Source organism: Pseudomonas allokribbensis (assembly GCF_014863605.1).
GTDB lineage: Bacteria > Pseudomonadota > Gammaproteobacteria > Pseudomonadales > Pseudomonadaceae > Aquipseudomonas > Aquipseudomonas allokribbensis.
Window position 1 is genome coordinate 2,182,647 of sequence record NZ_CP062252.1, and the last position, 54,927, is coordinate 2,237,573.

Below are 54,927 nucleotides of genomic sequence, written 5' to 3' on the forward strand. Positions count from 1 at the left end.
ATGTGTCCACGGTCAACGGCGCCGCCGAGCGCCTGCCGTTCGCCGATGGCGAGTTCGATTTCGTGTTCAGCCGTTACTCGGCGCACCACTGGAGTGACCTCGGCGTTGCGCTGCGCGAAGTGCGTCGGGTGCTGAAGCCGGGTGGCGTGGCGGCGTTCATCGATGTGCTGTCGCCGGGCAGCCCGTTGTTCGACACCTACCTGCAGAGCGTCGAAGTGCTGCGCGACACCAGTCATGTACGCGATTATTCTGCCGGTGAGTGGCTGCGCCAGGTCAGCGAGGCCGGTCTGCACACCCGCAGCACCACGCGTCAGCGCCTGCGTCTGGAGTACAACAGCTGGGTCGAGCGCATGCGCACACCTGAAGTGATGCGCGCCGCGATCCGCCAGTTGCAGCAGTCGATGGGCAACGAAGTGCGCGAATATTTTGAGATTGAGGCCGATGGTTCGTTCAGTACAGATGTACTGGTGCTCTGGGCTGAAAAGTAATCTTGGAACGATAAGTATTTTTCCGGGCGCGCCTGTCGATGGCGCACCGACTGAAGACACGAGGAAAGCATGAGCAAGCAGATTCTGATTCTCCCAGGCGACGGTATTGGTCCGGAAATCATGGCCGAAGCGGTCAAGGTGCTGGAGCTGGCCAACGACAAGTACAGCCTGGGCTTCGAGCTGAGCCATGACGTGATCGGTGGCGCCGCCATCGACAAGCACGGCGTACCGCTGGCCGACGAAACCCTCGACCGCGCTCGCGCTGCCGACGCCGTCCTGTTGGGCGCCGTGGGCGGCCCGAAATGGGACACCATCGAGCGTGACATCCGCCCTGAGCGCGGTCTGCTGAAAATTCGCGCGCAACTGGGCCTGTTCGGCAACCTGCGCCCGGCGATCCTGTACCCGCAGTTGGCTGACGCCTCGAGCCTGAAGCCGGAAATCGTTGCCGGCCTGGACATCCTGATCGTCCGTGAGCTGACCGGCGGTATCTATTTCGGCGCGCCGCGTGGCACCCGTACCTTGGAAAACGGCGAGCGTCAGTCCTACGACACGCTGCCGTACAGCGAAAGCGAAATCCGCCGCATCGCCCGCGTCGGTTTTGACATGGCCATGGTTCGTGGCAAGAAGCTGTGCTCGGTGGACAAGGCCAACGTGCTGGCGTCCAGCCAACTGTGGCGTGAAGTGGTCGAGCAGGTGGCCAAGGATTACCCTGAAGTCGAACTGAGCCACATGTACGTCGACAACGCCGCCATGCAACTGGTGCGTGCACCGAAGCAGTTCGACGTGATCGTCACCGACAACATGTTCGGCGACATCCTGTCCGACGAAGCGTCGATGCTCACCGGCTCCATCGGCATGCTGCCGTCGGCTTCGCTGGACGCCAACAACAAGGGCATGTACGAGCCTTGCCACGGTTCGGCGCCGGACATCGCGGGCAAAGGCATTGCCAACCCGCTGGCGACCATTCTGTCGGTGTCGATGATGCTGCGTTACAGCTTCAATCTGCACGAAGCGGCCGATGCCATCGAGAAAGCGGTCAGCGTGGTGCTGGATCAAGGGCTGCGCACCGGCGACATCTTTTCGACCGGTTGCACTAAAGTCGGTACGCAGGAAATGGGTGACGCAGTAGTCGCCGCGCTGCGGAATCTGTAATCTCTCGGGCCCGCTGCGAAATTCAAGACAAAGCAGCGGCCCACTTTTCAAGAAGGTGTAGTTGCGATGAAACGTGTAGGTCTGATCGGTTGGCGCGGCATGGTCGGTTCCGTGCTCATGCAGCGGATGCTGGAAGAGCAGGATTTCGATCTTATCGAGCCGGTGTTTTTCACCACTTCCAACGTCGGTGGCCAAGGCCCGTCCGTGGGCAAGGACATTGCTCCGCTCAAGGACGCTTACAGCATTGATGAGCTGAAGACCCTCGACGTGATCCTGACCTGCCAGGGCGGCGACTACACCAGCGAAGTGTTCCCGAAGCTGCGCGAAGCCGGCTGGCAGGGTTACTGGATCGACGCGGCCTCGAGCCTGCGGATGAACGACGACGCCGTCATCATCCTCGACCCGGTCAACCGCAAGGTCATCGACCAGCAGCTCGACGCGGGCACCAAGAACTACATCGGCGGCAACTGCACCGTCAGCCTGATGCTGATGGGCCTGGGCGGTCTGTTCGAGGCCGGTCTGGTCGAGTGGATGAGCGCCATGACCTATCAGGCGGCCTCCGGTGCCGGCGCGCAGAACATGCGTGAACTGATCAAGCAGATGGGCGCGACCCACGCCGCTGTCGCCGATCAACTGGCTGATCCGGCCAGCGCGATCCTCGACATCGACCGCCGTGTGGCCGAAGCCATGCGCAGCGACGCGTACCCGACCGAAAACTTCGGCGTACCGCTGGCCGGCAGCCTGATCCCGTGGATCGACAAGGAACTGCCGAACGGCCAGAGCCGCGAAGAGTGGAAGGCCCAGGCCGAGACCAACAAGATCCTCGGTCGCTTCAAGAGCCCGATCCCGGTCGACGGCATCTGCGTGCGCATCGGCGCCATGCGTTGCCACAGCCAGGCGCTGACCATCAAGCTGAACAAAGACGTGCCGATCGCCGACATCGAAGGGCTGATCAGCCAGCACAACCCTTGGGTCAAACTGGTGCCTAACCAGCGCGAAATCAGCATGCAGGAGCTGAGCCCGACGAAAGTCACCGGTACCCTGAACGTGCCGGTCGGTCGTCTGCGCAAGCTGAACATGGGTTCGCAGTTCGTCGGTGCCTTCACCGTCGGCGACCAACTGCTGTGGGGCGCGGCCGAACCGCTGCGTCGCATGCTGCGGATCCTGCTGGAGCGTTGATCGCGTGACGCAATGAAAGAACCCGCGCCTTGCAAGAGGCGCGGGTTTTTTTGTACCTGTTGATCGTTCCCACGCTCCGCGTGGGAATGCAGCCATGGACGCTCCGCGTCCGCTCTTCGCGGCGGGCGCGAATTGCCTGTGTGCGACTCACCCGGTAAAGTGCCGCTCCCCCCGTTTCGCCAGAGGCAGCACCATGACCCAGACCCTTGATATTGCCGTGATCGGCGCCACCGGTACTGTCGGCGAAACCCTTGTGCAGATTCTCGAAGAGCGCGACTTTCCGGTCGGCACCTTGCACCTGTTGGCCAGCAGCGAATCCGCCGGCAGCTCGGTGCTGTTTCGCAACAAGAACGTAAGAGTGCGCGAAGTCGACGAGTTCGATTTCAGCAAGGTCAAGCTGGCGTTCTTCGCCGCCGGCCCGGCCATCACCCTGAGTTACGCCGCCCGCGCTCACGCGGCGGGTTGCTCGTTGGTCGATCTGTCCGGCGCGTTGCCGGCGGATCAGGCGCCGCAAGTGGTGCCGGAAGCCAATGCCGAGGTGCTGGCCGGTTTGAAAATGCCGTTCCAGGTCAGCAGCCCAAGCCCGTCGGCCACGACGCTGGCTGTGGTGTTGGCACCGCTGCTCGATTTGATCGAGCTGCAATATGTGCATGTCACCGCCAATCTGGCGGTTTCCGCCCAAGGCCGCGAAGCGGTGACCGAGCTGGCTCGCCAGACCGCTGAGTTGCTGAACATGCGTCCGCTGGAGCCGACATTCTTCGACCGGCAGATGGCTTTCAACTTGCTGGCTCAGGTCGGTACGCCTGACGCTCAAGGCCACACGCTGCTGGAAAAACGTCTGGTGCGCGAACTGCGTCAGGTGCTGGCCAAGCCTTTATTAAAGATTTCCGCAACTTGCGTTCAAGCCCCGGTGTTTTTTGGCGATAGCTTTAGCGTGACCTTGCAGTCAGCGAGCGCGGTCGACCTGGAAAAGGTCAATGCCGCCCTTGAAGCCGCTGACGGCATCGAACTGGTTGAAGCTGGCGATTATCCGACCGCCGTCGGTGACGCGGTGGGCCAGGACGTGGTCTATGTCGGACGGGTGCGTAGCGGTGTCGACGAGCCGTCGGAACTAAATCTGTGGCTGACGTCAGATAACGTACGCAAAGGTGCGGCCCTCAACGCGGTGCAAGTGGCCGAGTTGTTGATAAAAGGCCTGCTGTAAAAGATACTTGGCAACAATTTGTCGACTGATTCTAGCCGGGCGCTATGCTTGGCCAGATCACTTGATGACGTAACACCCTCCGGGACTTTCCGGGGCATCAAAGAAATGATCGCGCGCGGCATGCTGTCGTCGTCGCGCGCAATGCCTTACGGCAGCGACAATCAACATCTTCTCGCTGGCCGAGGAACGTTCAAACAAAGGAAGAGGCTATGGTTCAAGTTCGCAAACTGGTGTTAGCAATAGCGGCCGCCTCGGCGCTGTCCTCCGGTATGGCGCATGCCCTCGGGCTCGGGGAGCTGACCCTGAAGTCGACCCTGAACCAGCCGCTGGTGGCGGAAATCGAGCTGCTCGATGTCAAGGATCTGACCGCTGCCGAAGTGGTGCCGAGCCTGGCCTCGCCGGAAGATTTCGCCAAGGCCGGTGTCGATCGCCAGGCCTTCCTCAATGATCTGACTTTCACCCCGGTGCTCAACGCCAGCGGCAAAAGCGTGCTGCGTATTACCTCGAGCAAGCCGCTGTCGGAACCGATGGTGAAATTCCTCGTGCAGGTGATGTGGCCTAACGGTCGACTGCTGCGCGATTACAGCGTGCTGCTGGATCCGTCGAAGTTCTCGCCGCAGACCGCCGATGCCGCTGCGCAGCCGGCGCCGACGCAAACCATCACCGCGCCGACCACGGGTGCAACGCATTCGACCCATACCACCACGCCACGCGACACCCTGTGGGAAATCGCAGCGAAGGCGCGTACTGGCGGTTCGGTCCAGCAGACCATGCTGGCGATTCAGGCCCTGAATCCGGATGCGTTCATCGGCGGCAACATCAACCGCTTGAAAACCGGTCAGGTGCTGCGTCTGCCGGATGAGGTGCAAAGCACTGCGCTGCCGCAGTCCAAAGCCATTGCCGAAGTGGCCGCGCAGAACGAGGCCTGGCGTCAGGGTCGTCGTTATGTGGCCAAGCCAGGCACCGGTCAGCAGCAGCTTGATGCGACCAACCGTGGCCGCGCCAACACCGGTTCTGCCAAGAATGCCAAGGACAACCTGAGCCTGGTCTCGGCTGAAGGTGCCAAGGGTCGCGGCAAGGGCCCGGCCGGCGACGCCAAGGCCTTGAGCAACAAACTGGCGGTGACCCAGGAAAGCCTCGACACGACCCGTCGTGACAATGCGGAACTGAAAAGCCGCATGACCGATCTGCAAAGTCAGCTGGACAAGCTGCAACGCCTGATCGAACTGAAGAACAATCAATTGGCGAAGTTGCAGGCCGAAGGGTCCGCTACTGCGCCAGCTCCCGCAGCCGCCGCACCTGCGGTTGCCCCGGTTCCGGCGATCACCGCCGAACTGGCCGCCACGCCACCGGCCACCCCGGCAGAAGCTGCACCTGTCGCGTCTGCGCCGGAAGCCGTTGCGCCAGCACCGGTTGAACCGGTAGTCGAGCCGAAGCCTGCCGCCGATGACGAGAAAACCTTCAACGAACTGCTGACCAACCCGATCCTGCTGGGTCTGGTCGGTGGTGGTGCGGTGGTGCTGTTGCTTCTGTTGTTGCTGCTGGCTCGCCGCCGCAAGGCTCAGCAGGAAGCTGAAAAGCATCTGCGCATGGCTCGGGCACTGGAGGAGCAATCGTTCGCGCCTGAACTCGATCTGCCGGAAAGCAGCTTCGAAGGCCTGGAAGTGCCGGCAGCGAGCGTCAAGCTCACGCCGGCACCAGCAGCGGCGCCTGTTGCCGCTGCGGTGGTGGCTCCGGTCGTGATGGCCGAGCCGATCGCCGCGCCGCTGGTGGCCCCGGCTGCCGAGCGTTCCGACGACGTGCTGGACAAGGCGCAGTCGCACATCGACGGCGGTCGTCTGAATCAGGCTGCCGCGTTGCTGGAAGAGGGCGTCAGCCTGGAGCCGCAGCGCAGTGACCTGCGTCTGAAGCTGATGGAAGTCTACGGTCGCCAGGGTGATCGTGATGCCTTCGTCGGTCAGGAGCGTCAACTGGTCGCCAACGGCGATAACTTCTCCAAGGTCGAAGAGCTGAAAAGCCGCTTCCCGGCCATGGCGGTCGTCGTTGCGAGTGGTCTGGCCGCTGCTGCCATTGCCGCCGAGCTGGACGCGGAATACGTCAAGGACCTGCTGCTCGACGAGCCTGAAGTGCCTGAAGCGCCTGCTGCCGCGGAAGATGATCTGGACAGCGCTTTCGACCTGAGCCTGGATGATCTCGACAACATCACACCGGTGGAGCCTGTTGCGCCGGTGGCGGCTGTCGAGCCTGAAGCGCCGGTTGAGCTGGACGAGTTCCCGGCGGATGACGATCTGAGCTTCGAGTCGGTTCTGCAACAGCAGACCGAGATCAAGGAAAACCTCGACGATCTGTCTGACTTCGACCTGGATCTGGATCTGGGTGCCGATCCTGCGCCTGTGCCGGTTGAACTGGCTGACGACGACTTCCTGCTGGATCTGGACGAAGGCGTGAAGGATCTTGCGCCGGTCGAGCCGCCGGTCGAGCCGCCGGTTGTGGTCGAGCCGCCACTGGATGATCTGGAACTGCCAGCCGATTTCGACCTGTCCCTGGCTGACGAAATGGACTCCGCGCCGGCCGAGCCGGATGCATTCGCGGCCGAGCTGGATGACGTCAACGCTGAGCTGGATCGCCTGTCGGGCAGCATCAACGAGCCAAGCTTCACTGAGGCCGATGCTGCGTTGGGTGGCGATCTGGGTGAGGATGACTTTGACTTCCTCGCTGGCACCGACGAAGCTGCCACCAAACTCGATCTGGCGCAGGCCTACATCGACATGGGCGACAACGACGGTGCGCGCGACATCCTCAAGGAAGTGCTCAGCGAAGGTGACGACAAGCAGAAGAGCGAAGCGAAGGAAATGCTTTCGCATCTGGCCTGAGTCAGCGTTCAGCGGTAAATAAAACGGCAGCCCTTCGAGGCTGCCGTTTTTGTTTGGGTCTGGTATCCCCGGTTCGCCGCCTTATAATGCCCGCCTTTGTAGATCAGCAGGCTGTCCCGACTTGGCAAACATAGATAACCCGGCCGCCGAAATGGCCCCCGAAGGCTTTTTCCGCGTCGCACTGGGCGTTGAATACAAGGGTTCGCGCTACAGCGGCTGGCAGCGCCAGTCCACAGGCGTGCTCACCGTGCAGGAAACCCTGGAAAAAGCCTTGTCGAAGGTCGCCAATTCGCCGATCTCGCTGCAATGCGCCGGGCGCACGGACGCCGGTGTGCATGCCTGCGGGCAAGTCGTGCATTTCGACACTCAGGTCGATCGTTCGCTGAAAGCCTGGGTCATGGGCGCCAACATCAATTTGCCCCATGACATCAGCGTCAGCTGGGCGAAGGTCATGCCAGCGCACTTTCATGCGCGATTCAAGGCCATTGCCCGGCGTTACCGCTACGTGATCTACAACGATCAGATCCGTCCGGCGCATCTCAATGAAGAAATCACCTGGAATCACCGTCCGCTGGACGTGGAGCGCATGGCTGAGGCCGCGCAGTACCTGATCGGTACCCATGATTTCAGCGCGTTCCGTGCCGGGCAGTGCCAGGCGAAGTCGCCGATCAAGAAGATGCATCACTTGCGCGTGACCCGTCACGGCAAAATGATCGTGCTGGACATCCGCGCCAACGCTTTCCTGCACCACATGGTGCGCAATATCGCCGGGGTGTTGATGACGATCGGTGCCGGCGAGCGTTCGCCGGAGTGGATGAAGGAAGTGCTGGAGAGCCGCGAGCGGCGCTCCGGCGGTGTCACGGCGCATCCGTTCGGGTTGTATCTGGTGCAGGTCGAGTACCACGACGAGTTCCCGTTGCCCGAGCGTTTCATCGGGCCACATTTCCTTACGGGTTTCTCGGAACTTGACGGCTGACGCCCTCGAATGCATTTGTTACCATCCGGGACTTTCCCGGATTTGCCTTGAGGTTTTTATCGACATGTCGGCCGTTCGCAGCAAGATTTGCGGGATTACCCGCATAGAAGATGCGTTGGCAGCCGTCGAGGCCGGGGCCGATGCCATCGGGTTTGTGTTCTACGCTAAGAGTCCACGGGCGGTAACCGCTCAGCAGGCGCGCGCGATCATCGCTGCATTGCCGCCGTTCGTGACCACGGTCGGGCTGTTCGTCAATGCCAGTCGCTGCGAGCTCGGGGAAATCCTCGATGCCGTGCCGCTGGATCTGCTGCAATTTCACGGTGATGAATCCGCCGCCGACTGCGAAGGCTGGCATCGGCCTTATATCAAGGCCCTGCGGGTCAAGGCGGGCGATGACATCGCCGCCGCCTGCGATGCCTACCCGAGCGCCAGTGGCGTGCTGCTCGATACGTATGTTGAGGGCGTGCCCGGTGGAACCGGCGAGGCGTTCGACTGGTCATTGATTCCGCAGGGTTTGAGCAAGCCGCTGATTCTGGCCGGCGGGCTGACACCGGAGAACGTCGCCGATGCCGTTGCCCGGGTGCGGCCATACGCAGTGGATGTCAGCGGTGGGGTAGAGGCGAGCAAGGGCATCAAGGATCATGCAAAGATTCGGGCGTTCATCAACGCCGTACGTTGATGTGACGGCTGGCAGACTGCCGCCGTCCACAGCTCTGTAGAAAAGAGGCTGAGGGTCTTTTCGGGTTGTACGCAGGTCAGTTCCGCTGACCCGGCAGCCCAGACGATCATCGCCACACATGAATTTAGCTGAAGGGCATACGCGGGGCCGCGAACCAGAGCGTTCGGGCCGCCGGTACTGGAGAAAGAAAGCATGAGCAACTGGTTGGTAGACAAGCTGATCCCTTCGATCATGCGTTCGGAGGTCAAGAAGAGCTCGGTGCCTGAAGGTCTGTGGCACAAATGCCCGTCCTGCGAGGCTGTGCTGTATCGTCCGGAGCTGGAAAAGACCCTGGACGTTTGCCCTAAATGCAACCACCACATGCGCATCGGCGCACGTGCGCGCATCGACATTTTCCTGGATGCCGAAGGCCGTGCCGAACTGGGTGCTGACCTGGAGCCGGTTGACCGTCTGAAGTTCCGCGACGGCAAGAAGTACAAGGATCGTCTGACCGCTGCCCAGAAGCAGACCGGCGAGAAAGACGCACTGATTTCCATGAGCGGCACCCTGCTGGGCATGCCGGTGGTGGTTTCGGCGTTCGAATTCAGCTTCATGGGCGGTTCCATGGGCGCCATCGTCGGTGAGCGCTTCGTGCGCGCCGCCAACTACGCCCTGGAAAACCGTTGCCCGATGATCTGCTTCTCCGCCTCCGGTGGCGCGCGAATGCAGGAAGCCCTGATCTCGCTGATGCAGATGGCCAAGACGTCGGCCGTACTGGCGCGTCTGCGTGAAGAAGGCATTCCGTTCATCTCCGTGCTGACCGATCCGGTCTACGGCGGCGTTTCCGCCAGTCTGGCAATGCTGGGCGACGTGATCGTCGGTGAGCCGAAAGCCCTGATCGGCTTCGCCGGTCCGCGCGTGATCGAGCAGACCGTTCGCGAAAAACTGCCGGAAGGTTTCCAGCGCAGCGAGTTCCTGCTGGAGCACGGTGCAATCGACCTGATCATCGACCGTCGTGAACTGCGTCCACGTCTGGGTAATCTGCTGGCGCAACTGACCGGCAAGCCGACCCCGACCTTCGTTGCTGCGCCGATCGAGCCGATCGTCGTTCCGCCGGTGCCTGCCAACGTATGACCGAGCGCACCCTTGGCGAGTGGCTCGCCTACCTTGAGCAGTTGCATCCCTCGGCCATCGACATGGGGCTGGAGCGTTCGCAACAGGTAGCGTCCCGCATGGGGCTGGGCCAGCCGGCGCCTCGGGTGATTACGGTCACCGGCACCAACGGCAAAGGTTCGACCTGCGCTTTCGTGGCTTCGTTGCTGCGGGCGCAGGGCCTGAGCGTTGGTGTCTACAATTCCCCGCACCTGCTGCGTTACAACGAGCGGGTGCAGCTCAATGGCGTCGAAGCCACTGATGCACAGTTGTGCGAAGCCTTCGCGGCGGTCGAGGCCGGGCGGGGCGAGACTTCCCTGACTTACTTCGAAATGGGCACCCTGGCGGCGTTCTGGCTGTTTCAACAGACCGGGCTCGATGCAGTGGTGCTTGAAGTCGGTCTGGGCGGGCGTCTGGACACGGTCAACGTGGTCGATGCCGACATCGCGCTGGTCACCAGCATCGGTGTCGACCATGCCGATTACCTGGGCAATACCCGCGAATCCGTGGCCTTCGAGAAGGCCGGGATTTTCCGTCAGGGCAAACCTGCACTGTGCGGCGATCTGAATCCTCCACAACCTTTGCTGGACAAGGCGCGCGAGCTTGCTTGCCCGTTTTTCCTGCGTGGGCGCGATTTCGATCTCGGCATCACTGATCAATTCTGGCAGTGGCGTGGCACTGATGCTGACGGTCAGGTCGTAGAGCTGCGTGATTTGCCGCTGCTTGACCTGCCGATGGAGAATGCCGCGCTGGCCTTGCAGGCTTATCTGTTGCTCGGGTTGCCTTGGGATGCTCAACAGATTGTTGCGGCCTTGCAGGCGACTCGCGTGGTCGGTCGTCTTGATCGCCGTTCGTTCGAATGGAATGGCAAGCGCCTGAACCTGTTGCTGGATGTCGGTCATAACCCGCATGCGGCGGAGTACCTGGCCCGGCGTCTGGCTGCTCGTCCACCGGTCGGCAAGCGCCTGGCTGTGTTCGGCCTGTTGGCGGACAAGGATCTGGACGGTGTGGTCGGTGAATTGAATGCCAGCGTCCAGCATTGGGCGGTGGCGCCGCTGGATTCGCCGCGTGCGCGTCCGGTGGCTGAATTGAATCAGGCATTGCAGAACCTTGGCGCCTCGGTCACGTCTTATGACAGCGTGGCGGCCGCTCTGGAAGGGCAGTGCGCAGTGGCCACCAGCGACGACGAGATCTTGCTGTTCGGATCATTTTATTGTGTCGCCGAGGCCCTTGAATGGCTGTCTCGGCGCTCCACGGAGGAAGCAGCAAATGGCTTTGCTGGATAAGGCGTATAAGCAACGCATGGTCGGTGCCCTGGTGCTGGTGGCGCTGGCGGTGATTTTCCTGCCGATGCTGTTTTCCCGTCAGGACGAACAACGTCAGGTGACCGTCGAGGCGCCGGCTGCACCGCAGGCACCCGCCGTGGCGCAGATCCAGATGGAGACAGTGGCAGTGCCTGAGCCGCAGGTTCTGCCGCAAGAGCCTGTGCCGAGCGATGACGAAGTTGCCGAGCAGACGGCGCCAGCGGCACCGATTGCGCCTGCGCCTGCAGCTCCGGCTCCTGCGCCCGTGGCCAAACCGGTTGCGGTCGCGCCGGCACCGGCTCCCGTGGCCAAACCTGCCGCAGCCCCGGCCCAGCCGATCGCTGCGCTTTCTGCCAAACCGGATACTACTCAGAGTCGCGTCGACGCCAATGGCTTGTCAGTGAGCTGGTCGGTGCAACTGGCCAGTCTGTCGAGCCGCGCCAGCGCCGAAAGCCTGCAGAAGACCCTGCGCAGTCAGGGCTACAACGCTTACATCCGTTCCGCCGATGGCAAGAACCGGGTGTTCGTCGGTCCGCTGATCGAGCGCGCCGAAGCCGATCGTTTGCGCGATTTGTTGAGTCGCCAGCAGAACCTCAAGGGGTTTGTGGTGCGCTTCCAGCCCGAGCGTGGCTGAAAACTATCACCTCGATTGAAATGCACTGACATTCGCAGCTTACCGACAGCCCTGCGCTCTGCTAAAATGCGCCGCCTTATCCGTCTGTAGGCTGCACTGTGCCATTTACCTGGGTTGACTGGGCGATCGTTGCAATCATCGCCATCTCCGCATTGATCAGTTTGAGCCGCGGCTTCGTCAAAGAAGCATTGTCGCTGGTGACCTGGATCATCGCAGGAGCTGTTGCCTGGATGTTCGGTGGCTCACTGTCCGAGTACCTCGCCGGATACATTCAAACGCCATCGGCTCGTGTGATCACGGGCTGTGCCATCATGTTTGTCGCCACACTGATCGTGGGCGCAATGATCAATTATCTTATCGGCGAGTTGGTTCGCGTCACCGGGTTGTCCGGGACCGATCGATTCCTCGGCATGGCCTTCGGCGCTGCGCGTGGCGTGTTGCTGGTGGTCGTGGCGGTCGGGCTGTTGAGCCTGGGGCCGGTACAGCAGGACGGGTGGTGGAAAGAATCACAGCTCGTGCCAAAGTTTCTATTGGTCGCAGACTGGTCCAAGAACCTGATTCTCGGGTGGAGCAGTCAGTGGCTTGCCAGCGGAATCAGCGTACCCGCTGATATTCCGTTCAAGGAGCAACTCTTGCCGTCGGCCAAAACGCCTCAGTGAGTGTTGTTCAGTTCAGATCCATTAAGTAGGGGTTGCGTCGCATGTGTGGCATCGTCGGTATCGTCGGTAAGTCGAACGTCAATCAGGCGCTGTATGACGCGCTAACCGTGCTCCAGCACCGCGGCCAGGACGCTGCCGGTATCGTGACCAGCCATGATGGCCGGTTGTTCTTGCGCAAGGACAATGGCCTGGTGCGTGACGTGTTTCAGCAGCGTCACATGCAGCGCCTGGTCGGCCACATGGGTATCGGTCACGTCCGTTACCCGACCGCCGGCAGCTCGACGTCGGCCGAGGCCCAGCCGTTCTACGTCAACTCGCCGTACGGCATCACCCTGGCGCACAACGGCAACCTGACCAACGTTGAACAGTTGGCCAAGGAAATCTACGAATCCGATCTGCGTCACGTCAACACCAGCTCCGACTCGGAAGTGCTGCTCAACGTGTTCGCTCACGAACTGGCCCAGCGCGGCAAGTTGCAGCCGACTGAAGAAGACGTGTTTGCTGCGGTGACCGACGTGCACAACCGTTGTGTCGGTGGTTACGCGGTCGTGGCGATGGTGACCGGTTACGGCATCGTCGGTTTCCGTGACCCGCACGGCATTCGTCCGATCGTGTTCGGCCAGCGTCACACCGACGAAGGCGTCGAGTACATGATCGCCTCCGAAAGCGTTTCACTCGACGTGCTCGGCTTCACCCTGATTCGCGACCTGGCACCGGGCGAAGCGGTCTACATCACTGAAGACGGCAAGCTGCACACCCGTCAGTGCGCGACCAACCCGTCCCTGACCCCGTGCATCTTCGAACACGTCTACCTGGCGCGTCCGGACTCGATCATCGACGGCGTGTCGGTCTACAAGGCCCGTCTGCGCATGGGTGAGAAGCTGGCCGAGAAGATTCTGCGCGAGCGTCCTGAGCACGACATCGACGTGGTCATCCCGATTCCGGACACCAGCCGTACTGCGGCTCTGGAACTGGCGAACCATCTGGGCGTGAAATTCCGCGAAGGCTTCGTCAAGAACCGTTACATCGGCCGTACCTTCATCATGCCAGGCCAGGCTGCACGCAAGAAATCGGTACGCCAGAAGCTCAATGCCATCGAGCTGGAATTCCGCGGCAAGAACGTGATGCTGGTGGACGACTCGATCGTTCGCGGCACCACCTGCAAGCAGATCATCCAGATGGCCCGCGAAGCCGGCGCGAAAAACGTCTACTTCTGCTCGGCCGCTCCGGCTGTGCGCTTCCCGAACGTGTACGGCATCGACATGCCGAGCGCTCACGAGCTGATCGCGCACAATCGTTCGACTCAGGATGTCGCTGACCTGATCGGCGCTGACTGGCTGATCTATCAGGACCTGCCTGACTTGATCGAAGCGGTCGGCGGCGGCAAGATCAAGATCGAAAACTTCGATTGCGCGGTGTTTGACGGCAAGTACGTCACCGGCGACGTCGATGAGGCTTACCTGAACAAGATCGAACAGGCACGCAACGATGCCTCGAAGGTCAAGACCCAGGCGGTCAGTGCGATCATCGATCTGTACAACAACTGAGTTTCAACCGGCCCTTAGGGGCCGGTTTTGTATCTGGCAAAAGACTTTTATTTATCGAGAACAGGGCAAGGAGTGACAGCATGAGTCAGGAATGGGATGCCGGTCGGCTGGACAGCGACCTTGAAGGCGTAGCGTTCGATACCCTGGCCGTACGTGCCGGTCAGCACCGTACGCCGGAAGGCGAGCACGGTGATCCGATGTTCTTCACTTCCAGCTACGTGTTCCGTACCGCCGCCGACGCCGCTGCGCGGTTTGCCGGGGAAGTGCCGGGCAACGTTTACTCGCGTTATACCAATCCGACCGTTCGCTCGTTCGAAGAGCGCATTGCTGCGCTGGAAGGCGCTGAGCAAGCCGTAGCGACGGCGACTGGCATGGCCGCGATCATGGCGGTGGTGATGAGCCTGTGCAGTGCCGGCGATCATGTGCTGGTGTCGCGCAGCGTGTTCGGTTCGACCATCAGCCTGTTCGAGAAGTACTTCAAGCGCTTCGGCGTGGAAGTCGATTACGTTCCGCTGGCCGATCTGTCGGCCTGGGATGCGGCGATCAAGTCCAACACCAAACTGCTGTTCGTCGAGTCGCCGTCCAACCCGCTGGCTGAGCTGGTGGATATCACCGCGCTGTCGGAAATCGCTCACGCCAAGGGCGCGATGCTGGTGGTCGACAACTGCTTCTGCACGCCGGCGTTGCAGCAGCCGCTGAAGTTGGGCGCAGACATCGTTGTGCATTCGGCCACCAAGTTCATCGACGGCCAGGGCCGTTGCATGGGCGGCGTGGTTGCCGGTCGCAGCGAGCAGATGAAAGAAATCGTCGGCTTCCTGCGTACCGCCGGGCCAACCCTGAGCCCGTTCAACGCCTGGATCTTCCTCAAGGGTCTGGAAACCCTGAATCTGCGGATGAAGGCGCACTGTGCCAACGCCCAGCAACTGGCCGAGTGGCTGGAGCAGCAGGACGGCATCGAAAAAGTGCATTACGCCGGTCTCAAGAGCCATCCGCAGCACGAACTGGCCCAGCGTCAGCAGAAGGGCTTCGGTGCGGTGGTCAGCTTCGAGGTGAAGGGCGGCAAAGAGGGCGCCTGGCGCTTTATCGATGCGACCCGGTTGATTTCGATCACCGCCAACCTGGGTGACAGCAAGACCACCATCACTCACCCGAGCACCACGTCCCACGGCCGTCTGGCGCCGCAGGAGCGTGAAGCGGCGGGGATTCGTGACAGCCTGATCCGCATCGCGGTCGGTCTGGAAGACGTCGCTGACCTGCAAGCCGACCTGGCGCGCGGTCTGGCGGCGTTGTGATCGAGTTGTCTACGCCAAATACGGGCACCCATGGCCGCGTTGCGCTGGTCACGGGTGCCGCTCGCGGTATCAGGCTGGGGATCGCGGCGTGGCTGATCAGCGAAGGCTGGCAGGTGGTGCTGTCGGATCTGGACCGGGTGCGTGGTTCCAAAGTGGCGAAAGTGCTGGGTGAGAACGCCTGGTTCATCGCCATGGACGTGGCGGATGAAAGCCAGGTGGCGCTTGGCGTCGCTGAAGTGTTGGGGCAATTCGGCCGTCTGGATGCGTTGGTGTGCAACGCGGCGGTGGCCGATCCGCACAACATCACGCTGGAAAGCCTGGATCTGGCCTACTGGAATCGGGTGCTGGCGGTGAATCTCAGTGGTCCGATGTTGCTGGCCAAGCATTGTGCGCCGTATCTGCGGGCGCACAACGGGGCGATCGTCAATCTGGCCTCGACCCGTGCGGCGCAGTCGGAACCTGATACCGAAGCCTATGCGGCGAGCAAGGGCGGCTTGCTGGCGTTGACTCACGCACTGGCGATCAGCCTCGGGCCGGAGATTCGCGTCAATGCGGTCAGTCCGGGCTGGATCGATGCGCGGGATCCCTCTGCGCGCCGCGCCGAGCCTCTGACCGATATCGACCATGCCCAGCATCCGGCGGGCAGGGTAGGGACGGTCGAGGACGTGGCGGCGATGGTGGCCTGGCTGCTGTCGAAGAATGCCGGGTTTGTGACAGGCCAAGAATTCGTGGTCGACGGCGGCATGACCAAGAAGATGATCTACTCGGAATGACATGTTTTTGTCTTTTTGAGAAAAACTTCAATCCTGCTATTGACTTAGGTTCGCTACCTGCGTAAATTTCGCGGCCTCGGAGATGCAAACGGGTGATTAGCTCAGCTGGGAGAGCGTCTGCCTTACAAGCAGAATGTCGGCGGTTCGATCCCGTCATCACCCACCACTCCCCGAGAAACTTGCGAAAGCAAGAGGTAGGCTGAAAGTGCCTCCACCGACGCGCAGCGGTAGTTCAGTCGGTTAGAATACCGGCCTGTCACGCCGGGGGTCGCGGGTTCGAGTCCCGTCCGCTGCGCCATATTTAACGAGTCAGACACTGTCTGGTTCGCGATTGAAAAGCACCGAAGCTTTCAGTCAAACGAGTTACTTGAGCGTCAGCTCAAAGCGATACGCAGCGGTAGTTCAGTCGGTTAGAATACCGGCCTGTCACGCCGGGGGTCGCGGGTTCGAGTCCCGTCCGCTGCGCCATATCTGTTTCAAGGACCACTGAACGCCTTGAAACACCGAAAGCAACCTTTGGTTGATTCGGAATCGATAGCAAAGACCCTGGTCGAAAGACCGGGGTTTTTTGTGTCTGAAATTTGACCTCTCCAAAAAAACTCCTCTTTTTGTTGTCCAGCAACGAACGCAGCTGTGGCTCGTTCGATGCCGCCGGACAGTCTCCCCTGCGTCCACGGGTCGCTGCGATGCGATGTCGCATTGATTTTTGATTCTTTAGTCAGATTTTTGTAACTGGTTGTTTGCTGCGAGCGCAGAAACCTTTAAAGTTAACCTTTCGGTCAGCTTTGCACTGTCATCACGTCCTTTGTTTAGCCAAAAAGGGCTTCTGCAAGACTCGAGATTCCCAGTAGATAACCAGAAGGGCGGATCCATAACCGCCCAGAGGATGATCCATGTCCAACCGTGAAATATCCCGGCGCTCGTTCCTTCAGGGCGGGCTGGTGGCGGGTGTGAGCGTTACGCTCACGCCGCTCAGCAGTCAGGCGCTGGCTGCCTTGATGGAAAACAGCGTGACCGTGCCGTCCGAGCAGTGGCTCGGCAACAACGGCAAGGCACGCCAGCGTAACGATGCCTTGTCCAAGGTCTGCGGCAGCAAGGTGTTTGCCCGCGACATCCGTTCCAAGGACATGCCGGGCTGGCCCCAGCAGCAAGGCCACGCCATGTTGCTGAAAACCATCAAGGCCGACCGAATCTACGAGGGCTATGACCTGTCGTGGCTCGGCGCCGATTTGCAGCCTGATCGCATCGTCACCGCTGCCGACCTGGACAAGGACGGCATCGTATTCCCGGAAGAGCACGCTCCGGATCCCTTGCTGCCTGAGGGCAAGGTGCCGATGTTCATCGGTCACCCGGTCGCGATCCTGATCTGGAACGATTTCGAGCGTTTCCGTCAGGCCAAGAACAAACTCAAATTTAATGACAAGGCGATTCGTTACGGTGCGCAAGTGCCGTTCTACGAAGGCGATCCCTATGGCAGTTTCCGCTACGTGCGCGTCGGTGGCCCGACGTCGGCGGACGAAGACGAGTTCGCCAGCCTCAAGGACTCGATCCTGTTTCCGATGCTGAAAAACCGTCGCCCGGTGTGGAATTCCCAGCCGAACCTGCACGGCAACCTGACCGAGCGCGGCCTGTTCTACGCCGATCGCATGAAGAAAGAGATCGACACCCCACCGGACAACTGGCTGGTGTTCGACGAGCGTTACAAGACCCCGTCTATCGAGCCTGCTGCGATGGAGCCGGACAACGGCAACGGCTGGTACGACCCTGCGACCAAGACCCTGCATTTCGTCGTCGCCACCCAGTGCCCGCTGGAAGCGGCAACCGAGACCGCGAAGATGATCTCGCCGTCGCGCTTCGGCCTGGCCAACCTGAATATGCACCCGGGTTACACCGTCGGTTACGGTTCCAAGGACCACAACATTTTCGTCTACTACGCGGCCCTGGCGGCGTTGTATGGCGCGGGTGTGCCGATTCGCCTGGCCAACGACCGCTACGAGCAGTTCCAGAGCGGCATCAAGCGTCACCCGTTCGACATTCGTTACCAGTTGGCGGTGGACAAGACCGACCACAGCTTCAAGATTTTCCGTGCCGAGATGAGCGTCGATGGCGGCGGTCGGATCAACTACAGCCCGTCGGTGGCTGCGGTTGGCGCAACGGCGGCTCAGTCGATCTACTACATGCCGCAGAACGATCTGCAAGTTACCGCTTACCACTCCCGCGGGGTTGAAGCGGGTTCGATGCGCGGCTACGGCACGCTACAGAGCATGGCTTCCACCGAAATGATGGTCGACGAAATCGCCGACCGCCTCGGTGTCGATGCGATCGACCTGCGTCGCAAGAACGCGCTGCGCTCGGGAATGAAAAACACCCAGGGCGCGATCCCGGCTGGTGCGCTGCGCCTGCACGAGATTCTCGACAAGGCTTCGCTGCACGAAGTCTGGAAGAACCGCGACGCAATAAAGAAACAGCGCGAAGCGGCAGATCCGGACAACTGGTATGGCGTGGGTTTCGCCATTTGCCAGAAAGACTTCGGCACCGGTTCCGAAGCGCCGATGGCCAGCATCGAATTCACCGCTGAAGGGCGCATTTCCCTGCGTCACATCGGTATCGAGATCGGTACCGGCATGTCCACTTCGCAAGCCCTGGTGGTCGCTGATTTCCTCGGCAGCCCGGCGCACGACGTGAAGACCGGTGAGACCGAATGGAAGGAAATGCAGCTGGTCACCGCCGGCAACCCTTACATCATGAGCCAGGCTGAGCAGGACAACTTCCTGCGCAACCCGCGCTGGGTCGGCAAACTGGCTTCAGCCTCGTCCGCGACCAACTCCGCCTACTACTTCAGCCACGCCACCCGTGAAGCGGCGCGCGTGCTGTTTAACCACGGTTTGTGGCCGGCGGCGCTGGAGATCTGGCGTCAGGGCCCGTACGGCGGCCAGGCCAACCCCTACGTGGTGCGTCGCGAAGATGCGCATTGGGTTGATGGCAAGTTGACCGCCAACGGCATGCAGCCGCTGAGCTTCGAGGAACTGGCCAAGCGCGCTCACGAGCGCGGTCTGGTCACCGCCGCCACAGTTCACGGTTTCAACCGCTGGAGCTGGGCAGAAGCTGAATACAGCATCGACGGCGTACGCGAGCGTCTGCCGCTGGACGGTCTGGCGGTGAAGTACGGCGACGGCGCTCCGAAAGCCAAGAAAGCGCAGATGACCAGCGACGGTTTCCATCTGCTGGATCGGCAGAACATCGCCTATCCGGTGGTTCAGCTGAACAACGCCGCCGTGACCTACTACAGCCCGGTGGCGACGCTGGTCGAGTTGAAGGTCAACAAAGGTTCGGCAGAAGTCGAAGTGCTCAACCATCACTCGTGGCTGGAGTGCGGTCGGGTGCTGGTCGAGGAATTGGTTCGTGGCCAGCTCGAAGGCGGTATCGCCATGGGTATCGGCCACGCCTTGATGGAAGAGATGCCGCTGTACGAAGGCGGGCCGGGGGAGGGTGACTGGAACTTCAACCGTTATCGCCTGCCGATGGCGCGCCATGTGGCGGTGTGGAAGCAGACGTCGGAAATCCTGCCGCCGCTGTCGCCAAGCGACCCGTCCAAAGGCATCGCCGAAGTGGTGATGATCCCGGTGGTCGGCGCCATCGGGAACGCCGTGGCGCACGCTATCGGTAAACGAGTCCGCGATCTTCCAATCACTGCTACGCGCATCAAGGAGGCCCTCAATGGCTAACCGTCCGCTTCAACTGACCCTCAACGGTCAAACCGTCGGCCCGGTGGACATCCCTGATGACCTGCCTATGATCGACTACCTGCACGAATACAAGAATCTCACCGGTTCGCGCTTGGGCTGTGGCCAGGGCATTTGCCACGCCTGCGTGGTGATCGTCGACAACCCGGACGGCACCAGCGAAGAAGTGCGCACCTGTATCACCGGCGCGCATTACTTCGAAGGCAAGAAAGTCCGCACCATCGAAGGTCATGCCAAGCGTGACGAGCAAGGCCAGGTCACCGAGCTGAACCCGATCCAGCAACGTTTCGTCGACGAATTCGCCTTCCAGTGCAGCTACTGCGCACCGGGCTTTGTCAATGCCGCGACCGTGCTGGTGGAAAAGCTGCAACGCCAGCCGATCGTCAAAAGCAAACTGGAACAAGTCATCGAGGACAGCCTCGGCCATCACGTCTGCCGTTGTACCGGGTACGTGCGTTACTACAACGCCACCCGCAACGTGCTGACCGATCTCGGCCTGGTCAAGGAGGGTTAAGCATGAAGCAATTACTGACCCGCCTGACCCTGGCGGTCGGGCTGGCCGCGCCTGTGTTGGCGGCGCACGCGGATGATCAGGCCAAACGCGGCGAATACCTCGCCCGCGCGGCCGACTGCATGGCTTGCCACACGGCACCCGGCGGTGCGCCGTTTGCCGGCGGCCTGCCGATCGTCTCGCCGTTCGGCACGATCTACGGCACCAACATCACGCCGAGCAAAGAGCACGGCATCGGTCTGTACAACGATGACGAGTTTTTCGCTGCGCTGACTGAAGGCAAGCGTCGTGATGGCGCCAACCTGTACCCGGCGATGCCGTACACCTCGTATCACTTGATGCCGCGTGCGGATTCGGACGCGATCCATGCGTACCTGAAAACTGTCGAGCCGATCGAGCGTGCTGCGCCGGTGACGAGCCTGAGCTTCCCGTTCAACGTGCGCCCGGGCCTGATGGGCTGGAACATGATGTACGGCAAGGCTTTGAAGCTTGAGTCTGTCGAAGGCAAAAGCGACGCCTGGAAGCGCGGCCAGTACATGGTCGAAGTGCTTGGACATTGCGGCGAATGCCATACACCGCGCGGCTTGCCTGGCGCGATGCAACTGGACAAACGCCTGACCGGCGGCATCCTCAACGGCTACCTGGCACCGAGCCTGTTGGCGACGGATCTGGCGGCGCGCGGCTGGAATCATCAGGACCTGAGTACGTTCCTCAAGCACGGCATGAGCGCCCAAGGCACGATGTTCAACGAAATGTTCCCGGTGTTCCACAACAGCACCCAGGGCCTGAATGATCTGGATCTGGCGGCGATGGCAACATTCCTGCTCGGCGACAAGCCGCCAGCAGCGAAAGAGCTGGCCGAAGTGCCGGTGGAAAAACTCAGTGCCAGCGCTCAACGCGGTCGTCAGGAATACTTGAACGTCTGCGCCGGCTGTCACGCGGCTGGTGGCGAAGGCAAGCCGCACATCGCGGTGGCCATGCGCGGCAACACCACGCTGCGTCTGGAAGACCCACGCAACCTGTTGCGAGTGATCGAGGATGGTATCGGCGAACAGAAATTCGCCGGGTTCGAACACATGCAGCCGATGCCCGGTTTTGCCGACAAGCTCAGTGCCGAACAACTGACCGATCTGCTGAACTACCTGCGTCAGGGTTGGGGTGGTCAGTCTGCTGAATTGGCGGTGGGCGATGTGCAGAAGCTCAAGGCTGACGCACCGTCCATCGAGCACAAGGCGCACTGATCATGCAGCATCTCGATCTGCAGGTTGTGCGGCGGGCGCTGGAGTGGTCGACAGCGGGGCAGCGCATCTGGCTTTGCACCGTGCTGACGACCTACGGCTCGGCGCCTCGCGCGCCGGGTTCGCTGCTGGCGGTGAACGACGACGGACAGTGGATCGGGTCGCTGTCCGGTGGCTGCGTCGAGGAGGATTTTCTCGAGCGTGTCGCCGAAGGTGCATTTCTCGATGCGATCAACGTGGTGCGCTATGGCGAAGGTGACGATCCGCGCTCGCGGGTCAGCCTGCCGTGTGGCGGCATTCTCGATGTACTGGTAGAGAAATTTGACGCCGACTGCGATGTGCAGGCGCATCTGCGTGAGCTTGAATCGGCGTTGCTGGGTCAGCGCCGGTTGATTCGCGAGGTCGACCTGGCCACTGGCGCGCGCAGCGTGTTTGCAGATCGCGAGCAAGGTGCGCGGATCGAGCGTGAAATCGACCGGGTACGGATACGCATCGGTGCTGCTCAGCGTTTGTTGCTGGCCGGCTATTCCAGCGTGGCGCAGGCGTGTGCGGAGTTCGCAGTGGGTCTCGGTTTCGAGGTGATTCTCTGCGACCCGCGTGAAGAGGTGCTGGAAGGCGTGGTGCTCAATGGCGTGGAGATTCGCCGGCAATTGCCGTCGGTGTTCATCGCCGATGGTGGCTGTCACCGTGATACGGCGGTGGTGGCGTTGACCCATGATCCGCGTATCGACGATCTGGCGATGATGGAAGCGGTGCGCACAGAAGCGTTCTACATCGGCGTAATGGGCTCGCAGCAGACGTCGCAGAAGCGCTTCGAGCGATTGCGTCGGATTGGCGGATTGGGAGAGGGCGAGCTGGCGCGGATTCATGCGCCGATCGGTCTTAACCTCGGTAGTAAGACCCCGTCGGAAATTGCCTTGGCGGTGCTGGCGGATATCCTGCGGATTCGTAGCGGGATTGCGCGAGATCAACTGTAATCCGTGCTGGATGTAAAAGGGGCCGCTTTTCAGCGGCCCCTTTTTTGCGCGTCAGAAACCGAGCTTGTCGCGCAGTCCGTAGTACCACGCGCCCAGTGCGGCAAACGGCGTGCGCAGCAATTGCCCGCCGGGGAACGGATAGTGCGGCAGGTCGGCAAACGCATCGAAGCGCTCGGCCTGGCCTCGCAGCGCTTCGGCCAATACCTTGCCGGCCAGGTGCGTGTAGGTCACGCCGTGGCCGCTGCAGCCTTGGGAGTAATAGATGTTGTCGCCCAGGCGCCCGACCTGAGGCAGGCGCGACAGGGTCAGCAGGAAATTGCCGGTCCAGGCGTAGTCGATTTTCACGTCCTTGAGTTGCGGGAACGCCTTGAGCATTTTCGGGCGGATGATCGCCTCGATATTCGCCGGGTCCCGGGCGCCGTAAACCACGCCGCCGCCGAAGATCAGGCGCTTGTCGCCAGTAAGACGGTAGTAATCGAGCAAGTAGTTGCAGTCTTCGACGCAGTAATCCTGCGGTAACAGGGTTTTGGCCAGGTCATCACCGAGGGGTTCGGTGGTGATGACTTGAGTGCCGCACGGCATCGATTTGGCTGCCAGTTCCGGCACCAGGTTGCCGAGGTAAGCGTTACCGGCAACGATAATGAATTTGGCCCTGACCTTGCCCTGCGGCGTATGCACGACCGGGTTGGCGCCGCGTTCGATGCGCACCGCGGGTGACTGTTCATAGATAGTGCCGCCCAGGGACTCCACGGCGGCGGCTTCGCCAAGGGCCAGGTTCAGCGGGTGGATGTGGCCACCGCTCATGTCGAGCATGCCGCCGACGTATTGATCGCAGGCCACCACTTCGCGGATGCGGCGCTGATCGAGCAGTTCAAGCTGGGTGTGCCCGAAGCGTTCCCACAAGCGTTTCTGCGATTCCAGGTGACCCATCTGTTTGGCAGTAATGGCTGCGAATACACCGCCGTCCTTCAGGTCGCACTGGATGTTGTACTTGCTGACGCGATCACGAATGATCCGGCCGCCCTCGAATGCCATTTGCCCGAGCAATTGAGCCTGCTTTGGGCCGACGCTGCGCTCGATCACGTCAATGTCACGACTGTAGCTGTTGACGATTTGCCCGCCATTGCGCCCCGACGCGCCGAAACCGACTTTGGCGGCTTCCAGCACAGTCACGCGAAAACCGTTTTCCAGCAGGAACAGGGCCGAGGAAAGTCCCGTATAACCAGCGCCGATCACACAGACATCCGTCTCCACGTCATCCTGCAGGGCAGGGCGTGGTGGTACGGCGTTGGCCGACGCCGCGTAATAAGACTCTGGGTAAGGGGTGTTCGCCATCCTGCAGCCTCTGTTTAATATATTTTACGAGTGCGACGATCCTACCCGAGTTGAAAAACCTCCGCCAGCCACCGGGAAATCTTCTTGCGACGGGTCGAAATTAAATATTTTGCATATTCATAGGGTTAGGTGAAAAAAAGGTGTTGACACCCCTCCGGAATTCCGTAGAATGCCGCCTCACAGCAGGCACGTAGCTCAGTTGGTTAGAGCACCACCTTGACATGGTGGGGGTCGTTGGTTCGAGTCCAATCGCGCCTACCAAACAAAATCCGCTCTGCTGGGCGGTCTAGAAGGGCTCACCGAAAGGTGGGCCCTTTTTTGTTGTCTGTGTTCCGTCCTGAATAAGGTTTACACCTTCTGATCTATTTTCAGGAGGACGTAATGGAAGCGGCTAAAAGGCGTAGTCAGCGAGACTACACGCTGACTTTTAAATTGTCGGTCGTGGATCAGGTCGAAAGAGGCGAGCTGAGTTATAAAGAGGCTCAGGAGCGCTACGGGATTCAAGGCAAAACGACTGTTCTGATGTGGTTACGCAAGCACGGTCGGCAGGATTGGAGCCCGGGCACATACATTGGCTCGCCGAGGATGGGGTCTATGCCCGACAAAAACCGACCATTAACGCCAGAGCAACGCATCAAAGAGCTTGAAGAGCAGTTGGCTCTGTCCAATCAGAAAGCCCAGTTTTTCGAGGCAGTCGTGGATGTCTTGAAAAATGACTACGGCCTCTCTGTCGTAAAAAAGCGTCCCGGCAAGTCCTCGCGCAAAAACGAATCCAAAACCTGAGCAAGTCTGGGTGGCTGACATCACCTATCTACCCACTCAGGAAGGTGTGGCTTATCTGAGCCTGGTGACGGATGCTTTTTCGCTAAAGATCGTGAGCTATCACGTTCATGAAAGCCTGCACACCGAATCAGTAGCGCAGGCACTGCGCCGAGCGGTAAAGCAGCGTCGAACGGAACAACCACTGATTCATCACTCGGACAGAGGCAGCCAGTATTGCTCGGGCATGTACCAGGAGTTGCATGCGAAACACGGCATCAGGTGTTCGATGACGGACGGCTATGACGGCTACCAAAACGCCTTGGCAGAGCGGGTCAACGGGATCTTGAAGACGGAGCTTTTGCTCCAGCTGCCACAGGACTTGATGCAGGCGAAAAAGATGGTGAGAGAGTCGGTCTCGATCTACAACCACGAGCGTCCGCACCTGTCTTTGAAATACAAAACGCCCGATGCAACGCATCGGGCGTTGGGGTGAAGCAGGTGTAAACCTATTTCAGGACTAGACACTGCGATTTGCAAAGCGCCGCCTCGAGCGTCAGCTCGGAGCACATCTTTCTGTGCTCCACTGCCTTATTCGTTTTCATCATTTTGGTTGTCGGCCGCGGTAGGCGAGGCCGACGATTGGCGCATGGCTAGTATTTTTCTGGGCATGTGAAGCCCCAGCCATTTATGACCAAGTCCTTTATTTCTTCGCCGGTCGTCGAGATGACCAGGCACCTATTGTTTTTTTTGTAATTGAATTCGCAGTACTGCACCCCTTGTGTGCATCGCTCTACCTCTACAACGCCTCTTCTTTTGAGCAGGATCTCAGTGCCAATTAGCTCTGTCTCGTTTGTGATATATGGTTTCCAGCCATGATTGATCAGCTCTTTTCGAGCGCTTAAAAAAGACATTCCCTTTGTGATGGGTATATCCGTTGCGTTTGCAAATGAGCCTACGCAGCAAAGGATCATGCAGGAAATACGATGTGGCTTCATTTCGTGACACCGCAAAACTTTCTATAGATGGTTGACGCCTGGTCATATGGCATATGCCGCTGGCTTGGTCGAGGGTAAGTGGAAATGCTTCCCTGCGCTCGACTGTCTTGTGTGTCGTGGTTTCGAGATCACCTTCGACGATTGGATCAATTGCATGGACAACTCGAAGTATTTCAGTAGCGGTCAAATCCTGAGTATGGCGTATAAAGCCAGCTAACCCCATTGCTTCAATACCCTACGTCTTCCATGCAGGCAGCGCCATCTTCACTGCTTTGGCTCTTTGGTGGTTTCTTTCGAGCCGCTTGAGCTGGCTGAATCCTTGTTGGTTTCATGTGACTCGGCTCCGGAGTTTGACCCGGATGCTTCTTCACCTTTTTTGTCAGCCTTGTCTTCTTTGGAATCGGATCCACCTTGGTTCACTCCGGGAATGGCGGCAGGTGGTACGGCAGATCCGGCAATGGAGACGATAGGGCTCGCCGACAAAAGACCAGCAAAGGCTAGTGCTGCGATTTTTCTGTTCATCGACCAATCCTCAGTTCAGGGTATCTGCTTGTTGGAGGGGTGGACGAGATGAGCGTGCGGCTTGGGTGACGGGCGGCTAAAAGGGTTTGCTTGCTGGCGATGGTTTTTCCACAAAGCCATACGGTGAGCCAGATCCTGGCAGACCATAAAAATAATGTGGATATTGAATGGCTTACGATTTTATTGAACCAACCGGTTATCAAAAATACGTTGTTACATAATGAAAATATCAGTAATATCCGCCCCGCGTTCACCACCACGGTTTATGCATTTTTAAATCCCAAGCTTCCATCAGCTGCTTGGGATTTTTTTTGCCTGCGATTTACCTCTCCCCAGGCTTTCGTCCTGCCGACTCCCTCAACCCAAGTGCCTTTCTGGCGCGGCATCGGGCAAGTCCACACTTTTTCGACTACTACTGTCTGGCCGATTTTTCATCTCAGTCTGACGGGGGTTCATCGATGCTGTTTCATTGGTTTCTTGCTGCGGTTCATCTGCTGGCATTTGCCCTGGGGTTCTGGGCCGTCCTGACACGCGGAACGGCCTTCAGCCGACTGGCTGCCGGGGCTGGTGAAGTTCGGCGGGTTCTGCTCGCTGACAATCTATGGGGGATATCTGCGCTGGTGCTGCTGATCACGGGTGGCATGCGAGCTTTTGGCGGTTATGAAAAGGGCGCCGATTACTATCTGCATCAGCCTTTGTTCCATTTGAAGATGACGCTATTTGTGCTGATTCTGCTTCTGGAGCTTGCACCGATGATTACGTTGATCAAATGGCGCGTTGGTCAGGCGCGCGGAGCTCCCCTCGACACTGGGCGGGCCAAGATGTTTGCACGAATCAGTCATGCCGAAGCGCTGTTGCTGGTTCTGATGGTGATAGCAGCCACCGGGATGGCGCGTGGGGTGACGTTCGGCTAGGCGGGCGCGATTCCCTGCTTTTATTCGGAAACGTCCGACAGCCAGCCATTGAAATGATGGTTAGTATCGGTTGCGAAGAAGGGGGGGAGGGAGTTGCAGCAGGAGGGGAAATAGCCTGCGCCGTCACCAATGAGGTGGGGGGGGATGGCAATACGGCGCTCGGATCTTTAGCCAGTCATTACGCGAAGGTGAACGGACTGGCTACTGACTGCGGCAGGGCTCAGGGGGTTTGTGGCTTGTCCGGTGCGGTCAGGCCAGCCTGAATGCGCTGGTAGATCTCTTCGCGGTGTACGGCAACGTTCTTTGGCGCGTTGATGCCGATGCGAACCTGTTGGCCGCTTACGCCGAGGATGGTGATCGTAATGTCATCACCAATGTTTATGCTTTCACCGACTTTGCGGGTGAGTATCAGCATGGTCTTCTCCTTGATTGCTTTGTAGGGCACCTGATTCAGACAGTGCAGAGGTCGGTGGTACGTATAGATTAGTGCGAAGTCTCACGGTTTGGGTGCCTCTTTCTGACGCGCAGATGCGGCATTAATTCCCAGCGCGTAACTATACAGGTGCTGCATTCATCAATCTCGTTGTTTTGTGCCCATTTTGCGGGGCTCTGAAAGTATTCGCGAATGTTAAGATCTCCCTTTCGAGAATTCAGAGGGAAGCGTTGTGCGCAAATTGGTCTGGGTAGTCGCAGCACTGGCATTGGCGGGATGTGGTGAAGGCAAGAGCGTGGATGCGCAAAAGCCAAAATCGGTAGCGGTGGCAGCGCCGGCAGCCGTGTCCGGGCCGCAGTGGGATCTGGAGGTGCGCGGTGAAACGCCTCAGGCTGTCAGTGATCTTAGCGGGTGGTTGATCGAGCATGCGTTTATCGCCAATGTCATCAAGGATGCCAGCGGGAAAACCCGGATCCTGCTGGGGCCATTCAATTCCAAGGCCGAAGCCGATGCGAAACAGGCTGATGTGAATGCGGCGCTGATCAAGGCGAAAAAGCAGAACATCGAGACGCTGGTGATCGAACGTACCGCAGCGCAGTAAGCATTCCTTTCAGCGGAGCTGACTAAAGGGAGTCCGGTGTGATTCGTTTTTACAGGAGTTACCGAGGATTCTCAGAAGGAGCTCCGCATGGCCTCCGCCAGCCCCTACAAGTTGTTCGACGTCGTTTTACGTCACAAGCGTCAGCTGAGCCCGCATCTCATGCGGATTACGCTCGCCAGCCCGGCTGTTGCCGAGATGGCAACCTGGGCGCCTGATCAGCGCGTCAAACTGTTTTTTCCGGCTGCGGACGGTTCGCCAGCCCGGCTCTCTCAGGGTGAGGGTTGGTACGCTCGTTTCCGCTCAATGCTGGCGGATCGGCGCCCGGCGATGCGCACCTATACCATTCGTCATTTGCGTGCCGATCAGGGCGAAGTCGACATCGACTTTGTACTGCATGGCGAAACCGGGCCGGCTTCGCGCTGGGCTCTTCGGGCGCAGCCGGGAGAGTCGATGCAGATTCTTGCGCCCGATTGCCGGTTCTCGGCCGAGGAGGCAGGTGGCTTTGAGTGGAAGCCTCCACAAACCCTCCAGCAGCTTTTGCTGGTCGCCGACTCAACGGCATTGCCCGCCGCGATGGGGATTCTCGAGGAGCTGGCAGCGCTTGCACAACCACCCCAGACTCAAGTGTTCTTCGAGGTCGACGGTGCCCAGGATATGCTTGCAGTCCCGGACTGGCCTGGCCTTTCGGTGCAGTGGTTGATCCGAGAGCAGGCGGGAGCGACGGTTGCCGGGACGCTGATGGTGGAGGCGGTGCGAAAGGCGGCGCTACCTGTCGACGCATCGATGGTCAATCAGGCTATAGAGCTGGCTGACGTCGATATCGATCAGGAGATTCTCTGGGAAATCGCTGAAACCGCCTCTGACGGTTTCTATGGCTGGGTCGCCGGTGAGTCCGCTGCGGTCATGAATTTGCGCAGATACCTGATCAAGGAGCGCGGTATTCCTCGCGAATCACTCAATCTGATGGGCTACTGGCGTTACAACAAATCCGGCAGCTAACCACAAAAAAGGCCTCGAGCTTGCAGCGCGAGGCCTTTTCTTTTGCGCGAACGATCAGCCGCAGGCTTTCATGTTCACCGGCCCGACAAACTCGTTGCCGCGACCCATCACGCACGCCACGCTCTGATTGCGCTGGCGCTCCCAGTCTTGCACCGGGTACGTCTTGTCCCACGCTTCATACAATTGGCGATCCTGCTTCGACAGGCGCAAGCCGTATTGCTTGCTCATGTAGAAATAGGTGCGGGCGATCATGCCGCGAATCGAAGGGCGGGGCATGACCTTCTTCGCCTTGAAGTCGACCTGGGTCAGGCAGGAGCCATACTGACCCTTTTCGACCGGTAGCCAACCGTAACTGAAGTTGCTGCGATCACCATTGACTTCGCCGATGCTGGGAACCAGGTTGTGCAGGTCGGCTTCGGCTTTCTGGTAGCTCGGGTCATAGCGCGTGCAATTCTTGCGTCCGCCGTCCTGCCAGCACTGGCGCTGATGGCCGAATTCCCAGGCCGGGACAATGTGTTCCCACTCAATGCGGGAGGCGCGCTTGGCATTTTTACGCGGTACATAACCGCAAGCGGCCAGGTCGACCTTGTTGCCCGTGTATTTGCACCCGCAATAAAACTCGGTGGATTGTGGGGCGTACAGCTTCCAGGCGATCTTCTTGGCCTCGTTGAATGTGCGGGGCGCGCCAGCGTGGGCGCCAAGAGAAATGAAGAGTAAAAGCAAAGCAAAAAAACGGACAATCATTGAGTCAATCTTCCTTCGGTACAACCCAGAAAATCTGCACGCCACCATCGTCCCGATAGGCGAGGGTGACGTTGTCGTTCTCGTCGATCTCTTCCAGCAGGCGCTCCCACTCATCCATCGGTTCATCCGGGAGACGGAAGATCAGAGCGGCTTTGGCTTTTTGTGCGGTGGGGGAATTGATGATCTTTTGAACACGCATGCCCATGCGTTCGTAAGCATCGGGAGCATCAGAGGAAGTGGCCACGAGGTTATCCTTATTAAGCTGTACGTGCATACAGTATTTAACTGTAAGCATTTTCGCAACTGCTTAAAAATCAAGAAAATCCTCTGACAGCGGTTTTCCGGTTTTGATGTGGCTCATCCGAAATATTTGTGCAGGAAAGGTGTGAGGTCGGTGTAGGTAATTGCACCACCCGCCAGAGCGGCGAGTGGTGAGAGAAGTGCCCGGTCAGGATGAGACCGGGCGAGGGTGAATCAGTACTCCCAGAACATCCGTTGCAGCTCTTTGCTGTCGTTGGTTTTGGTCAGGGCGACCATCGCCAGGATGCGGGCCTTCTGCGGGTTCAGGTCGTGAGCCACGACCCAGTCGTACTTGTCGTCAGGCTGTTCGGCGTTACGCAGAACGAAGCCGCCGGCATTGACGTGGGAAGAGCGAATGATCTGAACGCCATCCTTGCGCAGAGCCTGCAGGGCCGGGACGACGCGAGAAGACACCGAGGCGTTGCCCGTACCAGCGTGGATGATGGCTTTGGCGCCGGATTGAGCCAGGGCCTTGTAGGCGGTGTCGCCGACATTGCCGTAGGAATAGGCGATTTCTACGTCGGGAAGGCTCTTGATGTTCTTGATGTCAAATTCCGAATCCATGGTGTGGCGCTTGGCTGGCAAGCGGAACCAGTAGGACTTGCCTTCGACCACCATGCCCAGCGGGCCCCATGCGCTCTTGAACGCTTCGGTCTTGATGTTGATCATCTTGCTGACGTCGCGGCCGGACTGGATTTCATCGTTCATGGTCACCAGCACGCCCTTGCCGTGGGCTTCTTTGCTGCTGGCGACGGCGACTGCGTTGTACAGGTTGAGCATGCCGTCCGCCGACATGGCGGTGCCTGGACGCATGGAGCCGACAACGATGATCGGCTTGTCGGTTTTCTCCACCAGGTTCAGGAAGTAGGCGGTTTCTTCCAGGGTGTCGGTGCCATGGGTGATGACGATGCCATCGACGTCTTTGCTGTCGGCCAGTTCGGATACGCGGCGACCCAGTTGCAGCAGGTTTTCATTGGTGATGCTTTCCGACGCGATCTGCATGACTTGCTCGCCACGCACATTCGCCAGTTTGCTCAGCTCAGGGATGCCGGCGATCAATTGTTCGATACCAACCTTGGCGGCCTGATAGGTAGCGCTGTTGGCCGCACTGGCGCCAGCGCCGGCAATGGTGCCGCCTGTGGCAAGGACCACCACGTTGGCCAGTTTGGTCTGGGTTTCGACTTCTTTTGCCTGAAGGGCGGAGGGCAGGAGCAGCAACAGGGCCAAAGCGCCCGGAACCAATGTGTTGAAAGCAGATTTCATTATTTTTCTCTCTAGTAGTGAGACGGTGCTGGTGCAGGTTCATCTAGATGCGCCCCGGGCCGATCTGAATGCCAGGGGTGCAGGGAGGGAGCAGGATCTGTACCAGCCGTACTTTGCTTTAGAGAAATGTTTAACTTGATGATTTATATCAATATTTTATGAGTTGACGAGTTTCTGGCTGAATCGTTTATCCGGTATTCCGAACAAGGAAGGCTTTCCTGTTCGGCTCTCCGAAAAGGACTACGTCTTTTGCAGGACAAGTGAGGTTGCCGGATTTGGATTCTCTGCTAAAGAAAGCTTCCCACAGGCCGATGCGTGGTAAAGGAAACTGGAATTGAGGGAGTTCACATGTCACTGACGATCGGTTTTTCAAACCCCGGTGCCGTCACCATCGGCGGCAAAACCGCAGCAACGATCAATGCGATGAGTGAAGCGCAAGCGGATGCTTCCACCGAGGCGCTGGGCGCAGAAAAACCAGAGAGCAATCAGGTCAAGACTGGCGGTCCCGCACAAGAAGACAGCAAGGCTGAAGGGGATGGCGATAACCTGAGCCTCACCGTCAAGATGCTGCTGAAGCGGATGCAGGAATTACAGAAGCAATTGCAAGAGCAGCAACAGCGACTGGCCGCGGCACAAGCTGCGAGCTATCCGACTCCGGAAGCGAAGTCGCAGGCGGTCATGGCCGTTCAGGGGGAGATCGCTCAAACAAGCGGTGCGCTGTTGGAAGTCTCGGCTGCTCTGGTCAAGGAAATGTCCAAGGGTTCGTCTGGCGGCAACCTGGTCAACACCACGGCTTGAGCATTCAAGGGGCGAATATGCAGATTCGCCCTACAATCAAAACCGATTTCTGATTGTTGACAAATAGGGGCAGGGTTCGCATAGTTCGGTCTACGCAAACGTTTGCGCGGCCTTCGCGATGAGTTGAACTCGTCGTGGAACGCAGCGAAGCTTACGCCAGCGCAAGCGTTGCTCACAATAATCATAAGATCGGAGTGAACTCATGAAGCTGCCATTCGCTGGACGTCTTCTCGCTGTCGCCATGTTGGCTGCCGCATCCGCCGCACTGCCCGTCTCTTCGGCTTTCGCCGAGTCCCCGGAAAAACCAAAAGTCGCACTGGTCATGAAATCCCTGGCCAACGAATTCTTCCTCACCATGGAAGACGGCGCCAAGGCTTACCAGAAAGAACACTCCGCCGATTTCGACCTGATCTCCAACGGCATCAAGGACGAAACTGACACAGCAGGCCAGACCCGCATCGTCGAGCAGATGATTCTGGCGAAGGTCAATGCACTGGTCATCGCGCCTTCTGACTCCAAGGCCATGGTGCCGGTGATCAAGAAAGCCGTCGATGCCGGTATCACCGTGATCAACATCGACAACCAACTCGATCCGGCTGTCATCAAAAGCAAAAATATCTCCGTACCGTTCGTAGGCCCGGATAACCGCAAGGGTGCACGTCTGGTGGGCGAGTACCTGGCCAAGCAGCTGAAGGCCGGTGACGAAGTCGGCATCATCGAGGGCGTTTCCACAACGACCAACGCCCAGCAGCGTACCGCTGGTTTCAAGGATGCGATGGAAGCCGCGCAGATCAAGGTTGTTTCCCTGCAGTCCGGCGATTGGGAAATCGACAAGGGCAACAAGGTAGCCGCGTCGATTCTCAGCGAGTACCCGGACGTCAAGGCACTGCTGGCCGGTAACGACAGCATGGCCGTCGGCGCTGTTTCCGCTGTGCGTGCTGCCGGCAAGGCCGGGCAGGTACAAGTGGTCGGTTACGACAACATCAACGCCATCAAGCCGATGCTGCAGGATGGTCGTGTCCTGGCAACCGCCGATCAGTTCGCCGCCAAACAGGCCGTGTTCGGCATCGAGACCGCGCTGAAAATCATCAAGGGCGAGAAAGTCGACAGTGGCGCCAACGGCGTCATCGAAACCCCGGTCGAGCTGGTCACCAAGAAGTAGTCCTTCGGCGACACAATGGCGCTCGTCCGTCCGGGCGAGCGAATGGAGAGTTTTTATGTCAGTTTCCGCCCCGAACGCTGTCCTCTCGGTCAGCGGTATCGGTAAGACCTATGCGCAGCCGGTGCTCACCGGCATCGACTTGACGCTGATGCGCGGTGAAGTGCTGGCGCTGACCGGCGAGAACGGTGCCGGTAAAAGTACCCTGTCGAAGATCATTGGTGGCCTGGTAACCCCGACCACCGGGCAGATGCAGTTCCAGGGCAAGGAGTATCGCCCCGGTAGCCGTACCCAGGCCGAAGAGCTTGGCGTGCGCATGGTCATGCAAGAACTCAATCTGCTGCCGACCCTTTCGGTGGCGGAAAACCTGTTTCTCGACAACCTGCCGAGCAACGGCGGCTGGATCAGTCGCAAACAACTGCGCAAAGCTGCAATCGAGGCAATGGCTCAGGTCGGCCTGGATGCCATCGACCCGGACACGCTGGTCGGTGAGCTGGGCATCGGTCACCAGCAAATGGTCGAGATTGCGCGCAACCTGATCGGTGATTGCCATGTGCTGATCCTCGACGAGCCGACCGCGATGCTCACCGCTCGCGAAGTCGAAATGCTCTTCGAGCAGATCACCCGGCTGCAGGCGCGCGGCGTTGCGATCATCTACATCTCCCACCGCCTTGAAGAGCTGGCTCGCGTTGCGCAGCGTATCGCCGTGTTGCGTGACGGCAACCTTGTTTGCGTCGAGCCGATGGCCAACTACAACAGCGAGCAACTGGTCACCCTGATGGTCGGTCGCGAACTGGGCGAACACATGGACATGGGCCCGCGCAATATCGGTGCCCCAGCGCTGACGGTCAAAGGCCTCACTCGCTCCGACAAGGTGCGCGATGTGTCCTTCGAAGTGCGCGCCGGTGAGATTTTTGGCATTTCCGGATTGATCGGGGCGGGGCGCACGGAGCTGTTGCGCCTGATCTTCGGCGCCGATCTCGCCGACAGCGGCAGCGTTGCTCTCGGTTCGCCGGCGCAGGTAGTGAGTATCCGCTCGCCGGTCGACGCGGTGCGTAACGGCATTGCTCTGATCACTGAAGACCGAAAGGGTGAAGGCCTGCTGCTGAGCCAGTCGATCAGCGCCAACATTGCTCTGGGCAATATGCCGGAAATTTCCAGCGGTGGTTTCGTCAACAACGGTGACGAAATCTCTCTGGCCAAACGGCAGATCGACGCCATGCGCATCCGCAGTTCGAGCCCGACTCAACTCGTATCCGAATTGTCCGGCGGCAACCAGCAAAAAGTCGTGATCGGCCGCTGGCTGGAGCGAGACTGTTCGGTGTTGTTGTTCGATGAGCCAACTCGCGGGATCGACGTCGGTGCCAAGTTCGACATTTATAACCTGCTCGGCGAGTTGACCCGGCAGGGCAAGGCGCTGGTGGTGGTCTCCAGCGACCTGCGCGAGTTGATGCTGATCTGCGACCGCATCGGGGTGCTGTCGGCGGGGCGTCTGATCGACACGTTCGAGCGTGACAGCTGGACCCAGGATGACTTGCTTGCTGCCGCGTTCGCCGGCTACCAAAAACGTGATGCGTTGCTCAACGAAGCAGCGCCTAGGGATCTCCCATGAAAACTGCATCTTCTGCCGGTAAACGTAGTGGCAACTTCTACGGCCTGGGTACTTACCTGGGCCTGGCCGGTGCCTTGCTGGCGATGGTTGCGCTGTTCTCGGTCATGAGCAGCCACTTCCTGTCGTACAACACCTTCAGCACCCTGGCCAACCAGATCCCCGACCTGATGGTGTTGGCGGTGGGCATGACCTTCGTGCTGATCATCGGCGGGATCGACCTGTCGGTGGGTTCGGTGCTGGCGCTTGCGGCATCGACCGTCAGCGTGGCAATTCTGGGCTGGGGCTGGAGTGTCTTGCCGGCTGCGCTGCTTGGCATGGCAGTGGCGGCACTGGCCGGCACGGTGACTGGCTCGATCACGGTCGCCTGGCGAATTCCGTCGTTTATCGTTTCGCTCGGTGTACTGGAGATGGCCCGGGGTCTGGCGTATCAGATGACCGGTTCGCGTACCGCCTACATCGGTGATTCATTCGCCTGGCTGTCGAACCCGATCGCTTTCGGCATTTCGCCGTCGTTCATCATTGCCTTGCTGGTGATCTTCATTGCTCAAGCGGTGTTGACCCGGACCGTGTTCGGTCGCTACCTGATCGGTATCGGTACCAATGAGGAAGCGGTGCGGCTGGCGGGCATCAACCCAAAACCGTACAAGATTCTGGTGTTCAGCCTGATGGGGCTGCTGGCCGGCATCGCGGCGCTGTTCCAGATTTCCCGTCTGGAAGCTGCCGACCCGAACGCCGGTTCAGGCCTTGAGCTGCAAGTCATCGCTGCTGTGGTGATTGGCGGTACCAGTCTGATGGGCGGCCGTGGTTCGGTGATCAGTACGTTCTTCGGCGTATTGATCATCTCCGTGCTGGCGGCCGGTCTGGCGCAGATCGGCGCAACCGAGCCGACCAAGCGCATCATCACCGGTGCAGTGATCGTCATCGCGGTAGTGCTCGATACGTATCGTAGCCAGCGCGCAAGCCGGCGGGGCTGAGACATGGCAACGATCAAGGATGTGGCGGCGCTTGCGGGAATTTCCTACACGACCGTCTCCCATGTTGTGAACAACACTCGGCCGGTGAGTCAGGAGGTGCGGCTGAAAGTCGAGGCGGCGATCAAGAGCCTCGACTATGTGCCGAGCGCCGTCGCCCGATCGCTGAAGGCCAAGACGACTGCCACCATTGGTTTGCTCGTGCCCAATAGTCTCAACCCGTACTTTGCCGAACTGGCGCGCGGGATTGAGGATTACTGTGAGCGTAATGGCTACTGCGTGATTCTCTGCAACTCCGACGACAATCCGGAAAAACAGCGCAGCTATCTGCGGGTGTTGCTGGAGAAGCGTATCGATGGCTTGATCGTCGCCTCCGCTGGCGGTGACAGTGGCCTGGTGCAGGGGCTGTCCGGGGTCAAAACACCGATGGTTATCGTTGACCGGGGTCTGGAAGGTGTGGACGCCGATCTTGTGCGCATCGACCATGAATATGGCGCCTATCTGGCAACGAGGCACCTGATCGAGCTTGGACATCGTGATATCGCCACCATTGGCGGTCCGGCGAGCACCAGTGTTGCGCAAATGCGTCAGGCCGGATTTTGCCGCGCCTTGAAAGAGGCGGGTATTGAAGTGCCGCCATCGCGGATGCTGGAAAGCGATTTCACCAGCACGGGCGGCTATAACGCAGCTGCGGCTCTGCTTGAGCGCAATCCTCCGAGCGCAATCTTTGCCGGCAACGACATGATTGGCATCGGTGTATTGCGAGCTGCCGCCGAGCGCAATGTGCGCGTACCCGCCGAACTGTCGGTAATCGGCTTCGACGATATCCAGATGAGCCGTTACGTGTATCCGGCGCTGACCACTGTTGGTCAGTCGATCCTGCAACTGGGAGAGATGGCGGCAGAAGTGTTGCTGCGAAGAATTGCTACCCCGGATCTGGCCACTGATCAGCGGATCGTGACCCCGAGTATTGTCTTGCGAGAGTCGACTGCGCCGCTGGCTGGCGTGTTTACCGAATATCGCTGAAACCGAATTGATGAGTAGTGATGTATGCCCGCAAATGTAGTGGTAATAGGCAGCCTGAACATGGACCTGGTCACCCGGGCGCCTCGTTTGCCCCGGGGTGGTGAGACACTGATCGGTCATTCGTTCGCCACGGTGTCGGGTGGCAAGGGTGCCAATCAGGCGGTGGCCGCTGCCCGGTTGGGCGCGCAGGTGTCGATGATCGGTTGTGTCGGCAATGACGACTATGGCGTGCAATTGCGCGAGGCATTGCTGGCCGAGCAGATCGATTGCCAAGCGGTCAGCGTCGTCGAGGACTCCAGTGGCGTGGCGCTGATTGTGGTCGATGACAACAGTCAGAATGCGATCGTCATCGTCGCCGGGGCCAACGGCTCGATGACGCCAGCGGTGATCGACCGGTTCGACGCGGTGCTGCAGGCGGCGGATGTCATCATCTGTCAGCTGGAAATTCCCGATGCTACCGTCGGTCATGCGCTCAAGCGCGGTCGCGAACTGGGCAAGACAGTCATTCTGAACCCGGCCCCGGCCAGCCGTCCGCTACCGGCAGACTGGTTTGCCTCCATCGACTACCTGATTCCCAATGAAAGCGAGGCTGCCGCCCTCAGCGGTTTGCCGGTGGACTCGCTGCAAAGCGCTGAAAAAGCCGCTGCTCAGCTGATTTCCATGGGCGCCGGCAACGTGATCGTCACGCTGGGTGCTCAGGGGGCATTGTTCGCCAATGGTGCGGGTTACCAGCATTTTCCTGCACCCAAAGTGAAGGCGGTCGATACCACGGCTGCCGGGGATACCTTCGTCGGCGGTTTCGCGGCAGCGCTGGCCGCTGGCAAAACCGAAGCCGAGGCCATTCGTTTTGGTCAGATAGCTGCGGCGCTGTCGGTTACTCGAGCGGGTGCCCAGCCGTCCATTCCTGCTTCATCCGACGTACAGGCGTTCAAACCCGCATGAAAAAGACTCCTTTGCTCAATATCGCGCTGTCCCGGCTTGTCGCCTCCCTTGGTCATGGCGACATGGTCGTGATCGGTGACGCCGGCTTGCCTGTGCCGCCGGGCGTCGAGTTCATCGATCTCGCGCTGACCCACGGTGTTCCGGATTTCGTCAGCACCTTGAAGGTCGTGCTCAGCGAAATGCAGGTGGAGAGTCATGTGCTCGCCCAGGAAATCTTCGACAAACAACCCACTGCGCTGGCTTCGCTGGACGCATTGAATGAAGAAGGTGCAATCGGGCGACGCGATCTGCTCAGTCACGAGCAATTCAAGGTTCTCAGCCGACAGGCGCGAGCGATTGTTCGTACAGGCGAATGTCAGCCGTACTGCAACATCGTGTTGGTGGCCGGGGTAACATTTTAATCGGGTTCAGACCCTTTCGATTTCATATGCACAAGGAATGCGCCATGCACCGCTATGCTCAAAAAATGCACCAACTGATCCGGAGTCTTCTGCTTTTGTCCGTGATAACCGCGACCGGCGCCCAGGCGGCGGAAAAGATCGACTTGATCATCGACACCGATCCGGGTGCCGATGATGTGGTGGCCCTGTTGTTTGCTCTGGCATCGCCGGAGGAGCTGAATATTCGCGCGCTGACCACCGTGGCTGGCAACGTGCGTCTCGACAAGACCTCTCGCAATGCGCGACTGGCCCGTGAGTGGGCAGGGCGCGAAGAGGTGCCGGTCTATGCCGGCGCGCCAAAACCGTTGATGCGCACGCCGATCTACGCCGAGAACATCCATGGCAAGGAAGGCCTGTCGGGTGTCACTGTGCACGAACCGAAAAAAGGCCTGGCTGAAGGCAATGCGGTCAACTACCTGATCGACACCCTGAAAAAAGCCAAGCCGCACAGCATCACCATTGCCATGCTTGGGCCACAAACCAACCTGGCGCTGGCGCTGATCCAGGAGCCGGAAATCGTTCAGGGCATCAAGGAAGTGGTCATCATGGGCGGCTCCCATTTCAACGGCGGCAACATCACGCCAGTGGCAGAGTTCAACCTGTATGCCGATCCGCAAGCGGCTGAAGTCGTGCTCAAAAGCGGCGTGAAACTGACTTACCTGCCGTTGGATGTGACCCACAAGATCCTTACCAGCGATGCACGCCTGAAGCAGATCGCGGCGCTGAACAACAATGCGAGCAAGATTGTCGGCGACATCCTCAACGAGTACATCAAGGGCGATATGGAACACTACGGTATTCCGGGTGGCCCGGTGCACGACGCTACGGTCGTGGCTTACCTGCTCAAACCAGAGCTGTTCACCGGCCGTTCGGTGAACGTGGTGGTCGACAGCCGTGAAGGTCCGACCTTCGGGCAGACCATCGTCGACTGGTATGACGGCCTGAAAGCCCCGAAAAATGCCTTCTGGGTGGAAAATGGTGATGCTCAGGGCTTCTTCGATCTGTTGACCGAACGCCTGAAACGTCTGAAGTAAGCGACAGGCCCGCAGGTGCCAGCCTGCGGGCCTTTATTCTTTCTCGATGTCCGATGTGCCTTTGAAGTCATCCGGATACTTCTCGAACAGCTGGGCGATAAATGATTGCGCGGCTTGCGTTCCCAGTGTCTTGACCAGCAGGTCGATGCTGATCAATGCCAATTCCTCCGGGCTGCCCGGACTGTAAGAGCTATGGCCTTGTGGCCAGTGGGCCTTGATGTCGGCTGAGATGCTTACGGTCGTCATGATGGGGCTCGAAAGGTCACGGGATTGGAGTCTTGAGTTAACCACTTTGTCCGGCCTTTGGCACTGCGACTTAGGCATGAGCTCAGGGCTATGCGACACTTGGTCGTCTCCGAAAAACCAAGGACTGAGCTGTGCAGATCGATTTGAATTCCCCCGGCGGCCTGACACTGGACGCTGTGCGTCTGATGCTGGCCTCTGCCAGTGATGATGAGCACACCCAATTGCGTGTGACCAAAGGCGGCATTGCGTATATCTCTTCGGGCGTCACGGGTGGTCAGGATATCGATGGCTTGTCGTTTCGTCTGGAAACCTGGGCCAAGGGTTCGGGATATGTGGGCAACGTTGCAGCGAGCGATGAGGTCTGGGTGATGCAGATATTCAACGCGCTCAAGGACAACTGGCCGAACCCGCCCTATGACTACATTGACGTCTACTGAGCGCTGTTCATATTCAGTGACGATTGTGTGATGAAGTATCAGGCGTAGCTCAGGCAAACTCGCCGTTTTTCTGATCGTGGGGCAGGGGAGTGGCGCAAGTCATGAAACCAAACGCTATATCGGCGGTCGCACGATGTTCGCTCAACTATTGAAAAAAGGAGGCTTCATGCCTTGGAAGCTCGCGTCACTGGGTACTCTGATGGCGGTTGCCATGCTGGCTGGCTGCAACACAACCTCCAGTGAGTCGCAGAAGGATCCCGTGGCGGCCGAAACCGGTCACAGTCGTTGCGAGGCAACAGCTGCAGAGTTCACCGTCGGCAAAAAGGCTTCGCCGGAATTGCTGGAGCAGGCGCGCAAAAAAAGCCGGCGCGCAGAATGCCCGGTTCCTCAAGCCTGACGACATGATCACCCTGGAATACCGTTCTGATCGGCTGAACCTCAATACCGACAGCAATCTGGTGGTTACCCGGGCCAGCTGCGGCTGAGTCGCACAGGATTTTGTAGCGCCCATAAAAAACCCCGTCACATGGACGGGGTTTTTTTAGTGCGCCGAGAAATTACTCTGGGCGAACTTGTGCAGCTTGCATACCCTTTTGGCCTTTCTCAGCCACGAAGGAAACGGTCTGGCCTTCTTTCAGGCTTTTGAAACCGTCGGATTCGATAGCTTTGAAGTGTACGAACAGGTCGTCACCGCCACCTTGAGGAGTGATGAAGCCGAAGCCTTTTTCATCGTTGAACCATTTAACGGTGCCGGTTTGGCGATTAGACATGGTGTATCTCCAAGAAACATATATTTTCAGTAGTACTGTGCTGCTCAGGCCAACTGGGCACACCGGAGTATCATAGTCGAAATGTTCGCTTTGGTAGCCCCCCGGACGTGCTGTTTGCTTTCATATTGCGGATGTTTCGACATTCTGAATGGCTACAGCCCCCGGTTTCAGCGGCTTTCAGCCGAAACGAAGGGGTGTAAAAAAAGCTATAAAACCTGCGTAAAATATCGGATTCAGGGTCATTTTGACCGATTCCGGCCTGCAGAGCGCCCGCAAATCCCTTCGCCACAGATTATTTCTGCACTCGGCAAACCGAGATTTCTTTCAGTGCGCGCTGGCCCAGCTCGCCGCTTGGCGGGGTGTTCTTGTCCATCAGTTGAGCGATTTCCTGGGAGGTGAATTTCTTCTCCAGGACGTCGGCACCGCAGGTGCAGTGCTGCTTGGCCACCGTCGGGTTGACGCTTTGGCTGGCGGCTTTGGTGCAGTCATTCATGTATTGCTCTTTCACGCCCGCAGGCCAGGCAGCCTGAGCGCTCAGCGGCAGCAGCATTGCCAGGGGAGCCGCGAAGGCGAAAAGTCGGATAAGGCGCATGTCTGAAACTCCTTGGTTTGAGTAATTCGGGGTAATTCTCAGCCCATTTGAGGTTAGCCGTACATCTCAAGTTCACCGCGCACCGTTAAAATGAGCAATCAGGGGCTGGCTCAATTCGTTCGCCGCTGTGACCGTTCATCTGTGCTAGGATGCCCGACTCGGGCGTTCGCAGGCTCCGGATGACCTTCAGTCCCGGAAGCGGCGGCGTACGAATACTCTGATTTGAATCCCAGTCACTCTGGTTCGGTTTTCCGGTTGGCCGCAAGGCTCCTGCCGCTGTAAGGCAGGCGTTCGTCATTGAATGGCCTGGATCGGATCTTGTACTGGCTCATCCCAACCCACGTGACCTTTGGTAGGGGTCACCACTAGGAGAGGAGGCGCCATGCCAACTATTACTCTTCCCGACGGCAGTCAACGTTCATTCGATCACCCGGTTTCCGTAGCCGAGGTCGCCGCCTCTATCGGTGCAGGCCTGGCCAAGGCCACCCTGGCCGGCAAGGTCAACGGCAAGCTGGTCGACGCCTGCGACATCATCGACAGCGACGCAACGCTGCAAATCATCACGCCAAAGGATGAAGAGGGGCTGGAGATCATTCGCCACTCTTGCGCCCACCTGGTTGGCCATGCGGTCAAGCAGTTGTACCCGACGGCCAAAATGGTTATCGGTCCCGTCATTGACGAAGGCTTCTATTACGACATCGCCTTCGAGCGTCCTTTTACGCCGGACGACATGGCGGCCATCGAACAGCGCATGCAACAGCTGATCGATACCGATTACGACGTCATCAAGAAAGTCACTCCGCGTGCCGAAGTGATCGAAGTGTTCAAGGCTCGCGGCGAAGACTACAAGCTGCGCCTGGTCGAGGACATGCCGAATGAGCAGGTCATGGGCCTGTACTATCACGAAGAATACGTCGACATGTGCCGCGGTCCGCACGTGCCGAACACCCGCTTTCTGAAGTCCTTCAAACTGACCAAGCTGTCCGGCGCCTACTGGCGCGGTGATGCCAAGAACGAGCAATTGCAGCGCGTTTACGGCACCGCTTGGGCTGACAAGAAGCAGCTGGCTGCCTACATCCAGCGAATCGAAGAAGCTGAAAAACGCGATCACCGCAAGATCGGCAAGCGCCTGGGCCTGTTCCACACCCAGGAAGAAGCGCCGGGCATGGTGTTCTGGCACCCGAATGGCTGGACTCTGTACCAGGTACTCGAGCAGTACATGCGCAAGGTGCAGCGCGACAACGGCTATCTCGAAATCAAGACGCCGCAAGTCGTTGACCGTAGCCTGTGGGAAAAGTCCGGGCACTGGGCCAACTACGCCGACAACATGTTCACCACTGAGTCGGAAAGCCGGGACTACGCGATCAAGCCAATGAATTGCCCTTGCCACGTGCAGGTGTTCAACCAGGGGCTGAAGAGCTACCGCGAACTGCCGATGCGTCTGGCCGAGTTCGGTGCCTGCCACCGTAACGAGCCGTCGGGTGCGCTGCACGGCATCATGCGTGTACGTGCATTTACCCAGGACGACGCCCACATTTTCTGCACCGAAGAGCAGATGCAGGCCGAATCCGCCGCGTTCATCAAGCTGACCATGGATGTTTACCGCGACTTCGGCTTCACCGACGTCGAGATGAAGCTGTCCACTCGTCCGGAAAAACGCGTTGGCTCCGACGAGCTGTGGGATCGCGCCGAAGCTGCTTTGGCCGCGGCCCTTGATAGCGCGGGCCTTCCGTACGATCTGCAGCCGGGCGAGGGCGCTTTTTATGGTCCGAAGATCGAGTTCTCGCTGAAAGATTGCCTCGGTCGCGTGTGGCAATGTGGTACTTTGCAGCTCGATTTCAACCTGCCAGTGCGTCTTGGTGCCGAATACGTCTCCGAAGACAACAGCCGCAAGCATCCGGTCATGCTGCACCGTGCGATCCTCGGTTCGTTCGAGCGTTTCGTCGGGATTCTGATCGAGCACTACGAAGGTGCATTCCCTGCGTGGCTGGCGCCAACCCAGGCAGTGATCATGAATATCACTGATAAACAGGCAGATTTTGTTGCTCAGGTCGAAAAAACTCTCAACGAAAGCGGGTTTCGTGCCAAGTCTGACTTGAGAAATGAAAAGATCGGCTTTAAAATCCGCGAGCATACTTTGCTCAAGGTTCCATATCTCTTGGTTATTGGGGATAAGGAAGTCGAGATGCAGACTGTCGCTGTGCGTACTCGTGAAGGTGCTGACCTGGGCTCGATGCCCGTCGCCCAGTTCGCTGAGTTTCTCGCGCAAGCGGTTTCCCGGCGTGGTCGCCCAGATTCGGAGTAATTATTATTAAGCGTGAAATGAGACAAGATAAACGAGCTGCACCGAAAGCCCCGATCAACGAGAATATCTCGGCACGCGAGGTTCGGTTAATTGGCGCTGATGGCGAGCAGATTGGCATCGTCTCGATTGATGAAGCGCTTCGTATTGCTGAAGAAGCAAAGCTTGATCTGGTAGAAATCTCTGCAGACGCAGTCCCACCGGTTTGCCGTGTGATGGACTACGGCAAATCGATCTTCGAAAAGAAGAAGCAGATTGCTGCGGCGAAGAAGAACCAGAAGCAGATTCAGGTAAAAGAAATCAAGTTTCGTCCAGGGACGGAGGAAGGGGATTACCAGGTAAAACTGCGCAACCTGGTACGTTTCCTGAGTGACGGGGACAGGGCCAAGGTATCCTTGCGATTCCGCGGCCGTGAGATGGCCCACCAGGAGCTGGGGATGGAACTCCTCAAGCGGGTTGAAGCTGACCTGCTCGAGTACGGTTCGGTCGAACAGCATCCTAAGATGGAAGGACGCCAGCTGATCATGGTCATCGCCCCGAAAAAGAAGAAGTAATCAACAGGGCACGGCAGGCCTTCTGATTATGTTTATCAACTGAATGCGGAGTATCCGAACATGCCAAAGATGAAAACGAAAAGTGGTGCTGCTAAGCGGTTTCTGAAAACTGCTAACGGTATCAAGCACAAGCACGCTTTCAAGAGCCACATCCTGACTAAAATGTCGACCAAGCGTAAGCGTCAACTGCGCGGTAGCAGCTTGCTGCATCCGTCTGACGTGGCAAAAGTCGAGCGCATGCTGCGCCTTCGTTAATTTTAGTCAAGAATAGAGGAAGTAACTCATGGCTCGTGTAAAGCGTGGCGTCATTGCCCGTAAGCGTCACAAAAAAATTCTGAAACTTGCTAAAGGCTACTACGGTGCACGTTCGCGCGTATTCCGTGTTGCCAAGCAAGCGGTAATCAAGGCAGGCCAATACGCCTACCGTGACCGTCGTCAGAAAAAACGTCAGTTCCGCGCTCTGTGGATCGCTCGTATCAACGCTGGTGCTCGTGTTAACGGTCTGTCCTACAGCCGTTTCATCGCTGGCCTGAAAAAAGCGTCCATCGAGATCGACCGTAAGGTTCTGGCTGATCTGGCAGTGAACGAAAAAGCGGTGTTTGCCGCGATTGTCGAGAAAGCTAAAGCCACCTTGGCTTAAGTACCCCCGACAGTCACCCGGCCTCACCTCTGTGGGGTCAGGTGGTAAACGTCATAAATAGGGGAAGAGCCTTCAAGCTCTTCCCCTATTTTGTATCTGGAGTCTGTACATGGAAAACCTGGATGCGCTGGTCTCTCAAGCACTAGAGGCTGTGCAAAGCGCTGAAGATATCAATGCCCTGGAGCAAATCCGGGTTCAATACCTTGGCAAAAAGGGTGAATTGACTCAGGTGATGAAGACCCTGGGGAATTTGCCGGCAGAGGAGCGTCCGCAAGTCGGCGCCCTGATCAACGTTGCCAAGGAACGTGTCACAGGCGTTCTCAATGCGCGCATGGCTCTGTTTGAGGAAGCCGAACTTACTGCCAAACTGTCCGCCGAGTCCATTGACGTAACCCTGCCGGGCCGTGGCCAGACCTCCGGTGGTTTGCATCCGGTAACCCGGACTCTGGAACGTATCGAACAGTTCTTCACCCGTATCGGCTACGGCATTGCCGAAGGCCCTGAGGTCGAAGACGATTATCACAACTTCGAGGCGCTCAACATCCCAGGCCATCACCCGGCCCGGTCGATGCACGACACCTTCTATTTCAATGCGAACATGCTGTTGCGCACCCATACCTCGCCGGTACAGGTCCGCACCATGGAATCGCAACAGCCGCCGATCCGCATCGTCTGCCCAGGCCGTGTGTATCGCAGCGACTCCGATATCACCCACTCGCCTATGTTCCACCAGGTCGAAGGCCTGCTGGTCGATCGCGACATCAATTTCGCCGACCTGAAAGGGACTATCGAAGAGTTCCTGCGGGTGTTCTTCGAAAAAGAACTGGCGGTGCGTTTCCGTCCTTCCTACTTCCCGTTCACCGAGCCATCCGCTGAAGTCGACATGGAATGCGTGATGTGCAGCGGTAAAGGTTGCCGCGTCTGCAAGCAGACCGGCTGGCTGGAAGTGATGGGCTGCGGCATGGTTCACCCGAACGTGCTGCGCATGTCCGGGATTGATCCGGAAGAGTTCTCGGGCTTTGCCTTCGGCATGGGCGTCGAGCGTCTGGCCATGCTGCGTTACGGCGTGAACGACTTGCGTCTGTTCTTCGACAACGACTTGCGGTTCCTCGCGCAATTTCGCTAGTCGTAACGAATTCTTAGGAGAGCAGGATGAAATTCAGTGAACAATGGCTGCGTGGCTGGGTTAGCCCGCAGGTAAATCGCGACGAGCTGGTTGCTCGTCTGTCGATGGCCGGTCTTGAGGTCGATAGCGTTACGCCGGCCGCCGGTGCATTCAGTGGTGTGGTGGTGGGCGAGGTACTGAGTACCGAGCAGCACCCTGACGCCGACAAGCTGCGTGTTTGCCAGGTCAGCAATGGCACGGAAACTTTCCAGGTCGTGTGCGGTGCGCCAAACGTGCGTCCGGGCCTGAAGATTCCGTTCGCAATGATCGGCGCCGAGCTGCCGGGCGATTTCAAGATCAAGAAAGCCAAGCTGCGTGGCGTCGAGTCCAACGGCATGCTGTGCTCGCAAACCGAGCTGCAGGTCGGTGAAGGCAATGACGGTCTGATGGAGCTGCCGGCCGATGCACCGGTGGGCGAAGATTTCCGTGTTTATCTGGATCTGGAAGACGCCAGCATCGAGGTCGACCTGACTCCGAATCGCGGCGACTGCCTGTCCCTGGCCGGTCTGGCTCGTGAAGTCGGCGCGTTGTACGACGCTCCGGTCACTCGCCCGGTGGTTCTCACGGTTCCTGCCGTGCACGACGAAGTGCGCTCGGTCGAAGTGCTGGCGCCTGCCGCGTGCCCGCGTTACCTGGGTCGTGTCATCCGCAACGTTGACCTGTCCAAGCCTACGCCGCTGTGGATGGTTGAGCGTCTGCGTCGCGCCGAAGTTCGTAGCATTGACGCTGCGGTCGACATCACCAACTACGTGATGCTTGAACTGGGTCAACCGCTGCACGCATTCGACCTCGCTGAAATCAACGGCGGCATTCGTGTGCGCATGGCTGAGGAAGGCGAGAAGCTGGTATTGCTCGACGGTCAGGAAGTCAGCCTGCGTAGCGAAACGCTGGTAATCGCCGACCACACACGCGCTCTGGCGATTGCCGGTGTGATGGGGGGCGAGCACAGCGGCGTGTCCGCGACTACTCGTGACGTGTTCCTCGAAAGTGCATTCTTCGATCAGATCGCTGTGGCGGGCAAGGCTCGTTCCTACGGTCTGCACACTGATGCTTCGCACCGCTACGAGCGTGGCGTGGACTGGCAACTGGCCCGTGAAGCCATGGAGCGCGCCACTGGCCTGCTGCTGGAAATCACCGGTGGCGAAGCGGGTCCGATCATCGAGACCGTCAGCGAGCAGCACTTGCCGTCGATCGCGCCGATCACTCTGCGCGCTCAGCGCATCACCCAGATGCTGGGCATGGAAATGGATTCGGCCGAAGTCGAGCGTCTGCTCAACGCTTTGGGTCTGAAAGTTTCCGCCGAGGGAGCAGGGCAGTGGCGCGTAGAAGTGCCAAGCCATCGCTTCGATATCAGCCTGGAAGTCGATCTGATCGAAGAGCTGGCACGTCTGTACGGTTACAACCGTCTGCCGGTTCGTTACCCGCAAGCTCGTCTGGCGCCGCAGGCCAAGGCCGAAGCGCGTAGCGATCTGCCGGAGCTGCGTCGTCTGCTGGTTGCTCGCGGTTATCAGGAAGCGATCACTTACAGCTTCATCGATCCAAAACAGTTCGAGCTGTTCAACCCAGGTGTTGAACCACTGCTGTTGGCGAACCCGATCTCCAATGACATGGCTGCGATGCGTTCGTCGCTGTGGCCGGGTCTGGTCAAATCGCTGCAGCACAACCTGAATCGTCAGCAGGATCGCGTCCGTCTGTTTGAGAGCGGTCTGCGCTTCGTCGGTCAGCTGGAAGGCCTGAAGCAAGAGCCGATGCTGGCTGGTGTTGTCTGCGGTAGCCGTTTGCCGGAAGGCTGGGCGCAAGGTCGCGATACCGTGGACTTCTTCGACGTCAAGGCTGACGTGGAAGCGGTGCTGGGTTTTGCCGGTGCGCTGGATTCGTTCACCTTCACTCCGGGCAAGCATCCGGCACTGCACCCGGGTCAAACCGCGCGCATCGAGCGTGAAGGGCGTGAAGTCGGTTTTATCGGTGCGATTCACCCTGAACTGTCGAAATCCCTTGGTCTCGACCGTCCGGTCTTCGTTTTCGAGCTGGTTCTGGCTGAAGTGGCGTTGGGCAAAATGCCTAAATTCCACGAGTTGTCGCGCTTTCCTGAAGTACGTCGTGACCTTGCACTGATTGCGCACAAAGACGTTGCGGCCTCGGCTGTACTGGACGTAATCCGTGAAAATGCAGGCGAATGGCTGACAGACCTCAGGCTATTTGACGTGTATCAGGGTAAAGGTATTGATCCTGATAGAAAAAGCCTTGCAGTCGGCTTGACCTGGCAGCATCCATCGCGCACTCTTAATGACGATGAGGTGAATTCGACGACGCAAAATATCCTCACCTCGCTCGAACAAAGGTTGAACGCCACGTTAAGGAAGTGACGTATGGGGGCTTTGACGAAAGCTGAGATGGCGGAACGTCTGTATGAAGAGCTGGGCCTGAACAAGCGGGAAGCCAAGGAATTGGTAGAACTGTTTTTCGAGGAAATCAGGCACGCTCTTGAAGACAACGAGCAGGTCAAATTGTCGGGTTTCGGCAATTTCGACCTTCGGGACAAACGCCAGCGGCCTGGCCGCAACCCGAAAACGGGGGAAGAAATCCCGATCACGGCTCGCCGTGTGGTCACCTTTCGTCCAGGGCAGAAGTTGAAAGCCCGAGTTGAGGCTTATGCTGGAACCAAGTCATAACGACGAACTACCCGTCATCCCGGGCAAACGCTACTTCACCATCGGTGAAGTCAGCGAGCTGTGTGCGGTAAAACCACACGTGCTGCGCTACTGGGAGCAGGAGTTTCCTCAGCTCAACCCCGTCAAACGCCGCGGAAACCGCCGGTATTATCAGCGCCAGGATGTGCTGATGATCCGGCAAATCCGCGCGCTCCTTTACGATCAAGGATTCACCATCGGCGGCGCACGTTTGCGACTGTCCGGTGATGAGGCCAAAGACGACACAACCCAATACAAGCAAATGATCCGCCAGATGATCGCCGAGCTCGAAGATGTTCTGGTGGTTCTCAAGAAATAATTTCCTGCTTTTAAATACTTCCAGTTTTCAAAAGCTTGCGATATATTCTTGAGCGTTCTTCGAGATGAGGAGCGAGTATCACGCCTAGTCGGGGCGTAGCGCAGTCCGGTAGCGCACTAGCATGGGGTGCTAGGGGTCGAGTGTTCGAATCACTCCGTCCCGACCATAATTCCTGAGTAAAATCAGACACTTAAGCCGATCAGCCAGATCGGCTTTTTTGTGCCTGCGCAAAACCCGCGCAAAACTTGCGCAAAACTACCCGGTGATTTCGCTGATATTGAGGTCTGGAATCGCCTCTGACCAGACGATTTCAGCGTGGTCCTTTTGGTAGTTTTTGGTCATGGTTTCGCTGGCGTGGCCTGCGATCTTTTGACCGTCTTTCCCGGCTTTCTGGTACAGGTGCAGCGAAAGCGCTCGCACTTCGTGGAAGCCCGGCATTTCCTCTTCTTTCCATCCCTTGTAACAACCCGCCGCTTCCCGGGCCTCCTTGAAGGCTCGCGTCAAATACCGTTCTTCAACCTGCGTCCAGTGATCCTTAGTCTGTGCCTGTTTCTGTTTCTTGCGATCGGGGCGGCGGTGGACCAGGTATGGAGAGACGATGTCATCCCGGCACCGGCTGATCACGGCCTGGAGTTCTTCGGTCACTTTGAACCGAATCCACGCTGCGTCACTGGCCTTGGCCGTCTTCTGCTGCACCACATACAGAAACCCTTCCCGAACCCCGTCGAATCGCATATTGAGAATGTCGGTGCGCCGCTGCGCGGTGATCAACGCCAGATCGATCGCGTTCTGCAGCCAGAACGGCGACTTCTCCCGGATGGCTTTCAGGCCTTCGATGTTGTGCCGCTTGCGCTGCTTCTTCTCAATGCGGTTGATGGTGCTGGCCGCTGGGTTGTCGGGGCACAAGCCTTTTGCCGCTGCATGGTTGAAGATGTCGATCAGCAGGGCCCGGCATTGGTTGGCAGTGCGCGGAGTGAGAGCGTCCAGCATTTCCGCGATCATGCGGATCGTGATCTGGTCGACCGCTTTGCCTTCGAACTGCTTTCGGAAACGGCGGAAGTGGACGGCGTAAAGCCCGAGCGTTCCCTTGGCCAGTTCGCGCGGCGGGAGCACGTCGCGCTCGTATGTGTCCAGGAAACCGGCTAACGATTCGGATGTGCTGCCCATTACTGCGCCGATCAGGTCGGCGCCGCGCATGAACTCCAGGTTCAACTGCTTCGCGGCATCGATCGCTTTGATTCGGTCGGTGCCGAACTGAAACCACTTACCGTCGGTTGGCCGCCGGTAGCGATAGCTCGAACGCCGCGAGTCGAAGTACAGGTTCTGCGGAAGGTTCTTGTTCGCCTTGTTGCGCGGCCGTGGGACCATCATGCAGCTCCTTTCAATACCATTGCGACCAGGTCGTTTCCTGCCGACTTGCTGAACGCCGTCCAGTCAACGTACCAGAGTTTTCCTATCTGCTCGCCGGGCACCTTCCCGTTCCGGATGTAGTTGCGGATCGCTTGGGGGCACGGGGGTGTGCCGTTCTCGCCCCAGCGACGGCGCTGGAACTCACTGATCTTGATCAGCTCTTTTTTCATGGGATGCTCCACGCCGCCGGCGGCGGCAGAAGGTGGTGATGGGGTATGCCGCTTGCCTTAAAGCGGCAAGCTTTGTGGTTAAATGAGATGAGTTCTTAAGGAGAGGGACGCGATGAAAAAGGCATTTCAAAACCCGATGTTCTTAACCGGGCTGCCGCTGACAATCTGCGGTGTTGCGATTACTGCGCCGGGTTTATGGATTCCAGGGCTGGTACTGATGGTCGCCGGTTTCACGATTGGAAAACGCTCCTGATTTCATCGCCACGGCCCCTTGTAGATCAAGTAGGCCATGTAGAGCGGGGCGAAGATCATGGCGTCACCTCTGAGGTTTCTGGAATATCCTCGAACGTGTAAGTCCTGATGACGCGCTCTTCGACGCCGGAGACCTTGATGAATTTTGCTTCTTCAACCCAGGGATAGGCGTCTGGCTCGCCGTGCTTACCGCCGCCGCTCATCTCACAAAAGGCAAGAGCACGACCATCAGGCAGGATGAAGGCCTTCACATCGACCTCGTAGTTGCGATCCCAACTGTAGTGGCACCAAGAAGCGATGCCGCGAACTTCCTCAGCCTCATAACGCACTTCGTTGATGGCGTCGTCATGCTCGTTTTCGTCGAACAGGGTGTCGAGTAGTTCGCCTGGTGCAGCGGACAGAAAAGCATTGTCGATATTGCTGTCCTGCCCATCATCATCGGTGAACGTGTAGGCGTAGCCGAATTCAAGCCCCTTGCGCATGACGAGCAGCTTCGCCATCTGGCTTGCAGTGAGTATGTTCAGTGAGTGGTGGATTTTTGCATCGAGCATAAGGGGTCCTTACCGCTATAGCGGCTGACTTTGAAGGGGGAGTCTCAGAGTGTGGCCAGCTTTTTTGCCTACAATGAGATGCAAGAGAATTTTATTGCTGTCGAATGTTGGTTAGAGGGTAGGAATAGTGAAGTTAACTTCTCAGAATGCTTTTAATGCCCTGACGCCGGTCATAAGCGTTTTGATTGGGGCACTTATTGCTGGGTACTTTTCAACCGTAGCGGCTAGGCTTCAGGTGCAAAGTATAACTAAGGCGAATAATCAAACGACCGCACAGTTGGCAAGGCAGCACGCCTCGTCGTATTTTGCGGCGTATCAAGATTTTGTGGGGATGTTTGCGGGCGAAGAGGCGGTTATACCTAAATCAAAAAAAATTAGTCAGTATCTGCAGCTATCGAGAGAGGGGGCGGCTCTAACTCCTTATTTAGACATGCCGTTGACTATTGAAGTGACAAGTCTGTCAACCGCATTCGATCACATGGTTCATGCTAAAGATGCTGCTGAATTTGATAAATATAAAGCTATTGCTGATTGTAGGTGGGGAAATTTCGTAATCGGATTTTTCTCAAAAATGGATGATTATGATACGGCTGCGTTAACGGAGAACGAGTCAGAAAACGATTCACACTCTGGAGATATGGAGGACTGCGATAAGATTGGTAAGTAGGTGGCTATTAATTTTTGTACAGCGCTTCAGCCTTCCAGCGTTGGCGGCTCGTCATTCACCAATCGGTTCTGCTCACGAAGTGCTTCCTGAACTGCCTCGACAACGCGCTGCAGGTACGTGAATTCGTGGTTTTCCTCGACGGCTTTGTCGCCGACGGGGTAGTGCCACTCATCACCGAAAAGCTCAGTCAGCAACTTGCTGTGATGCCAGCATTCGTTTGGTGACTCGACGCTGCGCAACACATCGATGTCGTGCCAAAGCTCACGGGCCTCACCTTTGCTCAGCTCGTCCAGTTCCCAGTCGTGACGGCCGGTCTGTTGCCGGCGGCGCTGGACAATGCACTTTTTCGCAAATGCGTGAAGCGCGTTCCCGCTGAACCGCGTGCTGCTGATCCCGCGATCCAGGCAGTTCAGGATGTAGTTCCAATCACAATCCGGCACGAACTCGGCCACCGTGCGAGGCCCCATGCCGCCCCAGTAGGCGTTCCAGCTCCTGTCCCAGCAGTTGATCGTGATCTTGCCCTGGGCGGTCTGGTAGTTGGGGTCTGACTCAGTCGGGCAGTTGCGGCGCCCGAGGTCTTCAAGGAACACGGTAATCGGGTCAAGCCGCGGCGCGCCGGTGATCACCAGCTTCGTGACGATCGAGCGCTCAACCTTCAGCGGCTCGGCCGGTTTGTTTTCTGTGGGCATGGGGCGTCCTATGCCGGGGCATGCCCGGGCGGTGGAGGGTGGTGAGGGATCAGCTACAGTTGTGCGTTCAAGAAAGGAGTGGTGACATGGCTATGTATTTAGTTTCGGCAGTTCGCATCAACAAAAATGGTGAGGTAGTTGAGTTTCAATGGACCCCTGTAAATGGCAACAATCAGGAAACAGGCTCACGCGAAATCATTACCTTTGACCAGGCTGTAAATGCAATTGAGGGTGGAGAAATTTTGTACCCCCTATTTGCAAGCGGGGCCACTGGCGGGCAACTAAAAATCGTGATGGATGAAAATGGCGATCAAAGCATCGAGGTTTCAGATATTGGCTCAAACGTCACTCATACCATCAGGGATTTGCCCAAGCTGAAATGAGAGTGCGTCGATGCTAGGCCGTCATTAGTGCCTCAATGATTCGCTGACCTGCGAGCGGTGGGACGGCGTTGCCGGTCATGTGCATGGTCAGCTTGTGGTTGTCCGGCCGGAGCGTGTCCTTCGGGAAGGACTGAGCGGCCATTGCTTCGTCTGCGCTGATCATCCGCATCATGTCGCCGTCGACGACTGCCCAACGATCCAATGTGGTGATGGTACCGATCGGGCGGTCAAGGCTGCGCCCGGTGAGGCCAGAGCCTGAGCCGTAGTAGGGCATGACGAAGCGATCACCGAAGCGCTCACGGCCATTCTTCACGCGTGTCAGTGTCGACGCGGCGCGGCTTGGCTTGTTGATCGGCGACCACTTGCCGGCGTCGAAGTCGATAATCTCGCGGGCAGGCACGTACTGGTAGCGGGGCAATTGCAGATGCAACGGTGCCTTACTGCGCGAGCAGACCATGAACAGGCGCACGCGGTGCTGCGGGACGCCGAGATCGGCGCAGTCCACGATGTGCGGTGCCAGTGCGTAACCCAGGCGCTGCATGGCATCAGCCCAGGCCGGGTACAGAATCCAGTCCATGAACTCCGGTACGTTTTCGATAACTGCGAACTCTGGCCGATTGACCTCGGCGTTGCCGACTGGCGCCCATGCTGTCGATCGCGAGTTGTCGTGCTGAGGATTGCCGGCAGCCTTGCCACGAGCCTTGGTGTGCCCTTGGCAGCAAGGGGAGGCCAGCATGACATCGTGCTTCGGCACATCCGCCCAGTTCGCCTGGTGCAGATCCTGACAGGCGTGGATGGTCTCCGGGTTGTTGCGGGTGTGCCACTCGACCGCATCGGGCCAATGGTTTGCAGCCCAGAGGACATTGAGCCCGGCGTCCTTGCCGCCGCGCGTCCATCCGCCGAAACCGGAAAACAAGTCAATTGCTGTGAGCATGCGGGATCCTCGCCGGCTGGCGTGATTCGTAGAAGTGGGGTATTTGTGTTCGGCTCGGCATGGAGCCTGCTGGAGTGTGGCAATGAATATTCAATGGTGGCTGACCGTTGCGGTTAGCCTGCTTTCGCTGACGTCTGGCATCCTGTGGATTCGTTCAGCGACCGCTCGGGTTATTCACGATGACGATAAAACAGATGAGGAGGGCATGAAGCCTTTTCGCCATCGTCGACAATGTCGGTGGTAAGCCCGTCGATGTGCTTGAGTCAGCCAAGCTTCAATCAAAGTGGAACAGGTTGGCTGCTTGGTTTGCAGGCGGCGCTGCTATCGCTCAAGCAATATCCAGCCTCCTGAGCCAGCCCTGACACAGTACTTCGCCCTCCGTGACCGGTCATGGCAATTTGGTTTCAGTTCATGTATTTATTGGTGTGAATTCGAGAGTGAGATGCGATGTATAGTAAATACTTTGAGTACATCACTGATAAGGTAGCGGCAGCAAAAAGAGAAGCGGATATTCTTGCTGCGCAGTTAAATCATCACGGCCTCGCTGGGCAGATTCGGGAGATAGCGCTCAGAAACTGTGTGGTGCCTTTCTTAACCCATAGCTTTCATTGTGGGTCAGGGAAAGTGATTGATACAGCGGAGAAAATTTCCGATCAATTAGACTTAGTCGTTTATCAGAGAAAAACGGCTCCACCCATTATGTTCGCAAGCGAGCTTGGGCTGTTTCCAATAGAGTGTGTGAAGTACGTATTTGAAGTTAAGTCAACACTGAATGCTTCCGAGGTGAAGGATGCGATAAAAAAATTCCAGTCGCTTCATGAGCTTCGATCCTATCCTAGGATGGTTAGCGGTGAAACTGTATATGGGGAGAATCCCATAACGGTATTGTTTGCGTTCTCGTCAGATATCAGTGGGTCTGAGATTGAAAGGTATCTGAAATATGATA

The 54,927-nt window shown here is 58.5% G+C and carries 57 protein-coding genes, 5 tRNA genes and 2 pseudogenes (2 of these 64 running past the window's edge); 50 read left to right on the top strand and 14 right to left on the bottom strand.

Annotated features, from left to right (window positions below; genetic code table 11):
- The 21 genes from IF199_RS09850 to IF199_RS09950 all read left to right on the top strand — a co-directional run.
- Positions 1 to 488: the 3' portion of a class I SAM-dependent methyltransferase gene (locus tag IF199_RS09850; RefSeq protein WP_011333352.1), read on the top strand. It extends 280 nt beyond the left edge of the window; 488 of the gene's 768 nt are visible here — the last part of the coding sequence; its start codon lies off the left edge, out of view; its stop codon occupies positions 486 to 488.
- A 69-nt stretch (positions 489 to 557) separates the two neighbouring features.
- Positions 558 to 1,640, top strand: coding sequence for a 3-isopropylmalate dehydrogenase (leuB, locus tag IF199_RS09855; protein WP_085732478.1), 1,083 nt, complete (start codon positions 558 to 560; stop codon positions 1,638 to 1,640).
- 66 nt (positions 1,641 to 1,706) lie between these two features.
- Positions 1,707 to 2,819: an aspartate-semialdehyde dehydrogenase gene (gene asd / locus IF199_RS09860; RefSeq protein WP_064363920.1), complete on the top strand. Its 1,113-nt coding sequence runs from the start codon at positions 1,707 to 1,709 to the stop codon at positions 2,817 to 2,819.
- Between the two features lie 193 nt (positions 2,820 to 3,012).
- Complete coding sequence (locus IF199_RS09865) at positions 3,013 to 4,023, top strand: aspartate-semialdehyde dehydrogenase (protein ID WP_096821198.1); 1,011 nt, start codon at positions 3,013 to 3,015, stop codon at positions 4,021 to 4,023.
- Positions 4,024 to 4,232: 209 nt separating this feature from the next.
- Entirely contained in the window at positions 4,233 to 6,896 is a 2,664-nt protein-coding gene (locus IF199_RS09870) for a motility hub landmark protein FimV (protein WP_192560223.1), read from the top strand.
- Between the two features lie 151 nt (positions 6,897 to 7,047).
- Entirely contained in the window at positions 7,048 to 7,872 is an 825-nt protein-coding gene (gene truA, locus IF199_RS09875; RefSeq protein ID WP_173861340.1) for a tRNA pseudouridine(38-40) synthase TruA, read from the top strand.
- Positions 7,873 to 7,936: 64 nt separating this feature from the next.
- Positions 7,937 to 8,551 (top strand): phosphoribosylanthranilate isomerase, encoded by a 615-nt coding sequence (locus IF199_RS09880; protein WP_192560224.1) that lies wholly within the window; start codon positions 7,937 to 7,939, stop codon positions 8,549 to 8,551.
- Between the two features lie 192 nt (positions 8,552 to 8,743).
- Entirely contained in the window at positions 8,744 to 9,664 is a 921-nt protein-coding gene (gene accD, locus IF199_RS09885) for an acetyl-CoA carboxylase, carboxyltransferase subunit beta (protein WP_096821202.1), read from the top strand.
- Complete coding sequence (folC, locus tag IF199_RS09890) at positions 9,661 to 10,968, top strand: bifunctional tetrahydrofolate synthase/dihydrofolate synthase (protein ID WP_192560225.1); 1,308 nt, start codon at positions 9,661 to 9,663, stop codon at positions 10,966 to 10,968. The genes accD and folC overlap by 4 nt, the downstream gene beginning before the upstream one ends.
- On the top strand, positions 10,952 to 11,620 hold the full coding sequence (locus tag IF199_RS09895) for an SPOR domain-containing protein (RefSeq protein WP_192560226.1): 669 nt from the start codon (positions 10,952 to 10,954) through the stop codon (positions 11,618 to 11,620). The genes folC and IF199_RS09895 overlap by 17 nt, the downstream gene beginning before the upstream one ends.
- 98 nt (positions 11,621 to 11,718) lie before the next feature.
- The gene (locus IF199_RS09900; RefSeq protein ID WP_007956464.1) at positions 11,719 to 12,279 is read left to right on the top strand and encodes a CvpA family protein; all 561 of its coding nucleotides are present in this window, start codon (positions 11,719 to 11,721) and stop codon (positions 12,277 to 12,279) included.
- Positions 12,280 to 12,320: 41 nt separating this feature from the next.
- Complete coding sequence (gene purF / locus IF199_RS09905) at positions 12,321 to 13,826, top strand: amidophosphoribosyltransferase (protein WP_007956466.1); 1,506 nt, start codon at positions 12,321 to 12,323, stop codon at positions 13,824 to 13,826.
- 80 nt (positions 13,827 to 13,906) lie between these two features.
- Positions 13,907 to 15,118: an O-succinylhomoserine sulfhydrylase gene (locus tag IF199_RS09910; protein WP_102621535.1), complete on the top strand. Its 1,212-nt coding sequence runs from the start codon at positions 13,907 to 13,909 to the stop codon at positions 15,116 to 15,118.
- Positions 15,115 to 15,891 (top strand): SDR family oxidoreductase, encoded by a 777-nt coding sequence (locus IF199_RS09915; RefSeq protein ID WP_192560227.1) that lies wholly within the window; start codon positions 15,115 to 15,117, stop codon positions 15,889 to 15,891. The genes IF199_RS09910 and IF199_RS09915 overlap by 4 nt, the downstream gene beginning before the upstream one ends.
- A gap of 90 nt (positions 15,892 to 15,981) precedes the next feature.
- Positions 15,982 to 16,057: transfer RNA gene (locus tag IF199_RS09920), tRNA-Val, on the top strand.
- Positions 16,058 to 16,112: 55 nt separating this feature from the next.
- Positions 16,113 to 16,189 (top strand) — tRNA-Asp (locus tag IF199_RS09925).
- Positions 16,190 to 16,282: 93 nt separating this feature from the next.
- Positions 16,283 to 16,359, top strand: a tRNA-Asp gene (locus IF199_RS09930).
- Positions 16,360 to 16,784: 425 nt separating this feature from the next.
- On the top strand, positions 16,785 to 19,616 hold the full coding sequence (locus tag IF199_RS09935) for a xanthine dehydrogenase family protein molybdopterin-binding subunit (RefSeq protein ID WP_192560228.1): 2,832 nt from the start codon (positions 16,785 to 16,787) through the stop codon (positions 19,614 to 19,616).
- Complete coding sequence (locus tag IF199_RS09940) at positions 19,609 to 20,148, top strand: (2Fe-2S)-binding protein (RefSeq protein WP_096821208.1); 540 nt, start codon at positions 19,609 to 19,611, stop codon at positions 20,146 to 20,148. The genes IF199_RS09935 and IF199_RS09940 overlap by 8 nt, the downstream gene beginning before the upstream one ends.
- Positions 20,149 to 20,150: 2 nt before the next feature.
- Positions 20,151 to 21,386, top strand: coding sequence for a cytochrome c (locus IF199_RS09945; RefSeq protein ID WP_192560229.1), 1,236 nt, complete (start codon positions 20,151 to 20,153; stop codon positions 21,384 to 21,386).
- Positions 21,387 to 21,388: 2 nt separating this feature from the next.
- Positions 21,389 to 22,360 (top strand): XdhC family protein, encoded by a 972-nt coding sequence (locus IF199_RS09950; RefSeq protein ID WP_192560230.1) that lies wholly within the window; start codon positions 21,389 to 21,391, stop codon positions 22,358 to 22,360.
- Between the two features lie 51 nt (positions 22,361 to 22,411).
- Here IF199_RS09950 and IF199_RS09955 read toward each other — a convergent pair whose 3' ends face one another.
- Positions 22,412 to 23,695, bottom strand: a complete 1,284-nt coding sequence (locus tag IF199_RS09955; RefSeq protein ID WP_192560231.1) for an NAD(P)/FAD-dependent oxidoreductase — start codon at positions 23,693 to 23,695, stop codon at positions 22,412 to 22,414.
- Positions 23,696 to 23,879: 184 nt separating this feature from the next.
- On the opposite strand from IF199_RS09955, the gene IF199_RS09960 reads away from it, so the two are divergent.
- Both IF199_RS09960 and IF199_RS09965 read left to right on the top strand, forming a co-directional pair.
- Positions 23,880 to 23,956 (top strand) — tRNA-Val (locus IF199_RS09960).
- A 120-nt stretch (positions 23,957 to 24,076) separates the two neighbouring features.
- Positions 24,077 to 24,950 (top strand): annotated as a pseudogene (locus IF199_RS09965) (IS3 family transposase).
- Positions 24,951 to 25,716: 766 nt separating this feature from the next.
- Here the strand turns inward: IF199_RS09965 and IF199_RS09970 are convergent.
- Positions 25,717 to 25,974, bottom strand: a complete 258-nt coding sequence (locus IF199_RS09970) for a hypothetical protein (protein ID WP_192560232.1) — start codon at positions 25,972 to 25,974, stop codon at positions 25,717 to 25,719.
- Between the two features lie 458 nt (positions 25,975 to 26,432).
- Between IF199_RS09970 and IF199_RS09980 the strand changes: the two genes are divergently transcribed.
- Positions 26,433 to 26,888, top strand: a complete 456-nt coding sequence (locus IF199_RS09980) for a DUF2214 family protein (RefSeq protein ID WP_192560234.1) — start codon at positions 26,433 to 26,435, stop codon at positions 26,886 to 26,888.
- A gap of 220 nt (positions 26,889 to 27,108) precedes the next feature.
- Here the strand turns inward: IF199_RS09980 and csrA are convergent, their stop codons facing one another.
- Positions 27,109 to 27,303, bottom strand: a complete 195-nt coding sequence (gene csrA, locus IF199_RS09985) for a carbon storage regulator CsrA (protein WP_003179932.1) — start codon at positions 27,301 to 27,303, stop codon at positions 27,109 to 27,111.
- Between the two features lie 250 nt (positions 27,304 to 27,553).
- Between csrA and IF199_RS09990 the strand changes: the two genes are divergently transcribed.
- Together IF199_RS09990 and IF199_RS09995 are read left to right on the top strand one after the other, a co-directional pair.
- Entirely contained in the window at positions 27,554 to 27,922 is a 369-nt protein-coding gene (locus tag IF199_RS09990) for a penicillin-binding protein activator LpoB (protein WP_102621544.1), read from the top strand.
- Between the two features lie 87 nt (positions 27,923 to 28,009).
- On the top strand, positions 28,010 to 28,921 hold the full coding sequence (locus IF199_RS09995) for a siderophore-interacting protein (protein WP_192560235.1): 912 nt from the start codon (positions 28,010 to 28,012) through the stop codon (positions 28,919 to 28,921).
- Positions 28,922 to 28,975: 54 nt separating this feature from the next.
- On the opposite strand, the gene IF199_RS10000 is transcribed toward IF199_RS09995, so the two are convergent.
- The 3 genes from IF199_RS10000 to IF199_RS10010 form a co-directional block, all read right to left on the bottom strand.
- The gene (locus tag IF199_RS10000) at positions 28,976 to 29,665 is read right to left on the bottom strand and encodes an endonuclease (protein WP_192560236.1); all 690 of its coding nucleotides are present in this window, start codon (positions 29,663 to 29,665) and stop codon (positions 28,976 to 28,978) included.
- A 4-nt stretch (positions 29,666 to 29,669) separates the two neighbouring features.
- On the bottom strand, positions 29,670 to 29,960 hold the full coding sequence (locus IF199_RS10005; RefSeq protein ID WP_096821268.1) for a DUF1654 domain-containing protein: 291 nt from the start codon (positions 29,958 to 29,960) through the stop codon (positions 29,670 to 29,672).
- A 179-nt stretch (positions 29,961 to 30,139) separates the two neighbouring features.
- Positions 30,140 to 31,228, bottom strand: a complete 1,089-nt coding sequence (locus tag IF199_RS10010) for an asparaginase (protein WP_192560237.1) — start codon at positions 31,226 to 31,228, stop codon at positions 30,140 to 30,142.
- A 348-nt stretch (positions 31,229 to 31,576) separates the two neighbouring features.
- Here IF199_RS10010 and IF199_RS10015 point away from each other — a divergent pair, with 348 nt between their 5' ends.
- The 8 genes from IF199_RS10015 to IF199_RS10050 all read left to right on the top strand — a co-directional run bounded on the left by IF199_RS10015 (position 31,577) and on the right by IF199_RS10050 (position 39,210).
- Positions 31,577 to 32,026: a hypothetical protein gene (locus IF199_RS10015; RefSeq protein ID WP_192560238.1), complete on the top strand. Its 450-nt coding sequence runs from the start codon at positions 31,577 to 31,579 to the stop codon at positions 32,024 to 32,026.
- A 202-nt stretch (positions 32,027 to 32,228) separates the two neighbouring features.
- On the top strand, positions 32,229 to 33,188 hold the full coding sequence (locus tag IF199_RS10020; protein ID WP_085712021.1) for a sugar ABC transporter substrate-binding protein: 960 nt from the start codon (positions 32,229 to 32,231) through the stop codon (positions 33,186 to 33,188).
- Between the two features lie 55 nt (positions 33,189 to 33,243).
- Positions 33,244 to 34,797 (top strand): sugar ABC transporter ATP-binding protein, encoded by a 1,554-nt coding sequence (locus IF199_RS10025; RefSeq protein WP_085732496.1) that lies wholly within the window; start codon positions 33,244 to 33,246, stop codon positions 34,795 to 34,797.
- Positions 34,794 to 35,771: an ABC transporter permease gene (locus IF199_RS10030; protein WP_025111208.1), complete on the top strand. Its 978-nt coding sequence runs from the start codon at positions 34,794 to 34,796 to the stop codon at positions 35,769 to 35,771. Before IF199_RS10025 ends, IF199_RS10030 begins: the two co-directional genes overlap by 4 nt.
- Before the next feature lie 3 nt (positions 35,772 to 35,774).
- On the top strand, positions 35,775 to 36,794 hold the full coding sequence (locus IF199_RS10035) for a LacI family DNA-binding transcriptional regulator (protein ID WP_192560239.1): 1,020 nt from the start codon (positions 35,775 to 35,777) through the stop codon (positions 36,792 to 36,794).
- 24 nt (positions 36,795 to 36,818) lie between these two features.
- Complete coding sequence (gene rbsK / locus IF199_RS10040; protein ID WP_192560240.1) at positions 36,819 to 37,736, top strand: ribokinase; 918 nt, start codon at positions 36,819 to 36,821, stop codon at positions 37,734 to 37,736.
- Positions 37,733 to 38,137: a D-ribose pyranase gene (gene rbsD, locus IF199_RS10045; RefSeq protein WP_192560241.1), complete on the top strand. Its 405-nt coding sequence runs from the start codon at positions 37,733 to 37,735 to the stop codon at positions 38,135 to 38,137. The genes rbsK and rbsD overlap by 4 nt, the downstream gene beginning before the upstream one ends.
- 44 nt (positions 38,138 to 38,181) lie before the next feature.
- Positions 38,182 to 39,210 (top strand): nucleoside hydrolase, encoded by a 1,029-nt coding sequence (locus tag IF199_RS10050; RefSeq protein ID WP_192560242.1) that lies wholly within the window; start codon positions 38,182 to 38,184, stop codon positions 39,208 to 39,210.
- Between the two features lie 33 nt (positions 39,211 to 39,243).
- Here IF199_RS10050 and IF199_RS10055 read toward each other — a convergent pair whose 3' ends face one another.
- Positions 39,244 to 39,456, bottom strand: a complete 213-nt coding sequence (locus tag IF199_RS10055; RefSeq protein WP_085712027.1) for a hypothetical protein — start codon at positions 39,454 to 39,456, stop codon at positions 39,244 to 39,246.
- Between the two features lie 131 nt (positions 39,457 to 39,587).
- On the opposite strand from IF199_RS10055, the gene IF199_RS10060 reads away from it, so the two are divergent.
- Together IF199_RS10060 and IF199_RS10065 are read left to right on the top strand one after the other, a co-directional pair.
- Entirely contained in the window at positions 39,588 to 39,893 is a 306-nt protein-coding gene (locus IF199_RS10060) for a hypothetical protein (protein ID WP_192560243.1), read from the top strand.
- A 166-nt stretch (positions 39,894 to 40,059) separates the two neighbouring features.
- Positions 40,060 to 40,378: pseudogene (locus IF199_RS10065) on the top strand (I78 family peptidase inhibitor).
- 72 nt (positions 40,379 to 40,450) lie between these two features.
- On the opposite strand, the gene IF199_RS10070 reads toward IF199_RS10065, so the two are convergent.
- Positions 40,451 to 40,663, bottom strand: a complete 213-nt coding sequence (locus tag IF199_RS10070) for a cold-shock protein (RefSeq protein ID WP_003179963.1) — start codon at positions 40,661 to 40,663, stop codon at positions 40,451 to 40,453.
- Between the two features lie 292 nt (positions 40,664 to 40,955).
- Positions 40,956 to 41,255: a hypothetical protein gene (locus tag IF199_RS10075; protein ID WP_096821277.1), complete on the bottom strand. Its 300-nt coding sequence runs from the start codon at positions 41,253 to 41,255 to the stop codon at positions 40,956 to 40,958.
- 382 nt (positions 41,256 to 41,637) lie between these two features.
- Between IF199_RS10075 and thrS the strand changes: the two genes are divergently transcribed.
- From thrS to IF199_RS10120, 9 genes are all read left to right on the top strand, one after another.
- Positions 41,638 to 43,560 carry a threonine--tRNA ligase gene (thrS, locus tag IF199_RS10080; protein ID WP_192560244.1) on the top strand — a complete coding sequence of 641 codons (1,923 nt, stop codon included), beginning with the start codon at positions 41,638 to 41,640 and terminating at the stop codon, positions 43,558 to 43,560.
- The gene (gene infC / locus IF199_RS10085) at positions 43,560 to 44,111 is read left to right on the top strand and encodes a translation initiation factor IF-3 (RefSeq protein WP_170929410.1); all 552 of its coding nucleotides are present in this window, start codon (positions 43,560 to 43,562) and stop codon (positions 44,109 to 44,111) included. Before thrS ends, infC begins: the two co-directional genes overlap by 1 nt.
- A 60-nt stretch (positions 44,112 to 44,171) precedes the next feature.
- Complete coding sequence (gene rpmI / locus IF199_RS10090; protein ID WP_002553160.1) at positions 44,172 to 44,366, top strand: 50S ribosomal protein L35; 195 nt, start codon at positions 44,172 to 44,174, stop codon at positions 44,364 to 44,366.
- A gap of 28 nt (positions 44,367 to 44,394) precedes the next feature.
- Complete coding sequence (rplT, locus tag IF199_RS10095) at positions 44,395 to 44,751, top strand: 50S ribosomal protein L20 (RefSeq protein ID WP_007913489.1); 357 nt, start codon at positions 44,395 to 44,397, stop codon at positions 44,749 to 44,751.
- 109 nt (positions 44,752 to 44,860) lie between these two features.
- Entirely contained in the window at positions 44,861 to 45,877 is a 1,017-nt protein-coding gene (gene pheS / locus IF199_RS10100; protein WP_192560245.1) for a phenylalanine--tRNA ligase subunit alpha, read from the top strand.
- A 26-nt stretch (positions 45,878 to 45,903) separates the two neighbouring features.
- Entirely contained in the window at positions 45,904 to 48,282 is a 2,379-nt protein-coding gene (gene pheT, locus IF199_RS10105; RefSeq protein ID WP_192560246.1) for a phenylalanine--tRNA ligase subunit beta, read from the top strand.
- 3 nt (positions 48,283 to 48,285) lie between these two features.
- Entirely contained in the window at positions 48,286 to 48,588 is a 303-nt protein-coding gene (gene ihfA / locus IF199_RS10110) for an integration host factor subunit alpha (protein WP_002553164.1), read from the top strand.
- Positions 48,569 to 48,925: a MerR family transcriptional regulator gene (locus IF199_RS10115; protein WP_003179985.1), complete on the top strand. Its 357-nt coding sequence runs from the start codon at positions 48,569 to 48,571 to the stop codon at positions 48,923 to 48,925. The genes ihfA and IF199_RS10115 overlap by 20 nt, the downstream gene beginning before the upstream one ends.
- 89 nt (positions 48,926 to 49,014) lie before the next feature.
- Positions 49,015 to 49,091, top strand: a tRNA-Pro gene (locus tag IF199_RS10120).
- A gap of 89 nt (positions 49,092 to 49,180) precedes the next feature.
- Here the strand turns inward: IF199_RS10120 and IF199_RS10125 are convergent.
- A complete protein-coding gene (locus IF199_RS10125) occupies positions 49,181 to 50,293 on the bottom strand; it encodes a tyrosine-type recombinase/integrase (RefSeq protein ID WP_192560922.1) in 1,113 nt (370 codons plus the stop codon).
- A complete protein-coding gene (locus tag IF199_RS10130) occupies positions 50,293 to 50,505 on the bottom strand; it encodes a hypothetical protein (protein ID WP_086793184.1) in 213 nt (70 codons plus the stop codon). Before IF199_RS10130 ends, IF199_RS10125 begins: the two co-directional genes overlap by 1 nt.
- A gap of 112 nt (positions 50,506 to 50,617) precedes the next feature.
- Here IF199_RS10130 and IF199_RS10135 point away from each other — a divergent pair, with 112 nt between their 5' ends.
- Positions 50,618 to 50,758, top strand: a complete 141-nt coding sequence (locus tag IF199_RS10135; protein WP_192560247.1) for a hypothetical protein — start codon at positions 50,618 to 50,620, stop codon at positions 50,756 to 50,758.
- Between the two features lie 55 nt (positions 50,759 to 50,813).
- Here the strand turns inward: IF199_RS10135 and IF199_RS10140 are convergent, their stop codons facing one another.
- The gene (locus tag IF199_RS10140) at positions 50,814 to 51,308 is read right to left on the bottom strand and encodes a hypothetical protein (protein ID WP_192560248.1); all 495 of its coding nucleotides are present in this window, start codon (positions 51,306 to 51,308) and stop codon (positions 50,814 to 50,816) included.
- 127 nt (positions 51,309 to 51,435) lie between these two features.
- Here IF199_RS10140 and IF199_RS10145 point away from each other — a divergent pair, with 127 nt between their 5' ends.
- A complete protein-coding gene (locus tag IF199_RS10145) occupies positions 51,436 to 51,975 on the top strand; it encodes a hypothetical protein (RefSeq protein WP_192560249.1) in 540 nt (179 codons plus the stop codon).
- Between the two features lie 26 nt (positions 51,976 to 52,001).
- Here the strand turns inward: IF199_RS10145 and IF199_RS10150 are convergent, their stop codons facing one another.
- On the bottom strand, positions 52,002 to 52,664 hold the full coding sequence (locus tag IF199_RS10150; protein ID WP_192560250.1) for a phiTE_072 family protein: 663 nt from the start codon (positions 52,662 to 52,664) through the stop codon (positions 52,002 to 52,004).
- 86 nt (positions 52,665 to 52,750) lie between these two features.
- On the opposite strand from IF199_RS10150, the gene IF199_RS10155 reads away from it, so the two are divergent.
- On the top strand, positions 52,751 to 53,047 hold the full coding sequence (locus tag IF199_RS10155) for a hypothetical protein (RefSeq protein ID WP_192560251.1): 297 nt from the start codon (positions 52,751 to 52,753) through the stop codon (positions 53,045 to 53,047).
- Positions 53,048 to 53,060: 13 nt separating this feature from the next.
- Here IF199_RS10155 and IF199_RS10160 read toward each other — a convergent pair whose 3' ends face one another.
- Complete coding sequence (locus tag IF199_RS10160) at positions 53,061 to 53,981, bottom strand: DNA cytosine methyltransferase (RefSeq protein WP_192560252.1); 921 nt, start codon at positions 53,979 to 53,981, stop codon at positions 53,061 to 53,063.
- An 82-nt stretch (positions 53,982 to 54,063) separates the two neighbouring features.
- On the opposite strand from IF199_RS10160, the gene IF199_RS10165 reads away from it, so the two are divergent.
- Together IF199_RS10165 and IF199_RS10170 are read left to right on the top strand one after the other, a co-directional pair.
- Complete coding sequence (locus IF199_RS10165) at positions 54,064 to 54,225, top strand: hypothetical protein (protein WP_192560253.1); 162 nt, start codon at positions 54,064 to 54,066, stop codon at positions 54,223 to 54,225.
- Between the two features lie 203 nt (positions 54,226 to 54,428).
- Positions 54,429 to 54,927, top strand: the 5' portion of a protein-coding gene (locus IF199_RS10170) for a DUF6602 domain-containing protein (RefSeq protein ID WP_192560254.1). 257 nt of this gene lie beyond the right edge of the window; the window shows 499 of its 756 coding nt (coding positions 1-499); the start codon lies at positions 54,429 to 54,431; its stop codon lies beyond the right edge, outside the window.

Excerpts from the sequence above, each read along its gene's own strand:
- rpmI (WP_002553160.1), top strand. The coding sequence starts at position 44,172 with ATGCCAAAGATGAAAACGAAAAGTGGTGCTGCTAAGCGGTTTCTGAAA.
- IF199_RS10015 (WP_192560238.1), top strand. The coding sequence starts at position 31,577 with ATGTCACTGACGATCGGTTTTTCAAACCCCGGTGCCGTCACCATCGGC.
- IF199_RS10130 (WP_086793184.1), bottom strand. The coding sequence starts at position 50,505 with ATGAAAAAAGAGCTGATCAAGATCAGTGAGTTCCAGCGCCGTCGCTGG.
- IF199_RS09865 (WP_096821198.1), top strand. The coding sequence starts at position 3,013 with ATGACCCAGACCCTTGATATTGCCGTGATCGGCGCCACCGGTACTGTC.
- IF199_RS10135 (WP_192560247.1), top strand. The coding sequence starts at position 50,618 with ATGAAAAAGGCATTTCAAAACCCGATGTTCTTAACCGGGCTGCCGCTG.
- rbsK (WP_192560240.1), top strand. The coding sequence starts at position 36,819 with ATGCCCGCAAATGTAGTGGTAATAGGCAGCCTGAACATGGACCTGGTC.
- IF199_RS10005 (WP_096821268.1), bottom strand. The coding sequence starts at position 29,960 with ATGCTTACAGTTAAATACTGTATGCACGTACAGCTTAATAAGGATAAC.
- IF199_RS10150 (WP_192560250.1), bottom strand. The coding sequence starts at position 52,664 with ATGCCCACAGAAAACAAACCGGCCGAGCCGCTGAAGGTTGAGCGCTCG.
- IF199_RS09870 (WP_192560223.1), top strand. The coding sequence starts at position 4,233 with ATGGTTCAAGTTCGCAAACTGGTGTTAGCAATAGCGGCCGCCTCGGCG.
- IF199_RS10020 (WP_085712021.1), top strand. The coding sequence starts at position 32,229 with ATGAAGCTGCCATTCGCTGGACGTCTTCTCGCTGTCGCCATGTTGGCT.
- IF199_RS09995 (WP_192560235.1), top strand. The coding sequence starts at position 28,010 with ATGGCCTCCGCCAGCCCCTACAAGTTGTTCGACGTCGTTTTACGTCAC.
- leuB (WP_085732478.1), top strand. The coding sequence starts at position 558 with ATGAGCAAGCAGATTCTGATTCTCCCAGGCGACGGTATTGGTCCGGAA.
- IF199_RS09935 (WP_192560228.1), top strand. The coding sequence starts at position 16,785 with ATGTCCAACCGTGAAATATCCCGGCGCTCGTTCCTTCAGGGCGGGCTG.
- pheT (WP_192560246.1), top strand. The coding sequence starts at position 45,904 with ATGAAATTCAGTGAACAATGGCTGCGTGGCTGGGTTAGCCCGCAGGTA.
- IF199_RS10035 (WP_192560239.1), top strand. The coding sequence starts at position 35,775 with ATGGCAACGATCAAGGATGTGGCGGCGCTTGCGGGAATTTCCTACACG.
- IF199_RS10000 (WP_192560236.1), bottom strand. The coding sequence starts at position 29,665 with ATGATTGTCCGTTTTTTTGCTTTGCTTTTACTCTTCATTTCTCTTGGC.
- folC (WP_192560225.1), top strand. The coding sequence starts at position 9,661 with ATGACCGAGCGCACCCTTGGCGAGTGGCTCGCCTACCTTGAGCAGTTG.
- thrS (WP_192560244.1), top strand. The coding sequence starts at position 41,638 with ATGCCAACTATTACTCTTCCCGACGGCAGTCAACGTTCATTCGATCAC.
- IF199_RS10010 (WP_192560237.1), bottom strand. The coding sequence starts at position 31,228 with ATGAAATCTGCTTTCAACACATTGGTTCCGGGCGCTTTGGCCCTGTTG.
- IF199_RS10030 (WP_025111208.1), top strand. The coding sequence starts at position 34,794 with ATGAAAACTGCATCTTCTGCCGGTAAACGTAGTGGCAACTTCTACGGC.
- csrA (WP_003179932.1), bottom strand. The coding sequence starts at position 27,303 with ATGCTGATACTCACCCGCAAAGTCGGTGAAAGCATAAACATTGGTGAT.
- accD (WP_096821202.1), top strand. The coding sequence starts at position 8,744 with ATGAGCAACTGGTTGGTAGACAAGCTGATCCCTTCGATCATGCGTTCG.
- ihfA (WP_002553164.1), top strand. The coding sequence starts at position 48,286 with ATGGGGGCTTTGACGAAAGCTGAGATGGCGGAACGTCTGTATGAAGAG.
- IF199_RS10025 (WP_085732496.1), top strand. The coding sequence starts at position 33,244 with ATGTCAGTTTCCGCCCCGAACGCTGTCCTCTCGGTCAGCGGTATCGGT.
- IF199_RS09910 (WP_102621535.1), top strand. The coding sequence starts at position 13,907 with ATGAGTCAGGAATGGGATGCCGGTCGGCTGGACAGCGACCTTGAAGGC.
- IF199_RS10160 (WP_192560252.1), bottom strand. The coding sequence starts at position 53,981 with ATGCTCACAGCAATTGACTTGTTTTCCGGTTTCGGCGGATGGACGCGC.
- purF (WP_007956466.1), top strand. The coding sequence starts at position 12,321 with ATGTGTGGCATCGTCGGTATCGTCGGTAAGTCGAACGTCAATCAGGCG.
- IF199_RS09940 (WP_096821208.1), top strand. The coding sequence starts at position 19,609 with ATGGCTAACCGTCCGCTTCAACTGACCCTCAACGGTCAAACCGTCGGC.
- rplT (WP_007913489.1), top strand. The coding sequence starts at position 44,395 with ATGGCTCGTGTAAAGCGTGGCGTCATTGCCCGTAAGCGTCACAAAAAA.
- IF199_RS09950 (WP_192560230.1), top strand. The coding sequence starts at position 21,389 with ATGCAGCATCTCGATCTGCAGGTTGTGCGGCGGGCGCTGGAGTGGTCG.
- pheS (WP_192560245.1), top strand. The coding sequence starts at position 44,861 with ATGGAAAACCTGGATGCGCTGGTCTCTCAAGCACTAGAGGCTGTGCAA.
- IF199_RS10075 (WP_096821277.1), bottom strand. The coding sequence starts at position 41,255 with ATGCGCCTTATCCGACTTTTCGCCTTCGCGGCTCCCCTGGCAATGCTG.
- IF199_RS09945 (WP_192560229.1), top strand. The coding sequence starts at position 20,151 with ATGAAGCAATTACTGACCCGCCTGACCCTGGCGGTCGGGCTGGCCGCG.
- IF199_RS09955 (WP_192560231.1), bottom strand. The coding sequence starts at position 23,695 with ATGGCGAACACCCCTTACCCAGAGTCTTATTACGCGGCGTCGGCCAAC.
- IF199_RS09970 (WP_192560232.1), bottom strand. The coding sequence starts at position 25,974 with ATGAACAGAAAAATCGCAGCACTAGCCTTTGCTGGTCTTTTGTCGGCG.
- IF199_RS10165 (WP_192560253.1), top strand. The coding sequence starts at position 54,064 with ATGAATATTCAATGGTGGCTGACCGTTGCGGTTAGCCTGCTTTCGCTG.
- IF199_RS10125 (WP_192560922.1), bottom strand. The coding sequence starts at position 50,293 with ATGGTCCCACGGCCGCGCAACAAGGCGAACAAGAACCTTCCGCAGAAC.
- IF199_RS10050 (WP_192560242.1), top strand. The coding sequence starts at position 38,182 with ATGCACCGCTATGCTCAAAAAATGCACCAACTGATCCGGAGTCTTCTG.
- IF199_RS09880 (WP_192560224.1), top strand. The coding sequence starts at position 7,937 with ATGTCGGCCGTTCGCAGCAAGATTTGCGGGATTACCCGCATAGAAGAT.
- IF199_RS10155 (WP_192560251.1), top strand. The coding sequence starts at position 52,751 with ATGGCTATGTATTTAGTTTCGGCAGTTCGCATCAACAAAAATGGTGAG.
- IF199_RS09895 (WP_192560226.1), top strand. The coding sequence starts at position 10,952 with ATGGCTTTGCTGGATAAGGCGTATAAGCAACGCATGGTCGGTGCCCTG.
- IF199_RS10115 (WP_003179985.1), top strand. The coding sequence starts at position 48,569 with ATGCTGGAACCAAGTCATAACGACGAACTACCCGTCATCCCGGGCAAA.
- rbsD (WP_192560241.1), top strand. The coding sequence starts at position 37,733 with ATGAAAAAGACTCCTTTGCTCAATATCGCGCTGTCCCGGCTTGTCGCC.
- IF199_RS09980 (WP_192560234.1), top strand. The coding sequence starts at position 26,433 with ATGCTGTTTCATTGGTTTCTTGCTGCGGTTCATCTGCTGGCATTTGCC.
- IF199_RS10070 (WP_003179963.1), bottom strand. The coding sequence starts at position 40,663 with ATGTCTAATCGCCAAACCGGCACCGTTAAATGGTTCAACGATGAAAAA.
- asd (WP_064363920.1), top strand. The coding sequence starts at position 1,707 with ATGAAACGTGTAGGTCTGATCGGTTGGCGCGGCATGGTCGGTTCCGTG.
- IF199_RS10140 (WP_192560248.1), bottom strand. The coding sequence starts at position 51,308 with ATGCTCGATGCAAAAATCCACCACTCACTGAACATACTCACTGCAAGC.
- truA (WP_173861340.1), top strand. The coding sequence starts at position 7,048 with ATGGCCCCCGAAGGCTTTTTCCGCGTCGCACTGGGCGTTGAATACAAG.
- IF199_RS10055 (WP_085712027.1), bottom strand. The coding sequence starts at position 39,456 with ATGACGACCGTAAGCATCTCAGCCGACATCAAGGCCCACTGGCCACAA.